This is a genomic window from Corynebacterium sp. HMSC055D05 (assembly GCF_001810365.1).
Lineage (GTDB): Bacteria > Actinomycetota > Actinomycetes > Mycobacteriales > Mycobacteriaceae > Corynebacterium > Corynebacterium coyleae.
The window spans coordinates 57672-111919 of record NZ_KV801073.1 but is presented as its reverse complement, the minus strand read 5'-3'; the positions used below and the strand labels follow the sequence as shown (position 1 = coordinate 111919).

Here is a 54248-nt window from a genome sequence, read left to right as displayed (position 1 = left end):
CGGCTCTTCAGGCACAGCCGTTGCCATTGGGGAGATGCCGAAGTCCCTGGCGCGGCTGGACTACCTGGCACGCTCGATTGCGGGAGCTGGGTTTGCTTCGGCGCGGGTGGTGTTCGGCGCGAACAATAAACACTTGTCTCGTGGCATGAATGTGGTGCTGGGCGAATCGTTCGACCAGGTGGCGGCCTCCCGTGGGCGCGGGAAGTTTCGCTGTCTTGTGGCGTCTGGGCCGCGCGAGGTGTCCTATGAGCCCGTACGCGGCGATGGACTTGTCGCCATCGGAGGCGTGTTCTCAGGGGCGAAGCCCGACCGTGGTGGGGAACTGCTGCGCTCCTGCCTGCCGGCAGAGCCTGGACGACTGTTGGACCTGGGGTGCGGCAACGGCTCTGTCACGCGTGGCTTGGAGGCAGTGGCCACAGACGCTGACGCAGACGCGGTGCTCTCCGCCCGCGCCATCGGGCTGGAAGCGACCTGGGATGACGCCGGCTCACAGTTCCCGGACGGCTCCTTCGACACCATTGCGCTCAACCCACCGTTCCACGACGGGACCACGGTCGACGCAACCCTCGTCCAGCACCTCCTCGACGCCTCCAAGCGACTACTCGCGCCGGGCGGCACGCTCTACCTGGTCCACAATTCGCACCTGCGTTACCGCGGCGAGGTGGAGCAAAGGTTCGGCGCCGTGGAGCAGGTCACCCGCGATAAGACCTTCACGGTCCTGCGTGCTTCACTCTAGAGTGTGGTACCGTATTGCGGTACCACTCGGAGGAGGTTGTGATGTCTATCAGTGCATCTGAAGCGCGGCGCACGCTATATCCGCTCATCGAGCGTGTGAACAATGATCGCGATCCCGTTGAAATCGTGTCGCGTCACGGTAATGCAGTATTGATGGCTGCAGATGACTACGCGGCATGGGTTGAGACTGCCTACCTGTTTAAGTCGCCAGAGAATGCTCGACGCCTGACTCAGGCCTACGAGGAAGCACTCAACGGGGCGGTGGCCGAACACGACATCGACCTGGACGCGTAATGCGGCTTGTGTGGACCACCAACGCGTGGGAGGACTACCTGTACTGGCAGGGCAACGACAAGAAAACGCTGAGGCGAGTCAACCAGCTTCTGCGCGACACCTTAAGGGATCCGTTTGAAGGCATAGGGAAACCCGAACCGCTGAAGTACGGAGCTGAAGGGGCGTGGTCGAGGAGGATCACGCAAGAACACCGCTTGGTCTATACGGTCGCTGGGACAGATTTGGTGATTCTCCAAGCCCGGTACCACTACTAACCCAGCAGCTTCGGCAGGGCGTTGGCGGCGGTGTCCTCGATGACCACGTCGGCGATATGCGACAGGTCCGTGCGCATCGGGGTGACCTCAATGATGGGGATTTCGCGCGCGTGCGCCATTAGAGGCAGGCCAGCGGCGGGGTAGACCACGCCAGAAGTGCCGACGATGATCAACGCGTCAGCGGTGCGCATGCGACGCTCCGCCTCCTTCCACTCGGCTTGGGGCAACATCTCGCCGAACCACACCACGCCGGGACGCACCGGCCCGCCACATAACGGGCACTGGGGCGGAGTGATCGTCGGGACAGGCTCCTCGGGCAGTGGGATTGGGTCGGTGTAGGGCTCGTCGCAAAGCGAACAGCGAAACGCGAAGAGCGAGCCGTGCAGGTGGACGACATTGTCGCTGCCAGCACGCTCGTGAAGGTTGTCGATGTTTTGCGTGGTTACCGTCGTCTTCGGCGATTGCGCGATGGCGAGATGTCCTGCATTTGGCTCGGCGCGCTGGGCGAGTTGGGCGCGCCAGAGGTACCAGGCGAGCATTGTGTCCGGGTCGGTGTGCCAGGCGCCGATAGACGCCATGGCCTGTGGGTCCACGTTCTCCCACAACCCGGTTTGTGCGTCGCGATAGGTCACAAGGCCACTGTCGGCGCTCATGCCGGCGCCGGTGAAGACCTCGATACGGCTGGCGTCGGCGAGTAGTGCGCGGGCGTTGTCGATTGTGGTCATGGTTTAAACGCTACCGGGAGAAGCAAAGGAGCGTGTTCTTTGTCACAAACCGTGTGCGCGCTTTAGACTCGTCGAGATCGACAGACATCTAACAGAGAGGTGGCCGCCGATGGCGATTGAATTCAACATGATCCAAACCATCGGCTTCGCCGTGCTCCTGCTCGTCGTTGGACGCTGGCTGCGCAACAACGTCGCGTTCTTTGAGCGCTTCGCCATCCCAGCGCCGGTGATCGGCGGGTTCCTTTTCGCCCTGTTCAACCTGGTGTTCAAACTCACCGGTTGGGTGGACATCACCTTCGACACCACCCTGCAGGGGTTCTTCATGACGATGTTCTTCACCACCGTCGGCTTCGGCGCCAGTGTCGCGCTTCTTGGCAAAGCCGGCAAGATGGTCACCCGCTTCCTTCTCGTCGCCTCTGTGCTGGTGGTGCTACAGAACCTTCTTGCGGTGCTGCTCGCGCCGATTGTGGACATCCCGTCCGCGCTCGCGCTGATGACCGGATCCGTTTCCATGACCGGCGGCCACGGGGTGTCCGGCGGTATGGCCCCGCTCGTGGAGGCGCAGGGTGTGGAGCGCGCAGAAACCGTCGCCTACACCGCAGCAACGTTCGGCCTGCTGATGGGCTCGCTCATAGGCGGGCCTGTCGGCGACCGTCTGATCAAACGCAACCGCCTCCAATCCAGCGGCACCCGCAATGTCGACGTGGACGATAGCTTGCTCACTGCGTATCGACGAGACCTGCGCAGCGACCAGGTCATGCAAGCCTTCATCGTCATCCTCATCGCGATGTTTATCGGCACCTACATCACCGACGGCATCAACTGGATCATCAGCCAGTTCACCGACAAAGCCGCCTTCCCGAACTACCTGGGTGCCATGCTCGTCGGCATTCTGTTCCGCTACATCTCAGACACGCGCAACCAGCGCCAGTACCACGAGTTTGTGCCCACACAAGAGGTGGAGATCATCGGCAGTGTTGCGCTCGCACTTTTCCTCGCGCAAGCACTGATGACGATCAAACTGTGGGAACTGGCAGACCTTGCCATCCCGCTTGTCATTCTGCTCATCGCCCAGACCGTGCTGATGCTCCTCTTCGCCCGCTTTGTCACATTCCGAGCGATGGGCAGCGACTACGACGCCGCCGTCCTGTCCGCCGGCCACTGCGGTTTTGGCATGGGCGCAACCCCCAACGGTGTGGCCAACATGGAGTCGGTGGTGCAGAAGTACTCGCCGTCGCGCCTAGCGTTTTTCGTTTTACCAATCGTCGGCGGGATGTTCATCGACTTCGTCAACATCCTCGTGGTGACGGTGTTCCTCAACGTGCTGTAGCCGTTAGATAAACACAAACAGGAGACAGACAACCAGGACTGCGACGACGCTTGTCATCACACGCCACAGGTAACGCTTGCCCGGCGCGTGTGCCGTGTTGACCGAGATCTTGCTCGGGTTCTGCGGCAGCACCGCGGCGAGCATTGGGTCGTTCGGCTCCTTGTAGGTGCCCATGCCGCCCTGCATCCGTAGCAGGTGGTTGCGTTGTTGCTCGGCTTCGTCGGGCTCGATGCCGTCCTTGGCCGTGGTCATGCGGATTGCGATGACGACGATGTAGACGGTGAAGGCGATCCACAGTGCGATCTCCAGCCAGAACGGCAGCGACATGTCCGGCAGCATCATCGAGACGTTGGTCAGCGCGAACAAGACCGCCATAGCGAGGAGGGTCTTCGACATGAAATCGGCTGTGGCATCGCAAAGCTTCTCGACGCGCGCCGCCGCCGTCTCCGAATACGGCAACGCCTTGTCCTCCGGTACGTCCACGGTCTGTCGTGCGAGGGTTTTCGGCGGCAGGCACGCGAGCATCGATATGGAGATGACGATGCCGATTGTGATCAAGAACGTCGCGTGAAGCAGGGTTTTCGGTTCGAATCCGTCCGCGTCGCCGTTGACGTTGAAATGGACCGGCACCGGGTCGGGGATCGCATCCCAGCGCAGGAGGATATACGCGAACGCGGCTGCGTAGGCCAGGGCAGCGAGGGCATAGCGACGGTAATGGGCAGGCATGTAGGCGATCTTAGACACAACCCAAAAGACGATATCGTCTTTTGTGCCGGCGATGGAGCCGCGACCTGGGGTTTTAGATCCGCGCAAATGCTAAAAGACGATATCGGCTTTTAGGCTGTGGATAACCGGCGCGAAAGTATCCGGAGTTACCCGAAGTTATCCACAAAAACGGGCGGGGTCTTCCGCCGACACGGGATCTCTGCAATCGTTGTGGCATGGATATGGGGAGGCAACGGGAGATCCTGAGCAAGGTGATCGACCGTAGAGATACACAAGCAGGTAGGACAGTCGCGTTGTCGGCAAGGCATGCGATGCTACAGGCCGACTTTCACGCGTTGGCGTTTTACGAAAAGCGCTGGGTGCAGGCGGTTGCAGCAGGTCAGGCAGCGAGGAAGGCGGCGCTGGCTGGCAGGTCTGCGGCGCGTGTACTGGGGATGTGGCTGGTGACCACGGACTCAAACGAACCGGTAGAACTGTTGCTCCCGAACGGCAGGACACCATCGAGAAGACAGTGGCCGGACAATACCGTCTATCACCGTGCGCGTAACCGCGTGGCCGTGATCAAGCACTTTGACACATTGCGCGTTACCGACGAGCTGACCACCGCGTTCGAGATCGCTCTGCGCCACGGGTTCAGGGAGGGGCTGGTGGCGATGGACTGGGTGCTCAAACACCACACCGATCGTGCGACCGTGGAGGCGGAAGCCGACAAGCTTGGCCGTGTCAAGGGGATAGGTGTGTTGCGGAAAGTGCTGCGATACGCAGTGGGTAACTCGCGGTCGCCGTTCGAATCGTACGCACGCGCGGTGTTGATTGAGCGGGTGGCCGACGGCTGGATCGTCAACGGCATGTTCGCGGGCTACGAGGTGGACCTACGCCTCGGGGCACTGATCTTGGAGATCGACGGGGATTACAAATACGACGGGGTCACGTTTAAGAAAACCGACGAGACGCTGCGACAAGAGCGCAAGCGGGAGAAACATCTGCTCAAACGTGGTGTGTATCTGCTCAGGGCGTCGCCGCATGATCTGTTGTTTAAGGAAGGCGAGTTTGTCGACGACGCCCGCGCCCTGCTCGCCCTCGCCCAGGCGCGAGAAGCAGACAACAGGGCAGCACACACCCAGGCGGCGTGACACCTACACGCGCATGGTCAGCAGCGTGCCGTCGACAGACACGTCGAAGCCCGCAGCCACGGACAGGTCCACGACCTCCGAAGCAGACGACGCGTCGTGTGGCGCCAGTACCCGGGCCAGCTCGCCCTTGTACTTCTTGTTGAAGTGGCTGACCACCTTGCCGGTGTCGGCCTGTTCCACGCGGATGGTCAGCGCGCCGGGCACAGGGCCGAGGTTCTGGTAGGCGCCGGAGCGCATGTCGATGACAAAGCCGCAGTCTGCAAGAGTATCGGTCACGGCGGAGCCCCACCAGGCGCGCAACGTCTTGCCGCCCAGTTTCATCCCGGCAGACAGGCGGTAGCGGGGGATGAGGTCGCCTGCCCGAACCACGCCGAACAGCGCGGAGCCAACGGCAAGGCGCGACAGCGCGTCGGCGGACAACGTGGAGGCATCGAGCGAGTCGTACAGCACACCCGTGTAGCGCTCGATGGCCGGCATCACCGGTGCCGAGCGCAACGTGAGGTTCTCCTCCGCTTCGGCCTGCTTGGAGGCGGGGGTGTCGACGAGGGTGTGGGTGAGTTCGTCGAGAAGCGAATTGCGAATGGGATCCAACGACGGAAACGACAACGCCATCGCAGCGTCGGTGCCGCCGGGCGCTTTGGTTTCGGAAGGAGGGAGGACGATCAGCATGACGAACAAGCTACCGGGTAAACTGCCCCGCATGATTACTCGCCTGTCCACGCTGTTCCTGCGCACTCTGCGCGAAGACCCGGCCGACGCTGAAGTGCCGAGCCACAAACTCCTTGTCCGTGCTGGTTACGTCCGCCGTGCCGCGCCGGGCGTGTACTCCTGGCTGCCGCTTGGTCTGCGTGCGCTGCGCAAGATCGAGGGTGTGGTGCGCGAGGAGATGGACGCAATGAGTGGCCAGGAACTGCTGTTCCCGGCACTGCTGCCGCGCGAGCCCTACGAGGCGACGAACCGCTGGACCGAATACGGCGATGACCTGTTCCGCCTGAAGGACCGTAAGGGTGCGGACATGCTGCTCGGCCCGACGCACGAGGAGATGTTCACTACGGCGGTGAAGGATCTGTACTCGTCGTATAAGGATTTCCCGGTCACGCTGTACCAGATTCAGACGAAGTACCGCGACGAGGCACGTCCGCGCGCGGGCATCCTTCGCGGGCGTGAGTTTGTGATGAAGGATTCCTACTCCTTCGACATGTCGGACGAGGGTCTGGATGAGTCGTATGCAAACCACCGTGCGACCTACCAGCGCATCTTCGACCGTGTGGGACTGAAGTACGAGATCTGCCAGGCCACCTCCGGTGCCATGGGTGGCTCCGCATCCGAGGAGTTCCTCGCGTACTCCGACAACGGCGAGGACACTTTTGTCGTTTCCACCGCGGGCGATTATGCAGCCAACGTTGAGGCTGTGACCACGGTTGCTCCGGAAGCCCGTGCGGTCGAAGGGCTGCCTGAGGCTGTCGAGCACGACACCCCGAAGTCCGAGACCATCGCGGCACTCGTGGAGTGGGCGCAGAGCGCAGGAGTGCTTATCGACGACCGCCCTGCCGAAGCCTCCGACACCCTCAAGTGCATGATGATCAAGGTCAACGATCCGCGCGCCGTGGATGAGGACGGCAAGCCGGTCGGCCCACAGTTGGTCGGCGTGCTCATCCCGGGTGACCGCGAACTGGACGAGAAGCGCCTGGAATCATCGCTCGAGCCGGCGACCTTCGAGTTGGCTAGCGACGAGGACTTTGCCAAGAGTGATTTCCTGGTCAAGGGCTACGTTGGCCCGCGTGCGCTCCAGGCCAACGGTGTGCGTGTGCTCGCAGACCCGCGTGTGGTTGACGGCTCCGCGTGGATCACCGGTGCGGACGCTCCGCAGAAGCACGTCGTCGGACTGGTCGCTGGTCGCGACTTCACCGTCGACGGCTACATCGAGGCCGCCGAGATCAAGGAAGGCGACCCGTCGCCGTCCGGCAACGGCACCGTGAAACTCGCCCGCGGCATCGAGCTTGGCCACATCTTCCAGCTGGGCCGCAAGTACACCGAAGCCATGGACGTGCAGATCCTGGACGAAAACGGCAAGCGTGCCGTGCCGACCATGGGTTCCTACGGCATCGGTATCTCTCGCATGCTCGCTGTGGTGGCGGAGCAGCGCCACGACGACAAGGGCCTGGTCTGGCCGGTGGAGATCGCCCCGTACCAGGTGCATGTGGCTGTGGCGAACAAGGACGCTGCTGCGCTCGAGGCAGGCGACCGCATCGCGGCTGAACTCTCCGACGCCGGGCTCGAGGTGCTTTTCGACGACCGCCCGAAGGTCTCCCCAGGCGTCAAGTTCAAGGATGCGGAACTGCTCGGTATGCCGTTCATCGTGATCCTCGGTCGCGCGTTCGCTGACGGCAACGTCGAACTGCGCATCCGCGGGGGCGAGACCCTTGAGGTCCCGGCCGACGACATCGTGGCGAAGGTCCAGGACCTGGTCGCAGAGCGCCGCGGCTAGGCGATAAATCTGGGTGTGAAGGCTAGGCCCGCTGGGCGTGGGCGGCGAGTTGGATTGCCGCCTTGCGCCACTGCTTGGTCTCTGCGTGAGCGGCGGCGTAGCGCCACTGTTTGACAAGGTCACCGTGCATCGTTTCGACGAGCGCGGTGGCCTCTTGCGTTGTCTGGGGGTCGTTGTAGCCGTCCGCGAAGGTGTATCCGGCGGCGGGAACTAACGATTGGCCGTCTGTGTCGCCGAGCAGTTCCGTAAGCGCCTCGGTGCGTTCGTGGGATGCCTCGCGCAGCTCGCTAATGCGGGTGCGCAAAGCCTCGTCGGCATGGGCGAGCGCGAGGCCGAGGCCGTAATACATCGCGTTTTCGCGAGCGAGGAGGTCGGCGGCGGATTGGGTCGCGGCGTCGTCGTCAAGCGGGCCCTCGAGAGTGATCTCGACTGGAGTGAGCGCAAGCGCATCGATGGCTTGGGCTACTACGAGGTCAACCGAATCGTCAGGCACCTTGTCGGCGGCGGTGACGGTGTGCTCCAAAAGGGCTGCGCCGTCCGCGGCTGCCGGAAGGTCGGTGTCGCCATACCCGACGTTGCAGGACTGCGGGGTCTGTCCAGTTTCGTCCGTGCCGCACAGGCGCAGTGCTTCGTCTTGAAGCTGCTCGCTCTGGAACTTGCGCAGTTCCGCCCACTCGGGGTGCTCCCCGAACACCCAATCAGCGGAGGCTTGCTTGGCCAGCGACATGATCTCGCCGTTGGCGCGAGGGCCGACAACATCCATCACTGTGCAACTGGTCAGGAGCAGTACAGCTGGCAAAACAAGCAGTTTCTTCACCCGCTGCACGTTACACGCTAGGTTTGACGCATGGCATTTCCCACAAATAACGAACTTGAACAATTGGTCGCCCCTGTCGTGAAGGCGTACGCGATGGACATTGAGAACATTCGCACCGTCAAGGCGGGGAAGAAATCGCAGGTCGTTATTGCGCTCGACTCGGATACGCACCCGACGCTGGATGAGTTGGAGGAAGTGTCCAATGAGCTATCAACGCTTTTCGACGACCTCGAGCAGCGCGGGGAAGTCAACTTCGGCGCCGGATACACGCTTGAACTGACCACCCCTGGTGTGGATATGCCGCTGACGCAGCCGCGACACTTCCGTCGCAACCAGGGCCGTCTGATTAAGGCGGGTGAGCAGAAGTGGCGCATCGCCGTACTGGATGAGGCGCAGGAGCATGTTGCGCTGGTGCGTTCGTCGAAAAAGGGCGATGAGGTGCGAATTGCACCGGTTTCAGAAATTGCTGGTGCAGTGGTAGAAATTGAGTTCAACGCGCCGCCAGCAGCAGAAGTTGAGCTGGCGGATCAGACGTTTGCAGAGCTCGAAGCCGCAGCGGCGGCACAGGAAGGAAACAAGTGAATATCGACTTGAACGCGCTGAAAACCATCGAAGAGCAGCAAGGCATTTCGATGGAGGATCTGCTGACCACCATCGCAAACGCGTTGCTGTTTTCATACCGCGAGTTCAAGGAGGAAAGCGGTACGGAGCGTTCCAAGGCGCGTGTGGACATTGACACCGAAACGGGCGACGTTGCCGTTATCGTCAGCGAGCTCGACGCCGAAGGCGAAGTCATCTCTGAATACGACGACACGCCGGTGAACTTCTCCCGAATTGGTTCCGTCGCCGTGCGTGACGCGATCAAGGGCCGTCTGCGCCAAGCGGAGGCTGGCCGCGTTTACGGCGAGTACGCCGAACTCGAGGGCCAGATTGTCTCTGGGCTGGTCCAGCGCGATGCCCACGCAGAGGCGCGCGGCATCAGCATCGTCCAGCTCGGTACGGAGGCAGACCCGCAGGACGGCATCCTGCTGCCGGCAGAGAAGATCCCGGGCGAAGTGTTGCGCCACGGCGATCGCATCAAGGCTTACGTGGTGGGTGTGAACAAGGGCGACAAGCGCGTGCAGGTCAACCTGTCGCGCACGCACCCCGAGTTGGTTCGAGGCCTGTTCGCACTCGAGGTGCCGGAGGTAGCCGACGGTTCGGTAGAGATTGTCAGCATCGCGCGCGAGGCAGGCCACCGCTCCAAGGTTGCGGTGCGTGCAACCGTCAAGGGTGTCAACGCCAAGGGCGCGTGCATCGGGCCTCGAGGAGCGCGCGTGACCAACATCATGCAGCAGCTCGGCGGCGAGAAGATCGACATCATCGATTGGGATGCGGACCCGGCGAAGTACGTCGGTAACTCCCTGGCCCCCTCGAAAGTGGTGGATGTCACGGTGCTCGATGCGGATATGCAAGCGGCTCGCGTGACGGTGCCGGACTATCAGCTCTCCTTGGCCATCGGCAAGGAAGGCCAAAACGCCCGCCTGGCCGCCCGCCTGACCGGCTGGAAGATCGACATCCGCTCCGACGCTGATATCGCCGACGACGAATAAGGTCTTTGCCAACGTTTATGAAACCCGCAGGAAGTACAGATTCTGCGGGTTTTCGCGTACAGTGTTTAACGGCTTTGCGTCCGCACGTTGGGTGCGGCGGCCCACCACGCACACGAGTGCGCCGGTGTGAGACATAACGGCACAGTGTTAGACGGCAGATAGGTTGCGGGAAGGATGCGAATGAGCGGAATGCGTAAGCACCCCATCCGCACACGTACCTGTATTGCCACCCGAAAAACTCACCCCGACGTCGAACTGTTGCGCGTGGTCGCCGATCCGGACGTGCCGGGGAAGATCCTCGCCGACCCGGACCGGAAACTGCCTGGTCGGGGAGCATGGATTACCCCGTCGTTGGACGCAGTCGAGCTGGCGGAACAACGCCGCGCCTTTGGGCGGGCACTCCGTCTGTCTGCGAAAGTAGACCTAGGTCATGTACGTACGTACCTCGCCTCGTCGCAAAGCAGAAGCGCCGAGGCGGTCGACCCAGAGAATGAAGGAAAGACCGAACACTGATGAGTACGCAACCATGAAGCAGCATCAGCGATGAAAGTCACTGACCACGTCTAGGGGCCGGTAGCCGAAGGGCACTGGGCTCCTAGCATGAACAACAAGGAGACATGTGTCCGGAAAGCTACGCGTACACGAGTTGGCTAAGCAGCTCGGCGTAACAAGTAAGGAATTACTCGCAACCCTGAAAGAACAGGGTGAGTTTGTGAAGACGGCGTCGTCGACCATTGAGCCGCCTGTCATCAAGAAGATGAAGGCGCACTACGCCAAGCTCAATGGCGGTGGCGCAGACGACAACGAAAAGAAGGAAGCACCGACTCCGGCGAAACCGCCGCTGAAGAAGCCTGGCCAGAACCGTGCCAAGCCTGCAGCGCCGAAGCCCGCCGGTTCCGCACCAAAGCCGGGCGAGGCTGCGAAGCCGAAGCCGGCTCCGGCTGCTCCGAAGGCACCGGCTGCGAAGGCTGCGGGTGAGCCGGCCCAGAAGCCAGGCGCCCCGAAGCCGGGCGCACCGAAGCCTGCAGCGCCGAAGCCTGCGGGTTCCGCCCCGAAGCCAGGCGCACCTAAACCCGCAGCTCCAAAGCCCGCAGCTCCAAAGCCCGCAGCGCCGAAGCCGGCTGCTGCGAAGAAGGACGGCCCGACTCCGGGCGGTATGCCTCGCCCGATGCCGAAGCCTGGTGGACGCCCGCGCGTTGCTAACAACCCGTTCTCGTCCAACACTGGCGGTGGGCAGCGCCCGCCGCGTCCGGGTGGACGTCCGGGGCAGGGTCGCGGTGGCCAGGGCCAGGGCGGCCCACGCCCGGGTGGTGCCCGTCAGGGTGGCGGCAACCGTCCGTCCCCGGCGGATATGCCGGCAGGTCCGTCGCCGACACAAATGCCTGCGAAGGCTGCACCGGCCGGTGGCCGCGGCGGTGGCCGTGGTCGTGGCCGTGGTGGCCAGAACGGGCCACAGCGTGGCGGTTTCGGCGGACCGGGTGGCGGTTTCCGCGGTCGCGGCGGACGTCGCGGCGGTACCGCAGGTGCATTCGGCCGTCCGGGTGGTGCACCCGGCAAGCGCCGCAAGTCCAAGGGCCAGAAGAGGGCTGAGTACGAGGAGATGCACAAGCCGAACGTCATCGGTGGCGTTCGTCTCCCCGACGGCGGCGGCAAGACCGTCCGCCTGCGCCAAGGCGCGACCCTGTCTGACCTCGCTGAGAAGATCAACACCGATGCATCGTCGCTGGTGCAGGCGCTGTTCAACCTCGGTGAGATGGTGACGGCAACGCAGTCCGTGTCTGAGGACACCCTGCAGCTGCTCGGCGCTGAGATCAACTACGAGGTCCAGATCGTCTCGCCTGAGGACGAGGACCGCGAACTGCTTGAGTCCTTCGACCTGCAATTCGGTGAGGACGAAGGCGGCGAAGAGGAGCTCGAGCAGCGTCCTCCAGTGGTCTCCGTCATGGGTCACGTCGACCACGGTAAGACCCGCCTGTTGGACTCCATCCGCAAGGCAAACGTGGGTCGTGGCGAGGCCGGCGGTATTACCCAGGGCATTGGTGCATACCAGACCGAGGTCACCCTCGACGGCCACCCGCGTAAGATCACGTTCCTGGATACCCCGGGCCACGAGGCGTTTACCGCCATGCGTGCCCGTGGTGCGAAGTCGACCGACTTGGCCATCCTCGTGGTGGCAGCGGACGACGGCGTCATGCCGCAGACCGTTGAGGCGATTAACCACGCCAAGGCTGCGGAACTGCCGATCGTGGTTGCAGTGAACAAGGTGGATAAGCCGGAGGCTTCCCCGGAGAAGATCCGTGGTCAGCTCACCGAGTACGGCCTCGTGCCGGAAGAGTACGGCGGCGACACCATGTTCATTGACATCTCCGCGAAGCAGGGCACCGGTATCGACAACCTGCTGGAGGCTGTGCTCCTGACCGCAGATGCGGCGCTTGAGCTCACGGCGAACCCAGACATGGACGCACAAGGTATTGCCATCGAGTCCCACCTGGACCGTGGCCGTGGCCCGGTGTCCACCGTCATCGTGCAGCGCGGCACCCTGCGTGTCGGTGACTCGATTGTCGTCGGCGGCAACTTCGGTCGCGTGCGTCGCATGGTCGACGAGTGGGGCGAGGACGTGGAAGAGGCAGGCCCGTCCCGTCCGGTTCAGGTCCAGGGCCTCAACGGTGTTCCTGGCCCGGGCGACAACTTGCTCGTGGTTGAGGATGACCGTGTGGCTCGCCAGATTGCTGCGCAGCGTGACGCTCGTCAGCGTGCGGCGATGCAGGCACGTCGTAAGAAGCGTGTCTCTTTGGAGAACCTGGATCAGGCTCTCAAGGAGCGCAGCCAGCTCAACCTCATCCTCAAGGGCGACAACGCCGGTTCGGTGGAAGCCCTCGAGGAGGCGCTGCTCAAGATCGAGGTCGACGACGAGGTGCAGGTCAACATCATCGACCGTGGCGTCGGTGCTGTGACCCAGACCAACGTCACCCTCGCGGCGGCATCCGACGCCATCATCATTGGCTTCAACGTCCGCGCGGACGGCAAGGCCACGGAAGAGGCGAATGCCGAAGGCGTGGAGATCCGCTACTACTCGGTCATCTACCAGGCGATCGAGGATGTGGAGCAGGCGCTCAAGGGCATGCTCAAGCCGATCTACGAAGAGCGCGACCTGGGCGAAGCCGAGATCCGTCAGATCTTCAAGGCTTCCGCAGTCGGCCTCATCGCAGGTTGCATGGTTACCGAGGGCAAGGTCAAGCGCGGTGCGAAGCTGCGCCTGGTCCGCGACGGCAACGTCATTACTCCGGATGCGTCGATCGATTCGCTGCGCCGCGAGAAGGACGACGTCAACGAGGTAGCCAAGGGCTACGAGTGCGGCATGGTGCTGTCCTACCCGGATATCCAGGTGGGCGACATCATTCAGACCTACGAGATGGTCGAGGTCCCGCGCGACTAGTCGTCGCAAAGCAATTGCTTATCGACGAAACCCCCGCCCCGCACGCACGTGCTCGGCGGGGGTTACACTATGCAGAAGTTTTGAGGAGGAGTGACATGGCTGATAACACCCGCGCCCAGCGGTTGGCGAAGCAGATTCAGACGATTGTTGCTTCCGCGATTGAGCGGGAGATTAAGGACCGCCGGCTGGAGTTGGTCACTGTGACCGACACCCGAGTCACCGGGGACCTTCATGACGCCACCATTTACTACACAGTGCGTGGCCAAGAGATCGACGACGAACCTGACTACGAGCAGGCCGCTGAGGCGCTCAACCGTGCTCGCGGGCAGATCCGCAAGATCGTGGGTGATCAGCTTTCGGTTCGGTTCACGCCGACCATCTCGTTTGAGCGCGATACCGTGCCGGAAGCTTCCGCGCACATGGAGGAGCTGCTCAACCGTGCACGCGCGCGTGATGAGGAGCTAGCAAAGCTGCGCGCAAATGCGAAGCCGGCTGGCGATGCTGACCCGTACAAGCGCTCCGGTGAAGGGGAGTAGTGCCCTGAACAGCCAGCTGTTTGCGGAGCATGCTCCGCTATTTGCCGAGGTTGCCGAGCGTATCCGCGCCGCGGACCGCGTCAACGTGGTCGCACACATCAACCCCGATGCGGATGCGATCGGGTCGGCGTGTGCGCTCGCAAAGGGGCTCACGGCGCTTGGTATCGACAACGACGTTTACATTGGCCAGCCGTTGCCGCACCCGGCGAATATGCGCACTATCCCGGGAGTCGATGAGATCATCTACGGCGAAACTTTGCCGGAGGATGGCCTTGTTGTCACCGTGGATTGTGCCTCCGCAGATCGCACAGGAGCATTCCTGGTCGATGTTACGGATAACCCGTCGCGCGTTGTTGTCATCGATCACCACAACACCAACCCCGGTTTCGGCGACATGAATTTGATCGTCGAGTCCGAATCGACCACAACGATGATCCGCGAGTTGCTTGATCATCTTGGGGTGGAGCTTGACGAGGACATCGCGTACTGCCTGTACGCGGGCTTGGTCACCGACACCGGCAGCTTCCGGTGGGGCACACCGAGGATGCACCGTTTGGCCGCGGAGCTGATGGGCTACGGCCTGAATACTCGCCAGATTGCGCTGGACCTGATGGACACGATGAGTGCGACCGACCTCCAGCTCATGGGCGCGGTGTTGGCGGAAACCCAAATCATTCCGGTCAAGGGGCTCTCCGTTGCAGTGCTTACCATCCCCACGGGGTTGTTAGCGCGAATGAGCCAGCCAACGGTCGAGGCGATCATCGACTACGCACGTGCCCTTGAAGGCACCGACGTTGGTGTGGTGTTGAAGCAGTACAGCAGCAAGCACTGGGCGATGTCGCTGCGTTCTACGGTGCTGAATGTTTCAACCGTCGCGCGCTCTCTTGGCGGTGGCGGACACAAGGCAGCAGCGGGGTACTCGGCCACCGGTTCGCGCTCTGAGGTCGTCCGCGACCTGCTCGACGCGCTGCCGGAACCCGCCCACCGATGAGGGGCGCGGTCGCCGCCCGCACACCAACCGCGCGGGATATCTTGATGCTCGCGCTGCCCGCGCTCGGCGTGCTGGCAGCCAACCCGCTGTATCTCCTGCTGGATACCGCTGTCGTTGGCAGGCTCGGCACCGCGCAGCTGGCTGCACTCGCTGCAGGCGCTGCCATCCAGTCGACCGTGACAACCCAATTAACGTTCCTGTCCTACGGCACGACGGCGCGCAGCTCACGGTTTTACGGCGCGGGAAAGCGCGACAAGGCAGTCGAGGAAGGTGTACAAGCTACCTGGGTAGCGCTCGGGGTCGGCGCGATCTTGGCGCTGATTGTGTGGGTGTTCGCCCAACCGTTGGCGATGGCGCTTGCAGGTGACGTTGACACGAGTGTGCGCGCTGCGTCCTGGATGCGTGTGTCCGCATTCGCCATCCCGATGACGCTGATCATCATGGCCGGAAATGGCTGGATGCGCGGCGTGCAAAATACGCGATTGCCGTTCTACTTAACGCTGTGTGGCCTCATTCCCGGCGCGGTCTCGTTGCCGTTATTGGTGAACCAGTACGGGCTTGTGGGCTCCGCGATATCCAACGTGATTGGCATGGGGATCACATCAACGTTGTTCGTGGTGTTCCTGATCAGGGAGCACCGGACGTCGGGCCGGGGCTGGGCGCCGCAGTGGTCGGTGATTTCCAAGCAGCTCGTGTTAGGCCGCGACCTGATTTTGCGGTCGTTATCGTTTCAAGTCTCGTTGCTGACCGCTGCTGCAGTTGCTGGTCGCTTCGGCGTGGTTGCGCTTGCTGCTCACCAGTTGATGCTGCAGCTGTGGAACTTCCTCACACTCGTGCTTGATTCGCTGGCTATTGCGGCGCAGACCCTGACCGGCTCGGCTTTGGGGCGGGCAGGGGCGCAGGACGCACGCGCTGTTGGTGAGCACGCACTGAAGTACTCGATGGTCTTCGCGGTCGTGCTGGCCGTGGTGTTCGCGTTGTTCCGTGAGCCGATTCTGGGTTTGTTTACGCAGGATCAGGCGGTCGTCGATACGCTGCAGCTGCCGTGGCTGTTGTTTATCGCCATGATCATCGCCGGGGGAGCGGTGTTTGCGCTCGACGGGGTGCTGCTTGGTGCGGCGGATGCGGCGTACCTGCGCAACCTGACACTGTTTTCTCTGCTCGGGGTTGCGCTGCCGATCATCATCGCTTCCGGTTTCTTCGGCTGGGGCCTGACCGGTATTTGGGTCGGACAACTCGGCCAAATCCTTGTGCGCCTCGTAGGTGTAGTGCACAGGTTCCGTTCCATGCGATGGGCAGTGACAAGCGGTGATGGTAGGAATGACGCATGACCACGACACTCTGGGCAGTCAGCGACCTGCACGCCGCAGTGAAGCTCAACGGCCCAAAAATCGACGACATCCAGCCTACTGACCCGTCTGACTGGCTCATCGTCGCTGGCGACGTGGCCGAACGGTTCGAACTCATCGTTGAAGTGATGACAGAACTGGCCAGTCGGTTCGACACCGTCATCTGGGTGCCCGGCAACCACGAGCTATTTTGCCGTTCTGCGGACAGGTACCGCGGCCGAGAAAAGTACGCCATGCTAGTTCAAGCGATGCGCGCTATCGGTGTGATTACCCCGGAAGATCGCTATCCGGTGTTCGGCGGAGTGACCATCGCGCCGCTATTTACGCTGTACGACTATTCGTTCCGCAGCAGGGAAATGACTGTCGACGAAGCCCTGCAGGCCGCCCACGACAACAACGTGGTGATGACAGACGAGTTTGCCATCGCACCATTTGTGGATATCCGTGGCTGGTGCTGGGACCGTTTGGCCTACACCACCAAACGCTTATCCCGCATTAGCGGGCCGACGATTCTGGTCAACCACTGGCCGCTGGTGCAGGAGCCGGTGCAGCGCATGATGTGGTCCGAAATCGCCCTGTGGTGCGGGACCCGGCACACCAGGACATGGCCCAAGCGCTACAACGCGCAGGCAGTGGTGTACGGTCACCTGCACATGCCGGGGGTGACCAAGGTCGATGGCGTCGACCACATTGAGGTCTCCCTGGGCTATCCGCGCGAGTGGCGCCACCACCCGTCCACGCGGCAATTCCCGTACCCGGTCATGGAGGTTGAATAGTGATGCAAGATATTTCGCTGTTTCCTCCAGAAGCACGCTGCGTCTTTTTACTTACCGACGACGCCGGCGACCTCACCCGCTACGACCACCTCCATCCGGCAGAGCGCCAGGAAGTAAAGACTGCGGTGGACCTGCGCAAGGGAGAGTTCGGCGATGCCCGCTGGTGCGCACACCAGGCACTGCGCGAACTGGGCGTGGAATCTGCAGGCGCGATCCTGCGCGGGGAACGCGGTATGCCGTTGTGGCCAGAGGGGTTTACCGGCTCGCTGACCCATACCGATGGCCTGCGCGCCGCTGTCGCAGCACCAACCCGGTACGTACTGTCGATGGGGCTCGATGCGGAGCCGGCAGAATCGCTGCCAGACGGGGTGCTGGAGTCGATCGCCAGTGATACTGAGATCGCGATGGTCAACGGTATGCGTCAGCAGGGGCAGCAATGGGCCGACCGGCTGCTGTTTTGCGCCAAGGAAGCGACCTACAAGTGCTGGTTTCCGATGACACGGCGTTGGCTAGATTTCGACGAAGCCGAAATTGAGTTGCGCGCCGACGGCACGTTTGTCTCGCAGCTCCTCGCCCGTCCCGCGCCGGTGCCGGTGTTTGAGGGCCGCTGGGTGGTCCGTGGTGGCTACGCGGTGGCTTCCACGTACGTGCGCTAAGAGCTAAAGTGTGGATGGCCGCGCCACAAACACCGTGGCGAGGCGCTTGCCCTGCTCTTTGACCAGGGCGACTGCTTTGCCGTCTGGTCCAACGGCGGCGTGCACGCCCTTCAAACCGCGCGGCTCGAGCCACTTGCCCATGGATAGCGCCGCGTATTCATCAGCAGTGACATCAAGCACCGGCCACGAGCGGGTCAGTGCCTCATCCATGGTCAGTGACAACACAGCATTGTCTTCCAACGCGTCGAGGGTGTGAGCGTCGTCGATGGAGAACGGGCCGACGGAGGTTCGTCGCAAAGCAATCAAATGCCCGCCAACCCCCAACGCCGCGCCGAGGTCGCGGCCCAGCGAGCGGATATAGGTGCCGGAGGAACAATGCACGCGGGCGTCGATGTCGACGACGCCATCGTGGTGGCGGATCTCGCTGACATCGAAAGCGTGGACGGTCACGGGGCGGGGAGGAATGGTGACCTCCTCACCGGCGCGCACCAGTTCGTGGGCTCGGCGCCCATCGATCTTGATCGCGGACACCTTCGACGGAACCTGCATGATATCGCCGGTCAGCAGTGCGATCTGCTCGTGGATCGCGTCGTCGGTTACCTCAGACGCGTCGTGCGTTTCGGTGATCTCGCCCTCCGCATCATCTGTGGTCGTGGACGCACCGAGGCGGATCGTCGTTTCGTAGACCTTGTCCTCTGCGACCAGGTGCGCCAGCAGCTTCGTGCCGCGCTCAATGCCTGCGACAAGCACGCCCGTGGCCATCGGGTCGAGCGTTCCAGCGTGGCCAACCTTGCGCGTGCCAAAGAAGCGGCGCAGACGCGCCACCACGTCATGACTCGTCAAGCCCTGAGGCTTATCGACGACAACAATGCCGGACTTTTCGAGGGGATCGTTCATGCTTTTGAAGTATGCCGTACTGTGTCCCCCGTGGATATTTTGCGTGGCCTCGACGCAGTGCCGGAAACATTTGGCGAGCCTGGTGGCACCGTCGTCACTATCGGCGTCTTTGACGGCGTGCACAGAGGCCACCAACTGCTGATCTCGAAGGCCGTGGATACCGCACGTGAACTCGGTGTGCCAAGCGTGGTCATGACCTTTGACCCGCACCCCGTGACGGTATTCGCCCCAGGTCACACACCTGCGGCGCTGATGTCGCTTGAGGAGCGCGCCCGCCACATCGCTGAGTTGGGCGTGGACTACTTGCTTGTCATTGACTTCCGGCACGAGCTCGGCGGGGTTTCGCCCGAGGGGTACGTGGAGGACGTACTCGTGGGCCAACTGCGCGCCCGCCACGTGCTGGTGGGGGAGAATTTCACCTTTGGAAAAGATGCCGCAGGTACCGCTACAACCATGGCGCAGCTAGGGGAGCGCGCAGGCATCGACGTGACGATTGTGCGATTGCTTTCCGACGGCGGCGTCAAGGTCTGCTCCACCGCCATCCGCGACGAACTCTCCGGCGGAAACGTACAAACGGCGACCGACTACATGGGACGGCCGTTCTCTGTGATCGCACCGATTGAACGTGGTGCCGGCCGTGGCGGCAAGGAACTGGGATACCCGACGGCCAACCAGTACGCATCCGATGCGGCCGCGATCCCGGCTGACGGTGTCTACGCGGGCTGGCTCACCATCATCGACGACGCCCCCATCGACGGCGACATGGAACCCGGCGTGCGCTACCCAGCGGCGATCTCCGTGGGGACGAACCCCACGTTTGGCGACAACCGGCGCAGCGTTGAGTCGTTTGTGCTCGACCGCGACGCCGACCTGTACGGGCGGATGGCCCGAGTGGAGTTCGTGGGCAAGGTTCGCGACATGGTCAAGTTTGACTCCGTTGAGGAATTACTTGAGCACATGGCGCGCGATGTGGACACCACCCGCGATATTCTCGGTGCATGACCACGAAGCTGATCCTGGACCTTGACACCGGCATCGACGATGCCCTGGCACTGGCGTACGCACTCGCGTCGCCCGAAGTAGAACTCATCGGCGTGACCTGCACCTACGGCAACGTGGTTGTCGAGGATTCAGTGCGCAACACCCTTGCCATCTTGGAGCTGTTTGGCCGCACAGACATTCCGGTGTTCGCAGGCCCAGACCACGCGCGCGCGAAGGACTCCTTCGAGGTCCAGGAGATCTCCGCGTTCATCCACGGCAAAAATGGCATTGGCGAGGTGGAGATCCCTGATCCGACGCGTCAGGTGGAATCGACGTCTGCGGTGGACTTCCTCGTCGAGTCGGTTACGGCGTACGGCGATGACCTCATCATCGTGCCCACCGGGCCGTCAACCACGATCGCGGCAGCGGTCGAGGCATCCAACGTGTTCCGTGAAAATGCCAACATCGTGATGATGGGCGGCGCGCTCACCGTCCCAGGCAACGTCACCGCCTGGTCCGAAGCGAACATCAACCAGGACCCCGAAGCAACCGACCTGCTGTTCCGCCAGCTGCGCAACGTCACCATGATCGGTCTCGACGTCACGCTACAAACACTGTTGACCACCAAAGAAACCGCGACGTGGGCCGAATTGGGCACCACCGGTGGCACATTCCTGGCCGACATCACGAACTACTACATCAACGCCTACAAGACCACCTCGCCGCACCTCGGCGGCTGCGGCCTGCACGACCCGCTCGCCGTAGCCGTGGCCATCCAGCCTGAGTTGGTGGACACGCTTGGCATCAACATGAAGGTGGACACCGAGGGCGAGACGCGTGGGCGCACGATTGGCGACGAAACCCGCCTGAACGACCCCGACAAGTGCGCAGCAGTGGCTGTACGGGTAGATACTGCAGGTTTCCTCGAAGAGTTCATGCGTCGATTGACGGGTTTGGCCCAGTCCACCCCTGTCGTGTAACCTTTTCGAGGTCTTGCGCCAGCCGACTGTGGTTCGCGGCAGTCATGGAGCAGCACAGACTTTTTCCGTAGAACGCGAACTGAAACAAACAAGGAGTACCTCATGGCACTGTCCACTGAGAAGAAGGCCGAAATCCTCAAGGAGTACGGCATCCACGAGACCGACACCGGTTCCACCGAGGCACAGGTTGCGCTGCTGACCGAGCGCATCAACAACCTGACCGAGCACCTCAAGGACCACCAGCACGACCACCACTCTCGTCGTGGCCTGCTGCTGCTCGTCGGTCGTCGTCGTGGTCTGCTGAAGTACCTGCGCGAGAACAATGTTGATCGCTACCGTGATCTCATTGCCCGTCTGGGTCTTCGTCGCTAAGCAATAGCGCAAAAAATAACGCCTCACCTGCGCGGTGGGGCGTTTTTTGCTATTATTGCTGGCCGTTGCAAGAACACCTATGACATGGCGGCACCGATGATCGCCAACACGCCTTCGAAGGAGAGGGATCTTTTGCGCAACTTTAAGCCAAACAACTCGTTTGATGTCCACGTCGATGAAGATTTCGGCGTCACCGAAGCGGTTGCCACGCTGGATAACGGCGACTTCGGCACCCGCACCATTCGTTTCGAGACCGGCCAGCTCGCGCGCCAGGCCGACGGTTCCGTCACCACGTACCTCGACGAAGAGACCATGATGCTGGCCACCACCACCGCATCCAACCAGCCGCGCGAAGGATTCGACTTCTTCCCGCTGACCGTCGACGTTGAAGAGCGCATGTACGCCGCGGGCAAGATCCCGGGTTCGTTCTTCCGTCGCGAGGGCCGCCCGTCCACCCAGGCGATCCTGGCGTGCCGTCTGATCGACCGCCCGCTGCGCCCGACCTTTGTTAAGGGCCTGCGCAACGAGGTTCAGGTTGTCATCACGGTGCTGTCGCAGCACCCGGAGGAGTACTACGACGTTGTCGCGATCAACGGCGCGTCCGCCGCGACGCAGCTTTCCGGCCTGCCGGTGTCCGGACCGGTTGGTGGCGTGCGCATGGCACTGCTTGCCGACGATAAGCACCCCGAGGGCCAGTGGGTCGCATTCCCGAACTATGAGCAGCACGAGCGTTGCCTGTTCGAAATGGTCGTTGCTGGCCGCATGGTTGAGCGTAAGCGTGGCCGCAAGACCGAGGAAGATGTCGCCATCATGATGGTGGAGGCAGGCGCCGGCGTGAACGTGGTCGAGCAGATCAAGAAGGGCTACCCAGCCCCGACTGAGAAGACCGTTGCAGAAGGCCTCGAGGCAGCCAAGCCTTACATCGAGACCCTGTGCCGTGCGCAGCGTGCGCTTACCAGCGAGGTTTCCACCGAGCAGAAGGAATTCCCGCTCTTCCCGGCGTACTCCGAGAAGGTGTTCAAGGCCGTTGAGAAGAAGGCCGCGAAGAAGCTGGCCAAGCTGATGACCATTGCATCGAAGGCTGAGCGTGAGAACGCCACCAACGAGTACATGGAAGACATCGAGGAAGATCTGTTCGACTCCTTCGATATCGACGATGACGAGCGCGAGGAGCGCGACGCAGCATCGAAGGAAATCCGCGCCGCGTACAACGCACTGCAGAAGCAGATCGTGCGCGAGAAAATCCTCACCGAGGGCTTCCGTATCGACGGCCGCGGCGTGACCGATATCCGCGACCTCGGCGTCGAGGTGGAGCTCATCCCGCGTGCCCACGGCTCTGCGTTGTTCGAGCGTGGCGAGACCCAGATTCTCGGCGTGACCACCCTGGACATGCTGAAGATGGAGCAGCACCTCGACTCGCTGCACCCGGAAGAGTCCAAGCGCTACATCCACCACTACAACTTCCCGCCGTACTCCACTGGTGAAACCGGACGCGTCGGCTCTCCGAAGCGCCGCGAAATCGGCCACGGTGCGCTCGCCGAGCGTGCCCTTGAGCCGGTGATCCCGTCGCGTGAGGCGTTCCCGTACACGATCCGTCAGGTTTCCGAGGCGCTCGGTTCTAACGGCTCGACCTCGATGGGCTCCGTGTGTGCTTCCACGCTGTCGCTGTACAACGCTGGTGTGCCGCTGGCAGCACCGGTTGCGGGTATCGCGATGGGTCTGGTCTCCGGCGAGGTCAACGGTGAAACCGAATACGTTGCGTTGACCGACATCCTCGGTGCCGAAGACGCGTTCGGCGACATGGACTTTAAGGTCGCCGGTACCCGCGAGTTCATCACCGCCCTGCAGCTAGACACCAAGCTCGACGGCATTCCGTCCAGCGTTCTTGCAGATGCGCTGAACCAGGCCCGCGACGCCCGCGAGGCCATCCTGGACACCATGGCTGAGGTCATCGACGGCCCGGACGAGATGAACCCGCTCGCACCGAAGATCACCACTGTGAAGATCCCGGTATCCAAGATCGGCGAGCTGATCGGCCCGAAGGGCAAGACCATCAACCAGATCACCGAGGACACCGGCGCAGACATCTCCATCGAGGACGATGGCACCGTGTTCGTCTCCGCCACCTCCGGTGAGGCTGCCGACGCCGCGATTGAGAAGGTCAATGCGATCGCGAACCCGCAGATGCCGAAGGTGGGCGAGCGCTACCTTGGCACCGTGGTCAAGACCGTGGCGTTCGGCGCGTTCGTGTCCATCACCCCGGGCACCGATGGCCTGATCCACATCTCCAACCTGGGTGGTAACACCCGTGTGGAGAAGGTCGAGGACGTCATCAACGTCGGCGACAAGGTCGAGGTTGAGATCCGCGACATCGACAACCGTGGCAAGATCTCGCTTGTCCCGGTGGAGGATAACGCGTAGTTTTTCGCAAACATCATGGGCGCTTCCCAGTTGGGGAAGCGCCCGTTTTGTCTTGCTAGGGCAGAAGACGCAACCTTTTGCCAAGCGCCAGCGCCGAGGTCATGAGCGGGCCGTAGAGCCGCTTCGGCATCGCGTGTGGGCCGCGCATAGACACGATGCGTTGCTGTGCGATGTTTTTCACCTCGGTGTACTTGGTCATCCCGTCGCGTCCGTGGCGCCGGCCCATCCCGGATTCCTTTACCCCGCCCAGCGGGGTTGCCATCGAGCCCCATGTAGCGGCGTAGCCGTCGTTGATCGTCACGCTGCCGGCTTCAACGCGGCGCGCGATCTCCCAGGCGGTGTGCGGGGATGCAAACACGGAGGCGTTAAGTCCGTAGGGGAGGGCGTTTGCCAGATCGATCGCCTCATCGACGCTGCCCACACGCTGGACATACACGACGGGGCCGAACACCTCTTCCTCACGCAGGTTCGCGTCAGCGGGTAGGTCTGCGAGAACGGTAGGCGCGAAGTGGAGAGGACCAACATCTGGGCGAGGTGTGCCACCGGTGACCACCCGTGCACCCTTCGCTACGGCGTCGTCGACGTAGGTCTGCACCCGTTTGAGCTGGGTGTCGTCGATAAGCGAGCCCATGTCATAGTCCCAGTTCAGTCCCTTGCCCAAGGTGAGTGATTCGGTGGAGTGGGTGAACGCGTGCAGGAAGTCGTCGTAAATGTCTGTGTGGACGTAGATGCGTTCGATGGACACACACAACTGACCCGCGTTGGAGAAGCACGCGATAGCCATCGTGCGCGCGTGCTTTTGCACGTCGACGTCCGGCGCGACGATCATCGCGTTTTTGCCGCCGAGTTCCGCGGAATAGCCGATGAGCCGTTCGCCGGCAGTGCGGCCCAGTTTCTTGCCGGTGGCGGTGGAGCCGGTGAACATCAGGTAGTCGCACCGCTCGGCTATCGCACCGCCGACTTTTTGGCCGGAGCCTGTCACGACTTGGAACACGTCCGCTGGAAGGCCAGCTTCCACGAGCAGTTGCTTGACGACGAGACACGAAAACGGCGTCTTCGAATCCGGCTTCGCCACTACAGCGTTGCCAGCGATAAGAGCCGGGATGGCATCAGAAATAGCCAGGGAAAGCGGGTAGTTCCACGGACTGATCTGGCCGACAACACCGACGGGGATGCGTTGCTCCCGCGCACGGGTCAGCAGAGGTAGAGCACCCGGGCGTCGTTTCTCTGCCAGAAACGTTGCTGCGTTGCGGGCGTAGTACCGGGCATTATTGAGCACGTCGAGCACTTCGTCGAACGCTGCCGTTCGGTCCTTGCCGGTCTCGAGCTGCACGATGTCCGCCAGCACGTCGCGGTGCCGGTAGACCAGCGAATGGAACGCGTCGAACACCGCGGTGCGATCCGCCAGGCTGCGCTCCGCCCACGCACGCTGCGCCACACGGGCGCGGCGAAACGCCTCATCCACGTCGTCTGTGGTGCCTGCGGGGACGGTGCCGAGGGGCTCGTCGATAAGCGGAGATGCGACGGAGATCACCTCGCCGCCGTGGTTCGTCGTCAGGGCGACGAGCTCGCTCTGAAGGTGTGCGGGCAGTGGTTGTTCGCGGAGACGTTTTGGCAGCATAACGCCGATGCTAGACGGGGCAACCGCCGGACGTTGCGTCTTGGCCCTTCGGAGAGTACGGGGTGATCAGTTTCGGTTCCTTGTACTTGCCGGAGATCATGCCGTTTTTGATCATCAGCGAGCGCCCTGGCTCCATGTAGCGCTTGTCCTCGGGCAGGATTTTGAACACACCGCGGATAAACCTTGCGATTCGGTTGAAGCGGCGCTGGTCGCGGTGCGTCCACTCAAGGTCGAGGATCTGGCGCTCCTTGTCGTTGAGCGTGCCAACAGTCAGCCAAATCACGCTGCGCATGATCGGCTTCCAGATGACCTTCCACACAGCCTCGGGGACACCATCCGGTGCCTTCACCGGTTCGACTCGGGCGGTACGCAGCGCGAAATCGACGGTATCGTTGCGCTCAAGCACGGTGTCTTCCATCTCTTCGATGTAGGCGATCAGGTCGTCGTAGTTGTCAATGACAGGGCGCTCGGACAGGCCGTACAAGTCCCACCAGGTCACGCCTTCGCGCACGATCTGGTCTTTCTCCGCGTGGGTAAACGGGGTCCCGAACAGTTCCTGAGCGAGGATGACACGGTAGACGAATGTTGCGTGTGCCCACCAGTAGGTTTCTGGGTTGAGCGAGTGGTAGCGCTTGCCGTCGCGGAGCTTGCCCTTGATATCTACGTGGTAATCGCGGATTTGTTTACCGATCACGTCCTGGTCGTCGTAAATCGACGCGATGATTTGCGGGGTGGAGCGCTCGAGGCGTGCGAAGGGCTCCTCGAAAAACTTCGAGTGGTCCAGCAGTGACTGGCCGATGGCTGGGTGCATATTCTGCAGCACGCCGGTGTAGCCGCGCAGGAGTTGAATGCGGTTGTCGGCGCCCCATTTCCACAGCAGCGAGTCAGGGCCGAGCGGTGCGCGTTTTACGTCGCGCTTACCGGTTTTGACACTGCCGTCGAGCAGGTCGTCGAAGTTATCTGATGGCTGTGGCTTTGGCATGGTGTGAAGCGTAACGCAATCACGCTGTATCTTGACCTGTCTCACTGGAAGTTTCTTCCGAATCGTCACGATGGCCGAGCAATTCTTCGCGACGATTCCACGTAAACAATCCGGCAAGCGGCGAGATACCGAAAAGCAGGCCCCAGCGGCGCTTGGCGTCGTCGTCAAGATCGCTGCGCTGAATCTCGCGCAACTTGCGCCACAAGACGAACAACCCAAGGACACTCACCCCGATGACGAAGGCGAGCCCAAGCCACGATGTGGCGTTCATTACTTCTGAAAGTCCACGACGATGCGGGTCGGGTTTTCAAGCACGCTGAGCTTGTACGGGCGCTGCTTGTCCAAACCGACAACGTACTGGGCGTCCGCTTCGAACACGCCGCCGTCCGCGATCTCCGTGATGCTGCCGGCCGCCACGCCGGCAGGGCTGGACTTAGCCAAGACTGCCTCATCTGCAGACATACTTAGCGGCACACCCTGGATGATCAGCGTGAAGTACGCATTACCGGCGGGTTTCAGTGGGAAGCCGGAAGCCTGCTGGCGCGGGTCGGTGTCGTACCCGGCGATCACGCTCGGCGAACCGGTGCCAGACAGTTCCACTACGAGGCGGTCGTATCCCTCGTGCGAACCAGCACGCACGTCTTCGACCATCATCTCGGCGAGTTGCTCGGACTGGATGTGTGTGTCTTCGAGCGAGAACCCATCTTTGGTGGGGGGCTCTACGGGGGCAGCTGCTGCGGCAGGGGAGACATCAGTGGTCGTCGCCGCTTCGCTCGAGGTAGCGGTCGTGCTCTGCGACGTTGGTGCTGTAACGGTGGCGTCGGTATTGGAATCAGTGCCGGTGTCGTTGTCCGCAGAGCACGCGCCGAGCAGCAGCGCCGCAATGGCACCCGGGATAAGTAGTGTCGTGTGGCGTTTCATAGTCGCCCAGCTTAGGTGGCGCTACCATTGCGGGCGAGCGAAAGAAAGGATGCACATGATCAAGGTTGGAGTGCTTGGCGCACAGGGCAAGGTCGGCTCGGCAGTCGTCGCCGGGGTGAAGAAGGCGGACGATCTCGAGCTGGCGGTGGAGATCAACAAGGGGGACTCGCTACAAACGCTTGTCGACGAAGGCGTCGACGTCATCGTCGATTTCACCACCCCGAACGCGGTGATGGACAACCTGGAGTTCTGCATTAACAACGGCATCCACTGCGTTGTTGGCACGACTGGCTTCGACGATGCCCGCTACCAGCAGGTCCGCGACTGGTGCGCCGCCAACGAGGGAGTCGGCGTGCTCATCGCTCCGAACTTCGCCATCTCTGCGGTACTCACCATGGCGTTTGCCCGCCAGGCGGCGCCATTCTTCGAGTCGGCGGAGGTCGTCGAGTTCCACCACCCGAACAAACTCGACGCGCCGAGCGGCACCGCAGTCAAGACAGCGCAGGGGATTGCACAGGCCCGCAAGGAAGCCGGTATGGACGCGATGCCGGACGCGACCGAGCAAGCACTCGACGGCTCCCGCGGCGCCGATGTCGACGGTGTGCCTGTCCACGCGGTACGCATGCAGGGCATGGTCGCGCACGAAGAGGTCATTTTCGGCACCACCGATCAGTCACTGACCATCCGTCAGGACTCTTACGGCCGTGAATCCTTCGTCCCAGGTGTTTTGACTGGTGTGCGCGAAGTGGCCAACCGCCCGGGCCTGACGATCGGCCTCGACGAGTACCTCGGGCTCTAAATGCGTGCCGAACTCGTCGCCGCAACCGCCCTGCGCAACACCCGCCCCGCAGGCGGCACCGATGTCACCGACGCAGAGGCGGTTATCGCGCACGCCGCAATGTCGTCCCACGACGCCGAAACAGTGCTGCGCAGGCTTATCGACGACGACCGCACCGACCTTCTCGCCCACGCCAGCGCCACCCTCCACGTGTACGGGGTATCGCGCGCCGCGGCAGAAATCATCCATGCACACCCCGGTTTCGCGGTGAGCCTGCGTGACGACGACGGCGCGGTCGTCCCACACCTCATCGCGGAAGACGAGGACCTCGTCAACCTGTTTGACACCGCCATCGAACACATTGCATTCATCCGCCAAGAACTCCTCGACGGCCTCGAGCACGTGCTTGTCGACGACCCCAACCTGCTCTCTCGGCGCAAACGAGCCGCCGAAGCAGCACGCTTGCTTCAGCCCTTAGCCACCGCAACGCAACTGGTAATCACAGGGTCGTACGGGGCGTGGCGTGGTTTCGTCGAGAAGCACAGCGGAAAATATGAAGACAAAGAAATCAGAATGATCGCACGCGCGTGCCTCGATGTGCTCCAGCCGGAAGCGCCCTTGGTGTTTGAAGATTTGGCGGCAGGGGAACGTCGATAAGCACATACGTGTCAATAGGAGGTATTCTTCTTGCTCATGGGCTCATCATGCAAAGTTGATACAGGTGCCAACACATTCGGCACCGTCTGCGTCGCCATGGTTACGCCGTTTGATTCCGACGGCAACCTCGACCTCGCCGCAGGACGTCGGCTTGCTGCCCACCTTGTAGAAAACGGAATCGACACACTCGTCCTCGCCGGAACCACCGGCGAATCCCCAACAACCAGCGCAGAAGAAAAAGTTGAGCTGCTCAAAGCAGTGCGCGAAGAAGTTGGCACCAACGCAAAAATCGTCGCAGGCGCCGGCTCCAACAACACCCGCCACGCAGTCACGCTGGCACAACAAGCTGCAGACGCGGGCGCAGACGCCCTGCTCGCAGTCACCCCGTACTACTCCAAGCCCTCACAGGCCGGAGTAGTCGCGCACTTCAAAGCAATCGCAGCCGCAACCGACCTACCCGTCTGCCTCTACGACATCCCGGGACGCTCCGGGATCCCCATCACTGCCGAATCGATCCGCGAACTCGCTGAGGTCGACAACATTCAGGCAATGAAAGACGCCCGCGGCGACCTCTTCGAAGCCGCAGGGCTCATCCAAGAGACAGGCCTGGCGTGGTACTCAGGCGACGACCCGCTCAACCTGCCCTGGCTCACACTCGGCGCAACCGGAGTTATCTCCGTCGTCGGACACGCAGCACCACAAGCGCTGCGGGGACTCGTGGACGCATTCGAGGCTGGCGACCTCACCCGCGCACGGGAAATCAACGCCAACGTACTCAACGTCCTCGCACGGCAGCAGGCCGAGCTGGGTGGCGTGACATTTGCAAAAGCAGCTCTGCGACTGCAGGGCATCGAAGTGGGAGACCCGCGCCTGCCTGTCGCACCAGCGACAGCCGATCAGGTCAAGCGGCTCCAAGAAGATATGAAACAGGCTGGAGTCCTATAAATATGAACGAACCCCGCAACCGCGCCCGTAAGGTGACGCGCAAGGCAGGACCCCCGGAACCGGCTGATCAACAGCCGGTCTTCCAAGCTCCGGAGACCCCGGACACAAACGCACAGAAGAACACCGCCGATAATGGCGGTGACGCGGGCCGTGATGGCGGTCGCGACGGTGGTCGCAATGGCGGCGAAAGGCCGCGCGGCAACCGTGGTGGCAACGGCAATGGCGGCAACGGTGGTGGCGGCAACGGTGGTGGCAGCAGCCGAAACCGTCGCCGTGGCCGTGGTCGCGGTGGCAACCAGGGCGGCGGTCGTCGCAACCCGGTGAAGGGAATGCAAGGCGCCGACCTGACCAAGCGCTTGCCAGCCCCGCCGAAACTGGCCAAGGACACCCTGCGTATCTACGCACTTGGTGGCATTTCCGAAATCGGCCGCAACATGACGGTCTTCGAATACAACGGCCGTCTGCTTATCGTGGACTGTGGCGTGCTGTTCCCGAACTCCGACGAGCCGGGCGTGGACCTGGTCCTGCCGGACTTCGGCCCGATTGAGAACAAGCTGGACAAGATCGACGCGCTCATCGTCACCCACGGCCACGAAGACCACATCGGTGCGATCCCGTGGCTGCTGAAGCTGCGCCACGACATCCCGATCTACTCGTCCAAGTTCACCAATGCCCTGATCAAGGCAAAGACGCAGGAGCACCGCCAGCGTCCGAAGCTCAACGACGTGAACAAGGACTCCGAGGTCACCGTCGGCCCGTTCCGCCTGCGCTTCTGGCACGTCAACCACTCCATTCCGGAGTGCCTCGGCGTGTCCATCAAGACCGGTGCCGGCCACGTCGTGATGACCGGCGACGTCAAGGTTGACCAGACCCCGTACGACGGCAAGCCGACCGACCTGCCAGCCCTGTCGCGTCTTGGCGACGAGGGCATCGACCTGTTCATGTGTGACTCCACCAACGCCACCATCCCGGGCATCTCCGCCTCGGAGGCGGGTATTGAGGAGACGCTGATCCGCCTCGTCGGTAATGCTCGCCAGCGCGTTGTCATTGCCTCGTTCGCCTCCAACGTTGCACGTGTGCAGATGGCGGTCAACGCCGCTGTGGCCAACAACCGCAAGGTTGCCTTCAACGGCCGATCCATGCTCCGCAACATGGAGATTGCGGAGAAGATGAACCTGCTCAAGGCTCCGAAGGGCACGATCATTCCGATCGAAGAAGCCGCGAAGATGGCCCCGCATAAGACGGTACTGATCACTACGGGTACGCAGGGTGAGCCGATGGCGGCACTGTCGCGCATGTCTCGCCGCGAGCACCGTCAGATCACCATCCACGACGGCGACACGATCATCCTGTCGTCCTCGCTCATTCCGGGCAACGAGGAGGCCGTGTTTGCGGTGATTAACAACCTCGCCCAGATCGGTGCGAACGTGATCACCAACGCTGAAGCGCACGTTCACGCGTCCGGCCACGGCTACGCTGGCGAGCTGCTTGCGCTGTACAACGCTGCACGCCCGCGCAACGCCATGCCGGTGCACGGCGAATGGCGTCACATGCGCGCGAACAAGGAGCTCGCGATCTCTACTGGTGTGAAGCCGAACAACACGGCGCTTGCCCAGAATGGTGTTGTCGTCGATATGCACAAGGGCAACATCAAGGTTGCCGGCCAGTACCAGGTGGGCCAGCTCTACGTCGACGGCGTGACCATGGGTGACGTCGACCCGGACGTGCTCGCCGATCGTACGTCGCTGGCATCCGGCGGTGTCGTGTCGATTACCTGCGTTATCGACGACGCCACCGGTCGTCTCCTCGAAGCACCTCGCGTATCGACGACCGGCTACTCCGACGATGACCGCGACTTCAACAAGAAGGTCGTCGAGGGGGTCGAAGCCGTCATGGGTGACCTCGCCGCGGAAGGCGAGAACGATCCGTTCCGCATGGTGCAGCAGATCCGCCGCAAGGTCTCGCGCGCGATCGAGCAGAACTACAAGCGTCAGCCTGTGATCCTGCCGACCGTTGTGCCGATGTCGTCCGACAACCACATCGCGACTGAGGAGGAAATCGCCGCTACCCGCGAGTCCCGCTAGTTCGCTGCGTTAACCCCCAAATCGGGGTCTGGCCGTAACGCCGGGCCCCGATTTTGCTATTTCAGAGGTATGAAAAAGTCACTCGTAGCACTCACCGCCACCGCGACCCTTCTCACAGCCACGCCTGCACTTGCCGACGAGCGAGCACATCCGCTGCCGGAGGGGACACCGGTTCCGTACGATCCGGGCTACACCGGATACTGGATGAGCCACGACGTTGTGCGCCCTGGTGATCAGGACTACTACTCGGCTAATAACGATGCGATTCGCGTGCTGGGTCGTTTCGACGGCGACCAGATCCTGTGCGCACACTACAAAGGTGGCATGCAGGGGTGCTACGTCGAAGGTCAGACGGTCACCGATTTGGGTTACGGCGCGTCGGGTCGGGTCGTGACCACTGACAAGACGTGGGCGATGTTCGCACCTGTACTCCGAGTGTTCATCAATATCGAGCAGAATCTCTTTAGCGTGTTCCGGAGCGCGCAGCTGCTCTAAAAGCTCGTGGCTATGCTCGTTGGCATGTCTTTTGCACAACGAGAACGCTCACGTCTGGCCGAGTTGTTCCTTGAGGTAGGCCCTGATGCGCCCACCTTGAACGAAGGGTGGAACACCTTCGACTTGGCCGCACACCTGCTGATCCGCGAGTCGAAGCCCTTGGCGTTGCCGGGCATGTTCGTGGACGCACTGTCGGGTATGACGGAGAAGGAAACCTCAAAGGTGAAGGCCCGCCCATACACCGAGGTGGTGAACGAGTGGGCGGCCGGCCCGCCGGTGTGGATCAAGCCGTTCGATGCTGCAATGAACACTGCCGAGCACTTTATTCACCACGAGGATGTGCGCCGGGGTGGGGGAGAGGTGCGCCCGCGCGAGTTCTCCCGTGTGGTGAATGCGCAACTGTTGGCGCTGGCGAAGCGCTTTGGCGCAATGACGCTTCGGAAGGCTCAAGCGCCCGTGATTCTGACACCGCCGGACCTGCCGCCGGTGACTCTCGGGGATAAGGCAGGGGTGGCACAGCGTGGCGACGACGTCGTGCGCGTCAGCGGAGCACCCGGCGAATTGCTGTTGTGGGTATCGGGTCGCAACGCTGCGGAGATTGAACTGACCGGCGCATTGGAAGCGCTCGATGGTCTGGATGTCAAGATGTAACGCTTGACACCGTGCCTCTGGTGTGGCGTATGGGGAAAATGTGACTTAAGGCGTTAGAGTTACACCCATGTCTGTCAAAAACACCGCACCGCGTAACTCGCGGTCTTCTTCACGCCGCTCGGCGGACGGCACCCGCTACGGCGGGCCGGTGTCGATGACACACCCGCCGACCTCTTCCACCGTGGCCGCCGACACTGCCGATGAGCGCGTCGGCTCTGCGTACAAAGTGGTCGGTAGTTCCCTCGGCGCCGCAGCCCGCGGCGTCGGTTCGTTTCTCCGGCGCGAGCCGCGCCACCATGAGCAGGAAGAAGAGAATCTGAGTACCTCACGCCGTCGCCCGCGACGCGACCAGTACGACGACCACGACGAGCTCGAACAGCGTGACGACGACCCCACGCCGCGTTCCAGCACCTTCGAGCACCACGCCGACGCATGGGGTCTTGTACTTATCGGCCTCGCGGCCGTCATCGGCGGCTCAGTGTGGTTCGATGTTGCGGGCCCGGTCGGGGATTTGATCTCCACCGGCACCCATTGGTTGATCGGTGCGGGTGCGCTGATCCTGCCGGTCGTGCTCGTCGGCGTCGCTATTGCGCTCATGCTTAACGTGCGCGCGAGCGACGAGGTTCGCGCACGCGCCGCTCTGGGCTTCAGCATCATCGCAGTGGCGATGCTTGGCCTCATCCACGTGTTTGCCGGCAACCCTTCGGCATGGGAAGACCGCAGGATCGCTGGCGGCGCGATCGGTGCCTTCACCGGTGGTTTGCTCGCTGCTGGTTTTTCCTCGTTCGTTGCCGTGCCGCTGCTGGGCTTGATCGTGCTGTACGGTGCGCTCAAAGCGACAGGTATTACGGTGCGCGAGGCCTACGACTACGTCAAGGGCCTCGTTACCGGCATGCTCAACGCAGAAGACGATGAGGACGACGACCCGTACTCGCACGTCGACGCAGACCTCGATGACATTGCAGAAGGCCGCGACCGCCCACGCCCACGCGCGTCGCGTCCAGCGCCACGTCTGATGCCCCGTCCGCGCCGCCCGCGCACGCCGATGGAGAGTTACCCCACCAACGAGGACGAAGACGACGACCTGTTCGACTTTGCGGACGACCTCAACGACACCGACGACACCTCCGAACCAGAACCAGAACCGGAGGCGACCACGGTCGTTCCTCGTCCGAAGCGTCGCCCTGCACCGACGCCAGCGCCGGCACCAGCGCAGACGACCCGCGCCGACAACAACCCCAACGAGACGAAGGTGTTGGAGCGCCCGGAAGAGACGTCGGATCGTCGACAAGCAGTGGCCCCCGATGCCGTCGAGACCTCGCGCGAGCAGATGGCGAAAGCCATCGCCGCACGCTCCGGCATCGACGCCTCCAAAATCCCTGCAACCACCCCAAAGTCCGAAACCCAACCACCGGCACCGAAGCAGGTACGCAAGATCCCGCAGGGCGACTACACCCTGCCCTCAACCGACCTGCTCATCCCCGGCAACCCGCCGAAGACGCGCACCGAAGCCAACGACCGCATGATCGAAGCCATCACCGATGTCTTCGAAGAATTCAACGTCAACGCACAAGTCACCGGCTTCTCCCGCGGCCCGACAGTGACCCGTTACGAGGTCGAACTTGGCCCAGGTGTGAAGGTCTCCAAGATCACCAACCTGCAGTCCAACCTCGCCTATGCGGTGGCCACCGACAACGTCCGCCTGCTCACCCCGATCCCCGGCAAATCCGCCGTCGGCATCGAGGTACCCAACGCTGACCGCGAAATGGTGCGCCTGCGCGACGTGCTCGACGCACCGAACGTGGCGTCGCAGGACGATCCGATGCTCATCGGTCTGGGCAAGGACATCGAAGGCGACTTCATCGCGTCGTCGGTACAGAAGATGCCGCACCTGCTGGTTGCGGGTTCGACGGGTTCCGGTAAGTCAGCGTTCGTGAACTCCATGCTCATCTCGTTGCTCACGCGCGCCACCCCTGAGGAGGTCCGCCTCATCCTGGTGGACCCGAAGATGGTGGAACTGACCCCGTACGAGGGCATCCCGCACCTGATCACGCCGATTATCACTCAGCCGAAGAAGGCGGCCGCAGCCTTGCAGTGGTTGGTGGAGGAGATGGAGCAGCGCTATATGGACATGAAGTCCGCGCGCGTGCGCCATATCAAGGACTTCAACCGCAAGGTGCGCTCTGGTGAGCTGACGGCCCCTCCGGGGTCGGAGCGTGAGATGCGTCCGTACCCGTTCATCGTGTGTGTTGTCGACGAGTTGGCAGACCTGATGATGACGGCGCCGAAGGAAATCGAGGACTCGATCGTTCGTATCACGCAGAAGGCGCGTGCGGCCGGTATCCACTTGGTGCTTGCGACCCAGCGTCCGTCCGTGGATGTGGTGACTGGTCTGATTAAGACGAACGTGCCGTCGCGTCTTGCGTTTGCGACCTCGTCGTTGACGGACTCTCGCGTGATCCTCGACCAGGGCGGTGCCGAGAGGCTCATCGGTATGGGTGATGGTTTGTTCATCCCGCAGGGTGCCGGCAAGCCGCAGCGTATGCAGGGCGCGTTCGTTTCGGACGAGGAGATCCAGGCGGTTGTCGACGCTGCGAAGTCCCAACAGGACGAACCCGACTACGTTGAGGGCGTCACGGAGGATAAGCAGGCGGAAGCCAAGGTCATTGACGACGACATCGGTAAGGACATGGACGACCTCCTCGAGGCCGTCGAGCTGGTGGTGACCTCCCAGCTGGGTTCGACGTCGATGCTGCAGCGCAAGTTGCGTATCGGTTTCGCCAAGGCTGGCCGCCTGATGGACCTGATGGAATCTCGCGGCGTGGTCGGCCCGTCTGAGGGGTCGAAGGCTCGCGAGGTGTTGGTCAAGCCGGAGGAGTTGGAGACGATCATCTGGATGATCAAGGGCGCCGATCCGGCTGAGGCACCCAAGGACGTCATGCTTGACGACGACACCACCACCGACGGCCCTGACTCTGGCAGTGACACTGGCGGCACCGACGGCGACACCCGCACCGTCACCGCCACGTACAACCCCACTGGGGGAGCCTTCTAGCCTGTCTGAGGGCATGTCGAATAACCCGCCGTGTGCGGGTTTTCGTCGCTAAGTAGCCGCTAGCCGAAGAGTTGCTGCATTGCCCCCGCTTCGGTCACGGGAACCGGCACACCACTTGGCGAGACCCATGTCGGGGTGCCGTTGATGATTTCGATGCGCCCTCGACTGGTGTGCCAAGGGTCGTCGTCGTTGACCCGGTTGTGGTAGCTGCACAGGGGTGCGAGGTTATCCATGTTGGTTTCGCCGCCGTGCTTCCAGGCCGTGATGTGGTGAATCTCGCACGAGTCAGCTCCATGACGGCAAGAGGGGAAGGGACAACGAGGCATGAGCAGGCGTGCGAGGTCGCGCTGCTTTTGGTTGGCGAAGCGCTGTGTCCGGTAGAGGTTCACCGCCCCGGCTTGCGGGTGGAACAGGGCGATTTCGCCGAAGGTGAGATTGAGGTACTCGGCTCCGGTCATGGTGGTGCCGTCGGTAAGTACGAGGGTCACATCCTCGCCGTCGCCGGAGAGGATCTGGATGTGCTCAGGTAGCGGTGCGAGCACTATAGGGCGGGGAGCGGCGTGTGGGATGGAGGTGCCGTCGCGAAGCAGTGAGAGAAAGGCGTCAAGCATCTGCGGTGCCGCGGGCCGTGAGCTGTCCACGTGCTGGCGCAGGGCGTGCTCGAGATCCGCGATGTCTCGCTCGGAGGCGGTGACCCTCATCGTCCGCATCCCAAGGGTGGAGCAGGAGAACGTGACCTGTGCCTTCGGCATCCTCGGCGCCGTTGGTGGGATGAGGTCTTTTGCAGCCTGGCGCAGTGTGGCGAAGCTGCCGTGGACGGCGAGGAGCTTGTGGCGCACGCGCCAACGTTCGCCCTCATCGTCGATTGCAGTCAGCCGGTTCTCGATGTACGACAGCCGGTCCAAGTCGAACGCGCCAGCGCGGGCCGCCTCAAGGGCTCGGCGCTGCTGCTTGGTCCACTTTGTGGCGCCGAAGTAGACGTCGTGGATGCGGCCCCAGGCGGTCACGGTTGCTGGCCGGCAGCGGCTGGCAAGTGCGGCTGCACGGTTGAAGCCTTGCAGGCTATCCACCGTGGGCAGGTCTGCGAGGAAGGTTTCAAATGGGCTCATGCCTCGCACGTTAAACCAGTTGCGCAATGCCCGGCAGGGCCCTTGTGGATAACCGCGTTGACACATCAACAAACTGGGGTGGTTATCCACATTCGCGACACCAAAAAAGTGTGTGTATTGTGTTACCCACTTGGAGGGGAGTACCCCGGAAGTGTTCTGGATCGTCAACACGGTGTCGTCGAAAAGTGATGGCCCCGGTCCGAACAGCCCACTTGGGTGGGGGAGACCTCCGGTCGTTTCTGCTACCGGAGGATTAAACGCATGCATGTGCCGTTAAGTATTTGGCTGATCACCTCTGCGGTGATCCTGGGATTTTTCATCTTTGACTTCGTCTCGCACGTGCGTACCCCGCACGAGCCGACGATGAAGGAATCGGGCGGCTGGGCCCTGTTCTACATGACCATGGCCTGCATTTTCGGCGGGATCGTGTGGTGGCTGTGGGACGGCGAACACGGCATGCAGTTCTTCACTGGCTATATCACTGAGCTGTCGCTGTCGGTAGATAACTTGTTCGTGTTCGCGCTGATCATGGGTGCGTTCAAGATCCCGCGTGCATATCAGCAAAAGGTGTTGCTGATCGGCATCGTGATCGCGCTGATCTGCCGTCTCGTATTCATTCTGCTGGGTGCCGTGATCATCGAGGCCTGGTCGGACGTGTTCTACATCTTCGCCGCCTTCCTGATCTACACCGCGATCAAGATGGTGTACGACGAGGTGACGGACCAAGAGGATCCGGATCCGAACGACATGATGGTGGTCAAGACGCTACGCAAGGTTATTCCGGTGACCAGCTCGTACCACGGAGACCGTCTCGTTTCCGCTACCCAGGCCGGCAAGCGCGCGGTTACCCCGCTGTTTGTGGCGCTGCTGTCCATCGGGTTCATCGACGTGATGTTCGCCTTCGACTCCATCCCGGCGATCTACGGCATCACCCAGGAATCCTTCCTCGTGTTCACCGCCAACGCGTTCGCGCTGCTTGGCCTGCGCCAGCTCTACTTCCTGCTCAACGGCCTGCTGGACCGGCTGGTGTACTTGCCGTACGGCCTTGCGGTGGTGCTGGGCTTCATTGGTGTGAAGCTGCTGCTGCACGCGTTGCACGAAAATAACCTGTCGTTCATTAACGGCGGCGAGAATGTGGCTGTTCCGGAGATCGGTACCGTGACGTCGCTGCTGGTCATTGTCGGCGTGCTCATCATTACCGCGGTTGCATCTGTGATCAAGGACTGCGCCGACGTGAAGGCAGGTGTCCGTGATCCGAACGAAAACCAGTACCACATTGATTTCGACGACCACGGCAACCGCCGCAAGGTCGACCGTCACGGACACCATGTTGAGTGGATCGACGACCCGGCGACATCTGGCAAGGGCGATCACACCGCGACGGGATCGCGCGAGACCGCCCACCTCGATGTCGCGCGTGGGGGTAGGAAGGCTTAGCCGAAGATATTCATCACCGGGTTCCACTCCCGGATCTCGCGCGCTGCGAGTGCGCCGGCGGTCGTGTATGGGTCTTGATCCAGCACGGCCGCCGCATCAGCTTCAGTGGCAGTGTCGGGCAGTTGCAGGATGATCAGGGCTTGATTGACGCCGATAAAAGGGCCGGATCCCACGATGCGTCCGAGTGCGAGTTGCGAGGAGATGAATTCGCGGTGGGCGGGGCGGGTGTCGTCGACAAGCGTTTGCTCGCCGTAGGTGTAGGTTGCTGCGAAATACTTCATGGAGGGCAGTCTAGGTGGAACGCGTGAGATGGGTATGGTGGATCGCGTGATGCAAACGGATAAGCCGTCGAATTGGAATCTGCCGAATGTGTTGACGTCTCTGCGGATTCTGTTCATTCCTGTGTTCGCGTGGCTGGTGCTTTCGGAGCGCTGGTGGTGGGCGTTTGGCCTGTTTGTGGCGTTGATGATCACAGACAAGCTTGACGGGGATATTGCTCGTGCGCGGGGGCTGATTACGGATTTCGGCAAGATTGCTGATCCGATCGCGGACAAGGCGTTGATGATTACTGCGCTGGTTACGTTGAATATTGCGGGGCCGTTGCCGGTGTGGGTCACTGTGGTGATCGTGGCTCGTGAGCTGGGGATCACGGTGTGGCGTATGTGGATGTTGCGTCGCGGTCTGGTGGTGCCGGCGTCGAAGGGTGGCAAGGTGAAGACTGTCCTGCAGTCGCTGGCGGTTGGCCTGTACTTGTGTCCGTTGCCCGCATGGGCGGATACGCCGGTGTTTGTGGTGATGTTGCTCGCGGTGGCGGTCACCGTGGTTACGGGTGTGCAGTATTTGGTTGATGCAGGAAAGGCGAACAAATGACGACGGCGCAATTGCTTATCGACGAACTACGTTCCCGGAACCAAACCATCGCTTTTTGCGAGTCGCTGACTGCCGGGCTTGCTGCTGCGACCCTTGCGGACGTGCCGGGTGCTTCCGACGTACTCGTCGGCGGTTTGGTGACGTACTCGGCGGAGCTCAAAACCGAGTTGGCCCACGTTCCGGCCGACCTGATTGAGGAAGAAGGCGTGGTCTCCGCGGCGGTGGCCCGCGAGATGGCGCGCGGTGCTCGTAAGGTGTGCGGGACGGATTGGGCGGTTGCGCTTACTGGCGTCGCAGGGCCCGGTGCGCAAGACGGTATGCCGGCTGGCACGGTGTGGATTGGGCTGGCGGGGCCGAAGTGGACGGCGTCGTCGCAAGCTGCGGAACTGCTCGATTCGGAAGCGGGCCGGTATGCGCTTGTCGATGGACATGCGACCCCTGTCCGAGTCCTCGCAGGGTCGCGGAACGAGATTCGCCGACGCGCGGTCGAAGCGGCCCTGGTTGGTGCGCTGACTGGCGTTCGGGAACAAAACTAGACCACCGATCGTTGGAGCAGCTGATGACAACTACGACTCTGCTTTACGAAGCCCCGGTAGAACTGCCGATTGCATCCGCCCCAGCGCGTGAGCCGCTGTTCCGCGAAGCCCTCGGTATGTCGCTGCGCGCTTTTCGCGCTGATAAGGGCGTAACCCTTCGCACGTTGGCGAAGGAGGCTCGCGTGTCTTCCGGCTACATCTCGGAGCTGGAGCGCGGTCGCAAGGAAGTGTCCTCTGAACTGCTTGCAGCGCTGTGCGAGGCACTGGACACCACGGTGTCTGAGGTGTTGCTGGAAGCGGTGGCGAATATGTCGCTGCATTCCTTCAACGAGGAACTCGCGGTTACCTCTCCGGCGGCTGCGGAAGCGTAACGGAGCTCACCCGACTATTGTGGGTGGAGTTTGACGCACTAACTAATGAAGATGAAAGGTCGCGGTGATTAGCCATGGCGAACCCCTTTTCCAAGTTCTGGAACTACCTGATGGCTCTCTTCGACAACAAGATCGAAGAGAACGCTGACCCGAAGATCCAGATTGAGCAGGCCATCAACGAGGCGCAGCGCCAGCACCAGGCACTGTCGCAGCAGGCTGCCGCGGTGATTGGTAACCAGCGTCAGTTGGAGATGCAGCTCAACCGTCGCCTCGAGGATGTTGAGAAGCTGCAGGCGAATGCCCGCCAGGCGCTCAAGCTTGCTGATAAGGCTCGCGGCGAGGGCAACGCGCAGAAGGCGCAGGAGTACGAAAACGCCGCGGAGGCGTTTGCGGCACAGCTGGTCACCGCTGAGCAGGGTGTGGAGGATACTAAGCAGCTCCACGACCAGGCGCTGCAGCAGGCAGCTCAGGCGAAGCAGGCTGTGGAGCGCAACGCGGCGCACCTGCAGCAGCAGGTTGCTGAGCGCTCGAAGCTCCTGTCGCAGCTGGAGCAGGCGAAGATGCAGGAGAAGGTTTCGGAGACGATGCAGTCGATGAACTCGATTACTGCGTCCGGTCCGAACTTGGATCAGGTTCGTGAGAAGATTGAGCGTCGTTACGCTAACGCGCTTGGTGCCGCCGAGTTGGCGCAGAACTCCATTCAGGGTCGTATGGCTGAGGTTGAGCAGGCCGGTATCCAGATGGCTGGTCACGGCCGCTTGGAGCAGCTGCGTGCGGAGATGGCAGGCGAGCTCACCGCTGGCAAGAAACAGGCGATTGAGCCGGGGCAGTCCGCTACCGACGCTAACGTCAGCGATGATGCGGTTGCGCAGCGCATGCGCGAACTGCGCGGCGAGTAAATCACAACGTCGAAGGCCCGAGGCACATCGCTTCGGGCCTTTTCGCTGCGTGGGGTTAGTCCACGGCGCCGCGCGCCATGAGCGCTTCACCGATCATCTTCGCCCGTCGTACGGAGCGGATGACCAGGGGAGTGCCGAACGCTAGGAGGGAGAAGCCAGCCCCGCGGGCTTTGCGGGCGTCGAGGACTTCGTTCGCGGTCGCGAGTGTCAGCGGAATCAGGCGAATCGTTAATGCGATGGTGAGCGAGATGAGTTCGCCTGTGCGTCCCAACGGTGCGAGTGCTCGGTCGAGGGCGTCAAGGAGTTCCTGGACCGGGGTGGTCAGTGTGAGCAGGTTCGCCGCCGCGATGGTGGCAAGCAGCCCGATGAGTAGCGTCGGCGCCGATTCGACGCCGTTTTGCCACACCATGAACGCGCCTAAAAAGATCAGGAAGGGCAGGAGTGGCACGAGTTGGCGCCACGCAATCTTCATTGGGATGCGTGCCCACAAGTAGAGCACCAGCACAAACCCGAGTGCGGCGGCTGCGTGCCAGGGCCGGGTGGGCAGGACAGTGACCCCGATGATGAAGACCACCAGCAGCACGAACTTCAGCGCTGGCTGCATGCGGTGGAGCAGTGTGTCGCCGGGGATGTAGACACCGAGGGGGAGTTCGCGGATCATGGTTTTTTATCCATGAGGTCGGTGTAGAACGCGATGGCGTCGGCGGGGTTGCTGTCGTAGACGAGTGCGCCGTCGTCGATGACGAGAACGCGTTCGAAGTCGCGCAGCATGTCCAGGTCGTGTGTGACCACGATGAGTTGCTGCTCGAGTGCGTTAAGTTCGCGCACGATTCGTTTGCGGTTGCGCAGGTCAAGCAGTGTCGTGGGTTCGTCTGCGATGATGGTGTCTGGTTCGATCACCATCACGGATGCAAGTGCGAGCATCTGTTTTTCGCCGCCCGACAGGGTGTGCGGTGAGTTTTCGGCGAGGTCGGTGAGTTCGAAGCGGGCGAGAGCGTCGTCGACACGCGATCGCACTTCGTCGCGGGGGAGTTTGAAGCGGCGAAGAGAGAAGGCGACGTCGTCGGAGACGCGTGGCATGACGATTTGGGATTCGGCGTCGGAGAAGACGAATCCGACGCGTTTGCGGACGTCGCGGCCTTGGGTGGTGGGCGAGAGGTCGTCGTAAAGCACTTGCCCTGAAGTGGGTTCGATGAGTCCGTTGATGAGGCGCACGGTGGTGGATTTGCCGGATCCGTTGGAGCCGATGATGCCGATGCGTTGTTCACTCAGGCGCGTGGTGAGTGGCTGAAGGACGGTGTTGCCGTCGTAGGTGACGGCTGCGCCTTTGAATTCGATGACGGGCATCGTGCTTATCGACGACTACCGCGCAGGTCAGGGAACGCCTGGTGTACTGCGATTGCGATGGCGATCATGAGGGCGACCTTGCCGGCGTCAGGCAGCAGGAATGGCACCTGTGCGGCCCATGCTGCGCCGAAGGACATCTCAGCGCGGGCCATGAGGCCGAATACGCCGCAGAGGTACTGGAAGAACAGGGCAACGTAGCCGGCGACGATGAGGACGCCGATCGTAGCCGCGGTGTTGCGGCGGAACGGCGCACGGTAGGCGATCAGGCCCGCGACGGTAGCGGAGACGAGGTAGCCCACAAGGTAGCCCACGGTCGTGCCGCCGAGTGCGGAGATGACGGTGCGGCCGCCTGCAAGCACAGGTAGTGCGAGGCCAACCAGGAGGAAGATACCTGCGGTGAACAGGCCGCGGCGCCAGCCGAGGACGAGGCCGGCGAGGATGATGGCTGCGTTTTGCAACACGATAGGCACGCCTGCGGCGCCGACGGGGATGGAGACGAAGCCGAGAGCGATGATGATGGCCGCGAAGACGGCGATGAGCGCAATGTCCTGCGCGGTGGAAGATTTACTCATGCGCGGCAGTGTACCTGAACGCCGTTCAATAACGCGTGTTCGGGTAGCGTGTTGGGTCATGCGTTTGACGGAGTTTCATCAACTGGTCGAGGACGAGTTCGGCTCAGGTCGAGCCAAGTGGATTATTGATACGCAGGTCATTCCTGGTCACGAGCGCACCGCTGCAGACTTGATCGAAAGTGGTGTCGATCCCCGCGAGGCATGGCGAGGTTTGTGTGAGGCGTTTGACATTCCAGAAGAGCGTCGACTGGGTGTCGACAGGCCCGGGTTTTGAATTCCCGTTCGAACACGCTTGCGTGTACAGTGTTCGATGTCGTAGCCGCATTCTAAAGTGGCTCCTGTATTCGCCCCCGAGGAACTTTCCTTGTTTTGGAGGGAACCGAAGGGTAGGCGCGTGCGTCTAATAGGCACGGACTAACACACAGTGTGGATGCGGCAACCGTCGCACCACCGACAATTTGGAGGAAAACACCACATGGCAACGAAGAAGAAGACTGCCGCTTCCGCCGCGAACTCGCGCCAGAACGCGCTCGACGCTGCGCTTGCGATGATTGAGAAGGACTTTGGCAAGGGCGCCGTCATGCGCTTGGGCGACGAGAATCGCCCGCCGATTCAGTCAATCTCTTCCGGCAACACTGCTATCGACGTTGCCCTTGGTATCGGCGGCTGGCCACGCGGCAGGGTCGTGGAGATCTACGGCCCGGAGTCGTCCGGTAAGACGACCGTTGCCCTGCATGCGATTGCGGAGGCGCAGCGCGCAGGCGGCATCGCGGCGTTCATCGATGCCGAGCACGCCCTCGACCCTGACTACGCCCGCAAGCTCGGCGTGGACACCGACAATTTGCTGGTCTCCCAGCCGGATACGGGCGAGCAGGCGCTTGAGATCGCGGACATGCTGGTGCGTTCTGGTGCTATCGACATGATCGTGATCGACTCTGTTGCAGCGCTGACCCCGAAGGCTGAAATCGAGGGCGAGATGGGTGACTCCCACGTCGGCCTCCAGGCACGTTTGATGTCGCAGGCACTGCGCAAGATGACCGGTGCGCTGTACAACTCCGGGACTACCGCGATCTTCATTAACCAGCTGCGTGAAAAGATTGGCGTGATGTTCGGCTCCCCGGAGACGACCACTGGCGGTAAGGCCTTGAAGTTCTACGCGTCGGTGCGTTGCGATGTCCGCCGTATTCAAACCCTGAAGGACGGCCAGGATTCCATCGGTAACCGCACCAGGATGAAGGTTGTGAAGAACAAGGTTTCCCCGCCGTTCAAGATCGCCGAGTTCGACATCATGTACGGCGAGGGCATCTCGCGGGAGTCCTCCATCATCGACATGGGCGTGGAAAACGGCATTGTGAAGAAGTCCGGCTCGTGGTTCACCTACGAGGGCGACCAGTTGGGGCAGGGTAAGGAAAAGGCGCGCCTGTTCCTCAAAGACAACCCGGACCTGGCCGACGAGATTGAGGACAAGATTTTCCGCGCGCTGGGTGTGGGCAAGTATGCCAAAGTCGACGATGATGCCTTGTCGGATGATCCGGTGGACATGGTGCCGAATATCGACTTTGACGACGAAGACGACGCCAAGGCGGACGAGAAGTAGCACATGGCGGACCCCGAAAAGATTGCGCGCCTCAAAGCAGCTCTCGAGGCGTACGAACCGGGGTCGGGATTCATCGACCACGCCCATGAGGAGGCGAAGGCCCCGGTACGCAAACGCGCATTAGGGCTGCTGGATCAGCGGGCGCGCTCGCGTGAGGAGCTGCGTGGTCGGCTGATCAAGGCCGAGTTTGAGCCTGCGCTTGTCGACGAAGTCCTCGACGACCTCGCCGCTTCCGGCCTGATCAATGACGCTTCATTTGCTTCTGAGTGGGTGCGTCAGCGCGCTGCGCGTCGCGGAAAGTCTGCTCGTGCGCTCGATATGGAGCTGCGTGACAAAGGAGTGGGGAGTGCGGACCGTGCGGCTGCGCTCGAGCAGATTACTGACGACGATGAAGAGCGCATCGCCCGCGGGGTCGCCGAAAAGGCAGCACGCAAGGTGAAACACGCACCCGAGGATCGGGCAGAGTACGACAAGTTTTTGCGCCGGATCGTTGGGGCACTTGCCCGCCGTGGGTTTCACCAGGGGATGGCAATGCACTTGGGGAGGGAAGCACTCGACGAACGCATCGCCGAGTGCGAAGCCCACGCGTGACGCGGGGTGGTGACCCCGCACACGGGGGGTTAGTGTTTCTCCACAGGATTGTCGATCTGCTGGTAACCAGGGGCTTGCCAGTCGAGGTTCACGGTGTCCTTTGTGTCCAAACCGACTTCCTTGCCGGCGGTGGGCACCTTGGCAAACGGGTTGCGGCGTGCGCGGCCAGCGCGCAGTTGGCGCTCGACGCGGGTAGCGAGCATTGTCAGCGCGTAGTTGATCAGGATCATGATGATGGCCACCACGATGAGCGACGCCAAGTAGTTCCGGTTTGCAGAGGCGACCTGCGTGCCGGAGCGAACAACCTCGACGTAGCCAATTTGGTAGCCCAGGGCGGAATCCTTCAGCGCAATGACCATCTGGGAAATCAGTGCCGGGAGCATGGCTGCGACGGACTGGGGCAGCAAGATCTTGCCCATGGTTTGCCAGTGGCTTAAGCCAAGTGCCTGGGCGGCTTCGGTTTGGCCGCGGGGTAGCGATTTGATGCCGGCGCGGAGGATTTCGGCGATAACGGAGCCGTTGTAAAGCGTCAGTGCTACAACGACGGCCCAGAATGCGAGCGATGCCGGCGGGACGATCTTGTACACCGCGAAGACTTGGTAGAGGAAGATCATGAGTAGCAGCACTGGGATTGCGCGGAAGAACTCGACAACCACAGCGCAGAAGCCACGCACGATCTTGTTTGGGGCAAGGCGGCCAAGCCCGAAAATCACGCCGAAGACAATTGCGAGCAGCACCGATACGACGGCGGCCTTAATGGTGCCGACGAGGCCAGGGATGATGTATGTGGTCCAGGTGTTTCCCTGGATGAAGGGGGTCCAGCGTTCGGCGTCGAGTTGGCCGTGTGTGGCTAGTTTGCTCAGTACCCACCAGCCGACGAGCAAAAGCACAGCGATGGTGATTGCGGTGTAAATGTAGTTGCGGCGTACGGCTTTGGGGCCGGGGGCGTCGTAGAGAACAGTTGCGCGGACAGAGGATGCCATTATCGTTTCACCGCCAGACGGTTAGACAGCCAGCCGATGACGAGCCCTGTTGGCAGTGTGAGCACGATGAAGCCGAGGGCGAAGATGCCGAAGATGGCGAAGAGCTGGTTTGCGTGGAATTCGATGGTGGATTTCATCAGCAGCGATGCTTCCGCGACGCCGATGACCGATGCGATCGTGGTGTTCTTCGTCAAAGCGATCAGCGTGTTGCCCAGCGGAACGATTGCTGCACGCAGAGCTTGGGGGAAGATAATCAACGAGAAGATCTGCCCGAAGCTCAGTCCGAGGGAGCGTGCGGCTTCGGCTTGTCCGAAGTGAACGGTGTTGATGCCGCTTCGGAGCGATTCGGCGACGAAGCACGAGGTGTACAAAACGAAGCCGAGGATCGCGAGGCGGAAGTTTTGGTCTGCAAGGTAGGTGCTGGATTCGCGGCTCGCGAGCTCAAGGCCAAGGTTTTGGTAGAGGCCGAACGAGCAGAACAGGATCACAAGTGTCAGCGGGGTGTTGCGCACGGTGTTGATGTAAAACGCCGACAGGTTCCGCAGGATGGCAACGGGGGAGACCCGCATAGCAGTGAGTAGGGTGCCCAGGATCATTGATCCGATGGCGGAGTAGAAGGTCAGCTTGATTGTGGTCCAGAATGCTGGCCACAGTTTGGGCGCGAGATCAGCCCACATTGCATCCATGGTGGGAACTTCCAATACGTGAAGGAGATGAAGAAGGGTTGGGGCTCGGTGGCCGGGTGGGGTTCACCCAGCCACACGGCAGGTGCTACTCGACGAAGGACAGGTCGCCGACCTTGTCCTTTTCAACACCTTGGCCGCCGTCGAGGTTGTCGTTGACGAACTTGTCAAAGGATCCGTCCTCGTAAAGGGCGTTGAGTGCCTTGTTGACGGCCTCGAGTGCGCCCGGGTCTTCCTTCTTCAGGCCGACGCCGTAGTGCTCGTTGGTGAACTGCTCGCCGTCCTTCTTCAGCTCGACGACCTTGAAGTCGCCCGGGGACTGTGCGGAGTAGCCGCCGAGGATGGTTGCGTCGGTGGTGAGGGCGTCGACGTTGCCGTTGCGCAGGGCTTCGACGCAGGAGGAGTAGGTGTCGTATTCCTGGAGCTGGACGCCCGGCAGGGTGTCCTTGACCTTCTGTGCCGGGGTGGAGCCGGTGACGGAGCAGAGGATGCGGCCGTCGAGGGCTTCGAGGCCGGTGATCTCGGCGTCGTCGGAACGGACGAGCAGGGCCTGGTGGGTCAGCAGGTAGGGGCCTCCGAAGTCGACTGCTTCGGAGCGTGACTTATTGATGGAGTAGGTCGCGGCGATTGCTGCGACTTCACCGTTTTGCAGCACGGTTTCGCGCTGTGCCGAGGGGGTTTCGCGCCAGGTGATTTCTGGATGCTCCCAGCCGTTTTCGTCGGCAATGTGGTTGACCACGTAGGTGGCGACGTCGACGTCGAGGCCGGTCATGGAGCCGTCGGCTTCGCGCAGGCCTAGGCCCGGCTGGTCGTACTTAGTGCCGAGGGTGACGTTGCCGGCCTCGATCTGTGCGAGAAGGCCTTCGGCGTCGCCGGCGGAGTCGCCGCCGCAGGCGACGAGTGTGGTGGCCGCGAGCAGAGCTGCGGCAGTGGTCGATGCGAAACGTGCGGTGCGCTTCATGGTGATTCTCCTTGTAAGAAACGTGGGTGGGTTAATGGGGCAGGATCTTGCCGAGGAAGTCTCGTGCACGGCTGGACTGCGGGTTGGTGAAGAACGACTCGGGGTCGGTGTCTTCGACGATTTCGCCATCGGCCATGAACAAGATGCGGTCGGCAACTTTGCGGGCGAAGCCCATTTCGTGGGTGACCACGACCATGGTCATGCCGCTTTCGGCCAGTTCTGTCATGACGTCGAGGACCTCGCCGACCATTTCGGGGTCGAGGGCGGAGGTGGGTTCGTCGAAAAGCATGACTTTCGGCTCCATCGCAAGGGCGCGTGCGATTGCGACGCGCTGCTGCTGGCCGCCGGAGAGCTGTGCCGGATATTTTTCTGCCTGGTTGCCGATCCCCACGCGGTCGAGCAGTTCGCGAGCGCGTGCGGTGGCGTCGGTCTTTTTCACCTTGCGGACCTTGATGGGGCCCAGGGTGACGTTGTCCAGAATGGTCAGGTGCGGAAACAGGTTGAACTGTTGGAACACCATGCCTACGTCTGAACGGAGGTGGGCCAGTTCCTTCCCTTCGGCGGGGAGGGTACGGCCGTCAATTTCGATCGTGCCTTCCTCGATGGTTTCGAGGCGGTTGATCGTCCGACACAGGGTGGACTTTCCCGATCCGGACGGTCCCAGCACTACGACTACTTGTCCGCGGGGGACTTCAAGGTTGATGTTTTGTAGTGCGTGGAAGTCGTCGAAGTACTTCTCCACACCCACCATGCGAATCATGGGTTCGGCAATCTCCTGTGTCATACAAGGCACAGTAGGCCAAAACTGTGATGCGGGTGACCAAAACTGGGAAAGTGTTTGTCATTTGCGGTTAGGTTTGGGCGCTTTGCCTGGTTAGACTGTCTCGCCGTGACTACGGCAAATACCTCTGAAAACACCACTTCGCGCACCTATGAGGTGCGGACGTTCGGCTGCCAGATGAACGTGCACGATTCTGAGCGTCTTTCGGGTCTGCTCGAGGATGCTGGGTACGTGGCGGCAGACGAGGGGACTGAGCCCGACCTGGTGGTCTTCAATACCTGTGCGGTGCGTGAAAACGCGGATCAGCGCCTGTATGGCTCGCTCGGACAGTTGAAGAACACGAAGGCGAATCATCCGGGCATGCAGATTGCGGTCGGCGGGTGTTTGGCGCAGAAGGATCGCGACACGGTGATCGAGAAGGCACCGTGGGTTGATGCGGTGTTCGGTACGCACAACATCTCCGCATTGCCGGCGTTGCTCGATCGCGCACGGGTGGAGGACGAAGCCCAGGTAGAGATTGTTGAGTCGCTCGAGGTGTTTCCGTCTGTCCTGCCGGCGAAGCGCGAGTCTGCCTACGCCGGTTGGGTGTCCGTGTCGGTGGGCTGCAATAACACGTGTACGTTCTGCATCGTGCCGTCGTTGCGTGGTAAGGAGCAGGATCGTCGCCCAGGCGATATTTTGGCGGAGGTGCAGGCGCTCGTCGATCAGGGTGTGTCCGAGGTGACGCTGCTTGGTCAGAATGTGAATGCGTATGGCGTGAACTTTGTCGACGAGGACATGGAGCGCGACCGTTCTGCGTTCTCCAAGCTCTTGCGTGCCTGTGGCGACATCGAGGGCTTGGAGCGTGTGCGTTTTACGTCGCCGCACCCGGCGGAGTTCACCTCGGATGTCATTGACGCGATGGTGGAGACTCCGAATGTGTGCCCGCAGCTGCATATGCCGTTGCAGTCGGGTTCCGACAAGGTGCTTAAGGACATGCGCCGGTCGTACCGGTCGAAGAAGTTCCTTGGGATTTTGGATGAGGTGCGTAAGAAGCTTCCGCACGCTTCCATTACCACCGACATTATTGTCGGCTTCCCGGGTGAGACTGAGGAGGATTTTCAGGCCACGCTTGATGTGGTGGAGAAGGCTCGTTTCACTTCTGCGTTTACGTTCCAGTATTCGCCGCGTCCGGGCACGCCGGCTGCGGAGATGGAGCAGCAGATTCCGAAGGCTGTGGTGCAGGAGCGTTTCGAGCGTTTGCTTGCGCTGCAGGATCGCATTAGTGCCGAGGAGAACGAGAAGATGATCGGCACGGAGCAGGAGTTGCTTGTGCAAGCGGGTGGCGGACGCAAGAATGATCGCACGCACCGCATGTCGGGTCGCGCTCGCGATGGCCGCCTGGTGCACTTCGCGGTTGAGGGTGACATTGATGGCGAGATCCGCCCGGGCGATTACGTCACTGTCACCATCACTGAGTCCAAGCCGCACTTCCTCATTGCAGATTCTGGGGTGCGTAACCACCGTCGTACGAAGGCTGGCGACAATTCTGCCGCAGGCCAAGTGCCGACGACTGCACCTGTCGGCGTGGGGCTTGGCTTACCGACGATCGGTCAACCGCCCAAGCAGCCCACCGGCGATTCGTCCTGCGGCTGCTAGGGGCTACAGTGGCTGCTATGACGCAGCAGGATTCGCAGACGTTGGCTCGCGCGGAGAAGTCCGCCGCTTCGCAGATCACGATGAGGGCGAAACGGTGGGTGCTCGCCGCGTGTGCGGTGGTGTACCTCGTGGCGTTGGTGTTGCCGTTTGCGGGTGGGGTGGCCGGTTGGCAGGTGTTGGGGCTGACCCAGGCGTCGCGCGATGCGCGCACTTCGGTGGCGGAGTACTTGTTTGTGTGGTTTTCCTTCATCGGTGTTGGGGTTTTGACATCGCTCGCAGTTGCTTTACGACGATTCGCCGTCACCCTGCCTGCCTGGATGGTCACAACGGTCTCTGCCGTGTTTTCCATCCTCGGCATTTGGTTGCGCAACCAAAGTGCTCCGGAAACCTCACGCGACATCGGCTACTACCTGGCCATGTTGGCTGTGTTCGTTGCGGTGTTCACGCTGTTCCCGCTGATCCTGTCTCGCTCTGAGGCACAGGTGAAGGTGGCCGACGAGCGCGCGAAGGTGCAGCAGCGCGACGACGTGGCGTTGCTGCAGCAGTCGGCGACGCATCAGGCGAACGCGCACGAGGAGAACCCGTTGCTTGTGGACGACCGCCGCGCCCGTGCCGCCGAACGCCACCGCAAGATTTAGACCTTTTGCCACCCTGTCGTCGCGGAAACCACTTCCGCGCCGACCCCTTTCATTATGGCGGCTGCTGGCGCGGAGTCGGCGGGGTAGGAGCAGTACACCGTCTCCAAGTCTTCCCAGGTTGCGTGTGCTCGCTCGAGGGAGGCACGCAGCATGGCTTTGCCGATGCCACGGCTGCGGTGCTCTGGCAGGACGTAGACAAGGCCGAGTTCGCAGACCTTCGGGTCGTCGGCGTGGAAGCGCACGACTTCGCAGAGTCCGACGATGACGCCGTCGACGTAGGCCAGTCCGGTCAGTTGCGAGCCGCCTCGGTCTTGCAGCCTCGCGCCGGCGTCGCGGATGCGCTCAAGGTCCCAGTTGATGGTGTCCATCACCAGGTCGCCGCGAGGGTAGTCGCGCGATGCCGCGGTGAGCAGACGGGAGAACTGCTCTACCTCGTCGGCGCCTGCTTTGCGTTTGGAGAAGAACCCTGGGCCTTCGATGACTGCGAACTCGGCGGCCACAGTACGAGGCAGGGCATCCAGTGCACTGATCTCGAACGTGGCCTGGTCTTCCCGGAAAGCGGCTGTGTAGCCTGCGTCGGTCAGCGCGGGGGATGCCGGGGCGTCGGGCAGGTGGGTGACCCAGAGTTGGCGGATGGGGCGTTCGAGGCGGGTGGAGAGGTCGTCGAGAAGCAACAGCGCTGCGGCCCACGGTTCGGGCGGTTCATCTTCGCCGGGCAGGGGTGCGATCTCGGCGTTGAAGGTGAAGTTCGCTTCGATCACGCGACGGTCTTCGAGCAAGGGCAGGGAGATGAAGAGCCAGGCGTCGGTGTGGTCGAGGTCGTCGTCGAAAAGTTCGCGGTAGCCCAAATCCGTCACAGGGCGGGGTGCCTGCTGGGAGGTGAGCGCGAAGAGGATTGCTTCGGATTCGGCGGACGGCTCGAGGCGCTTCGCAATGTGCGATGCGGACACGCCAGAGGTGGCAAGACCGGTGATGTCTTGGATGGCGAGCGTTGCGGAAAATGCGTAACCCCCGACCACTGCCTCCGATGAGTTGGGCCGGGGGACGTACTGCTGTGGTGTGAGCACTAGCCCTCGTTCACAGCCTTCGCGGCAACGTCGGCAAATTCCTGCCACTGCTTCGCCTGCTCACGCAGCGTTGCTGCCTTTGCGGCGTTGCCCTTGGCCTCAGCCTCTTGGGCTTGGCGCTCAAAGTCGTCGGCCTTGACCTGGAACTGGTTGACCTTGTCCTGCTGGGCAGGGTTGGTTTTGCGCCAGCGGGAGTCTTCGGCCTCGGAGACGCGCTGCTCGATGCGGGCGATCTTGTCCTCGTATTCGCGGACGCGACCACGGGGGACGAAGCCGATCTCGTCCCACTTGTCTTGCAGTTCGCGTAGTTTCGCCTTTGCGGCGCCGAGGCCCTTGGCGGGGTCGATCTGTGCGTCGTACTCAGCGATGAGCGCATCCTTGGCTTCCGCGTTGGCCTCGAATTCGCGGTCGCGCTCGGCGTTGACGGCGTTGCGGGCTTCGAAGAAGTGGTCCTGGGCTGCGCGGAAGCGCTCCCAGAGCTTGTCGTCTACCTCGCGTGGGGCGCGACCGGCGGCCTTCCATTCCGTCATCAGGTCGCGGTAGGCGCGGGCGGTGTTGCCCCAATCCGTGGAGTCCTTGAGCGCTTCGGCGCGGTCGACGAGTTCTTCCTTGATCTTCTTGGCTTGGGCGCGGTTGCGGTCCAACTCGGCGAAGTGGGCGCCACGGCGACGGTTGAAGCTGTCGCGGGCGCGGGAGTAGCGCTTCCACAGTTCGTCGTCGGTTGCGCGGTCGATGCCACGGATGCCACGCCACTCCTCGAGGATGTCGCGGATGCGGTCGCCGGCACGCTTCCATTCGGTGGAGTTTTCCGCCAGGTCTTCGGCCTCGGCGGCGAGGGCTTCCTTGCGGGCGATCGCTGCCTTACGTCGCTCCGCCTTCTGCTCCTTGGCCTGCTCGCGGGCATCGGCGGATGCGGCAATCGCAGCATCGAGGCGGGTTTCGACGGCGTCAAGGTCGCCGATTACTGCGGCGTCGTCAAGCGAGGCTTTCAGCGCTTCGGCGGATTTGCGGATCGCGTCTGCGTCTTCCGGGTGAGCGCGCAGGCGGGTCTCGATGAGTTCGACTTCGGTAACCAGGTCGTCGTAACGCTGCCCGTAGTGTGCGAGGCCTTCCTCGGGCGTACCTGCCTGCCAGGACGCGATCTGGCGTTCAGTGCCGCCGCGGGTGAGGAAGACGTTGCCCTCGGCATCAACACGGCCAAACTTCGACGGATCCGACGGCGTACGCGCCGGAACAGGCGCCGGTGTCACTGACGGGGCGGCAGGCGCCGCGGCCGGGCGTGGCCGAGGCTTCGGACCCTTCTTCGCCATGGCGGCAGGCGAGGGGATCTTGCCAGAGGTGTTGGTGGGGTTCGACTCGGTCATGGTGGTCGTCCTTTCCGCGGCCTTGGGGCCGCACTGTGCCGCGCGCCGCGGCTGCCTTTGCGCAATGCATGCGATCGTACAGCCACACACATCGCTGCGGGGTGATTTGGGTCTCTGGGTAGGGTTGGGCGGGTGAGAGCAAACCTTTGGATCATCCCCGGATCGCCTGCGTTGGCGCTCTCGCCCCACGACGACGCCTCGCAGCGCCTCCTCGCCGCCACCCGTGCGTTGGCAGAAACTGCAGGTGGCCGCGCCATCGACATCGTCTGCTCGCTCGACAAGCAGTGGCATACGGCGCACACGGGGTCGTTTCGTGCTTGGGGCGGCCCGGACATCACGGTGCGGGGTGGGAACTATTTAGGTGAGCTGGTCGCCAGGTTTGCGCTGGGGGACCCGGAGGTCCGCGAGGTGCGTTCGCGTATCGACGAGCCCGACCCCGCCGCCGCCATCACCGTCGTCGTGGTCGACGGGCCTGCGGGGCTCACACCGCGCGCACCACTCGCGTTGGTGCCCGGCGCGCCGGAGACGCACGAGGCCATTGTGCGGTGGTTGGACGGTGGTGAAGCTGTGCTCGTCGATACGCAGGTGCTCGAACCGGAACTGTGGCGCGAACTCGCAGGACTTGAGCGCAAGGATGCGCGGTTGATCGATGCCGATGACACGCTGGGTGTCGGACGGTATGTAGCGGAGTGGAGCGTATGAACCCCATAGCAGTTGTAGGGCCCACCGCCAGCGGCAAGTCCGCGCTTGGCATTGCGCTTGCGCACGAGTTCGGCGGGGAAGTGGTCAACGTGGATTCGATGCAGCTCTACCGGGGTATGGACATCGGCACCGCGAAGTTGCCGGTGGAGGAGCGCGAAGGCATCACGCACCACCTGCTGGATATCTGGGATGTGACCAAGACCGCCTCCGTCGCGGAGTACCAGACGCTTGCCGTTGCCACGGTTGAGGAGATCATGGCGCGTGGCAAGGTGCCGGTGCTGGTGGGCGGTTCGATGCTGTATGTGCAGTCGCTTATCGACGCCTGGTCCTTCCCACCCACCGACCCCGCCGTGCGCGCCCGCTATGAAGCGCGCCTGCAGGAGATCGGCATTGATGCCCTGCACGCAGAACTCGCCGAGGTTGA

At 62.2% G+C, this 54248-nt stretch carries 58 protein-coding genes (2 of these 58 cut by a window edge); 38 read left to right on the top strand and 20 right to left on the bottom strand.

The window, feature by feature from the left end; genetic code table 11:
* The 3 genes in view from HMPREF2734_RS06440 to HMPREF2734_RS06430 are tightly spaced (at most 41 nt apart) and all read left to right on the top strand, a layout consistent with a single transcriptional unit that may run on beyond the window.
* Positions 1-736, top strand: partial view of a class I SAM-dependent methyltransferase gene (locus HMPREF2734_RS06440; protein ID WP_070451002.1) — the 3' portion only. Its footprint begins 215 nt before the window's first position; only the last 736 of its 951 coding nucleotides appear in the window; its start codon lies beyond the left edge, outside the window; it ends in the stop codon at positions 734-736.
* Positions 737-777: 41 nt separating this feature from the next.
* Positions 778-1029 carry a type II toxin-antitoxin system Phd/YefM family antitoxin gene (locus HMPREF2734_RS06435; RefSeq protein WP_070422281.1) on the top strand — a complete coding sequence of 84 codons (252 nt, stop codon included), beginning with the start codon at positions 778-780 and terminating at the stop codon, positions 1027-1029.
* On the top strand, positions 1029-1283 hold the full coding sequence (locus HMPREF2734_RS06430) for a Txe/YoeB family addiction module toxin (RefSeq protein ID WP_070422282.1): 255 nt from the start codon (positions 1029-1031) through the stop codon (positions 1281-1283). Before HMPREF2734_RS06435 ends, HMPREF2734_RS06430 begins: the two co-directional genes overlap by 1 nt.
* Here HMPREF2734_RS06430 and HMPREF2734_RS06425 read toward each other — a convergent pair.
* On the bottom strand, positions 1280-2008 hold the full coding sequence (locus HMPREF2734_RS06425) for an NAD-dependent deacylase (RefSeq protein ID WP_070483878.1): 729 nt from the start codon (positions 2006-2008) through the stop codon (positions 1280-1282). The two genes, HMPREF2734_RS06430 and HMPREF2734_RS06425, sit on opposite strands and share 4 nt — an antisense overlap.
* 109 nt (positions 2009-2117) lie before the next feature.
* Here HMPREF2734_RS06425 and gltS point away from each other — a divergent pair, with 109 nt between their 5' ends.
* The gene (gltS, locus tag HMPREF2734_RS06420; RefSeq protein ID WP_070422284.1) at positions 2118-3338 is read left to right on the top strand and encodes a sodium/glutamate symporter; all 1221 of its coding nucleotides are present in this window, start codon (positions 2118-2120) and stop codon (positions 3336-3338) included.
* A gap of 3 nt (positions 3339-3341) precedes the next feature.
* Here gltS and HMPREF2734_RS06415 read toward each other — a convergent pair whose 3' ends face one another.
* Positions 3342-4064 (bottom strand): DUF1648 domain-containing protein, encoded by a 723-nt coding sequence (locus HMPREF2734_RS06415; RefSeq protein WP_070570210.1) that lies wholly within the window; start codon positions 4062-4064, stop codon positions 3342-3344.
* A gap of 311 nt (positions 4065-4375) precedes the next feature.
* Here HMPREF2734_RS06415 and HMPREF2734_RS06410 point away from each other — a divergent pair, with 311 nt between their 5' ends.
* A complete protein-coding gene (locus tag HMPREF2734_RS06410; RefSeq protein ID WP_070569989.1) occupies positions 4376-5197 on the top strand; it encodes a hypothetical protein in 822 nt (273 codons plus the stop codon).
* A 3-nt stretch (positions 5198-5200) separates the two neighbouring features.
* On the opposite strand, the gene HMPREF2734_RS06405 is transcribed toward HMPREF2734_RS06410, so the two are convergent.
* Complete coding sequence (locus HMPREF2734_RS06405) at positions 5201-5866, bottom strand: YaaA family protein (protein WP_070569987.1); 666 nt, start codon at positions 5864-5866, stop codon at positions 5201-5203.
* A 31-nt stretch (positions 5867-5897) separates the two neighbouring features.
* On the opposite strand from HMPREF2734_RS06405, the gene HMPREF2734_RS06400 reads away from it, so the two are divergent.
* Positions 5898-7685 (top strand): proline--tRNA ligase, encoded by a 1788-nt coding sequence (locus HMPREF2734_RS06400; protein WP_070570209.1) that lies wholly within the window; start codon positions 5898-5900, stop codon positions 7683-7685.
* Positions 7686-7707: 22 nt separating this feature from the next.
* Here HMPREF2734_RS06400 and HMPREF2734_RS06395 read toward each other — a convergent pair whose 3' ends face one another.
* Positions 7708-8502, bottom strand: coding sequence for a DUF4439 domain-containing protein (locus HMPREF2734_RS06395; protein WP_246816789.1), 795 nt, complete (start codon positions 8500-8502; stop codon positions 7708-7710).
* Positions 8503-8532: 30 nt separating this feature from the next.
* On the opposite strand from HMPREF2734_RS06395, the gene rimP reads away from it, so the two are divergent.
* From rimP to HMPREF2734_RS06350, 9 genes are all read left to right on the top strand, one after another.
* Positions 8533-9084 (top strand): ribosome maturation factor RimP, encoded by a 552-nt coding sequence (gene rimP / locus HMPREF2734_RS06390; RefSeq protein WP_070422288.1) that lies wholly within the window; start codon positions 8533-8535, stop codon positions 9082-9084.
* The gene (nusA, locus tag HMPREF2734_RS06385) at positions 9081-10094 is read left to right on the top strand and encodes a transcription termination factor NusA (RefSeq protein WP_070422289.1); all 1014 of its coding nucleotides are present in this window, start codon (positions 9081-9083) and stop codon (positions 10092-10094) included. Before rimP ends, nusA begins: the two co-directional genes overlap by 4 nt.
* Positions 10095-10283: 189 nt before the next feature.
* Complete coding sequence (locus HMPREF2734_RS06380) at positions 10284-10607, top strand: YlxR family protein (protein ID WP_070451066.1); 324 nt, start codon at positions 10284-10286, stop codon at positions 10605-10607.
* Positions 10608-10713: 106 nt separating this feature from the next.
* Entirely contained in the window at positions 10714-13530 is a 2817-nt protein-coding gene (infB, locus tag HMPREF2734_RS06375; RefSeq protein WP_070483872.1) for a translation initiation factor IF-2, read from the top strand.
* Positions 13531-13625: 95 nt separating this feature from the next.
* Complete coding sequence (gene rbfA / locus HMPREF2734_RS06370; RefSeq protein WP_070422292.1) at positions 13626-14066, top strand: 30S ribosome-binding factor RbfA; 441 nt, start codon at positions 13626-13628, stop codon at positions 14064-14066.
* Positions 14053-15057, top strand: coding sequence for a DHH family phosphoesterase (locus HMPREF2734_RS06365; RefSeq protein WP_246816788.1), 1005 nt, complete (start codon positions 14053-14055; stop codon positions 15055-15057). The genes rbfA and HMPREF2734_RS06365 overlap by 14 nt, the downstream gene beginning before the upstream one ends.
* Positions 15054-16388, top strand: a complete 1335-nt coding sequence (locus HMPREF2734_RS06360; RefSeq protein ID WP_070569985.1) for an MATE family efflux transporter — start codon at positions 15054-15056, stop codon at positions 16386-16388. Before HMPREF2734_RS06365 ends, HMPREF2734_RS06360 begins: the two co-directional genes overlap by 4 nt.
* Positions 16385-17182 carry a metallophosphoesterase family protein gene (locus HMPREF2734_RS06355; RefSeq protein WP_070422294.1) on the top strand — a complete coding sequence of 266 codons (798 nt, stop codon included), beginning with the start codon at positions 16385-16387 and terminating at the stop codon, positions 17180-17182. Before HMPREF2734_RS06360 ends, HMPREF2734_RS06355 begins: the two co-directional genes overlap by 4 nt.
* A 2-nt stretch (positions 17183-17184) precedes the next feature.
* Entirely contained in the window at positions 17185-17838 is a 654-nt protein-coding gene (locus HMPREF2734_RS06350; protein ID WP_070569983.1) for a 4'-phosphopantetheinyl transferase family protein, read from the top strand.
* Positions 17839-17841: 3 nt separating this feature from the next.
* Here the strand turns inward: HMPREF2734_RS06350 and truB are convergent, their stop codons facing one another.
* Positions 17842-18735 carry a tRNA pseudouridine(55) synthase TruB gene (truB, locus tag HMPREF2734_RS06345; protein ID WP_070451009.1) on the bottom strand — a complete coding sequence of 298 codons (894 nt, stop codon included), beginning with the start codon at positions 18733-18735 and terminating at the stop codon, positions 17842-17844.
* Between the two features lie 30 nt (positions 18736-18765).
* Here truB and HMPREF2734_RS06340 point away from each other — a divergent pair, with 30 nt between their 5' ends.
* The 4 genes from HMPREF2734_RS06340 to HMPREF2734_RS06325 all read left to right on the top strand — a co-directional run bounded on the left by HMPREF2734_RS06340 (position 18766) and on the right by HMPREF2734_RS06325 (position 23489).
* Complete coding sequence (locus HMPREF2734_RS06340) at positions 18766-19737, top strand: bifunctional riboflavin kinase/FAD synthetase (protein ID WP_070451068.1); 972 nt, start codon at positions 18766-18768, stop codon at positions 19735-19737.
* Positions 19734-20696: a nucleoside hydrolase gene (locus tag HMPREF2734_RS06335; protein ID WP_070569982.1), complete on the top strand. Its 963-nt coding sequence runs from the start codon at positions 19734-19736 to the stop codon at positions 20694-20696. The genes HMPREF2734_RS06340 and HMPREF2734_RS06335 overlap by 4 nt, the downstream gene beginning before the upstream one ends.
* A 102-nt stretch (positions 20697-20798) precedes the next feature.
* The gene (gene rpsO / locus HMPREF2734_RS06330; RefSeq protein WP_070569980.1) at positions 20799-21068 is read left to right on the top strand and encodes a 30S ribosomal protein S15; all 270 of its coding nucleotides are present in this window, start codon (positions 20799-20801) and stop codon (positions 21066-21068) included.
* A gap of 96 nt (positions 21069-21164) precedes the next feature.
* The gene (locus HMPREF2734_RS06325; protein WP_070422398.1) at positions 21165-23489 is read left to right on the top strand and encodes a polyribonucleotide nucleotidyltransferase; all 2325 of its coding nucleotides are present in this window, start codon (positions 21165-21167) and stop codon (positions 23487-23489) included.
* 55 nt (positions 23490-23544) lie between these two features.
* Here the strand turns inward: HMPREF2734_RS06325 and HMPREF2734_RS06320 are convergent, their stop codons facing one another.
* From HMPREF2734_RS06320 to HMPREF2734_RS06305, 4 genes are read right to left on the bottom strand one after another with little or no spacing between them, the layout of a single operon-like run.
* Positions 23545-25110: a succinic semialdehyde dehydrogenase gene (locus HMPREF2734_RS06320; RefSeq protein ID WP_141750440.1), complete on the bottom strand. Its 1566-nt coding sequence runs from the start codon at positions 25108-25110 to the stop codon at positions 23545-23547.
* 10 nt (positions 25111-25120) lie between these two features.
* Positions 25121-26092 (bottom strand): oxygenase MpaB family protein, encoded by a 972-nt coding sequence (locus HMPREF2734_RS06315; protein WP_070569979.1) that lies wholly within the window; start codon positions 26090-26092, stop codon positions 25121-25123.
* A gap of 19 nt (positions 26093-26111) precedes the next feature.
* Positions 26112-26363 (bottom strand): hypothetical protein, encoded by a 252-nt coding sequence (locus tag HMPREF2734_RS06310; protein ID WP_070451012.1) that lies wholly within the window; start codon positions 26361-26363, stop codon positions 26112-26114.
* Positions 26363-27013, bottom strand: a complete 651-nt coding sequence (locus HMPREF2734_RS06305) for an AMIN-like domain-containing (lipo)protein (RefSeq protein WP_070569978.1) — start codon at positions 27011-27013, stop codon at positions 26363-26365. Before HMPREF2734_RS06305 ends, HMPREF2734_RS06310 begins: the two co-directional genes overlap by 1 nt.
* A gap of 55 nt (positions 27014-27068) precedes the next feature.
* On the opposite strand from HMPREF2734_RS06305, the gene dapB reads away from it, so the two are divergent.
* The 7 genes from dapB to HMPREF2734_RS06270 all read left to right on the top strand — a co-directional run bounded on the left by dapB (position 27069) and on the right by HMPREF2734_RS06270 (position 35678).
* Positions 27069-27812: a 4-hydroxy-tetrahydrodipicolinate reductase gene (gene dapB / locus HMPREF2734_RS06300; RefSeq protein WP_070569974.1), complete on the top strand. Its 744-nt coding sequence runs from the start codon at positions 27069-27071 to the stop codon at positions 27810-27812.
* Positions 27813-28448 (top strand): FAD-dependent thymidylate synthase, encoded by a 636-nt coding sequence (locus HMPREF2734_RS06295; protein WP_070483852.1) that lies wholly within the window; start codon positions 27813-27815, stop codon positions 28446-28448. It abuts the gene before it with no gap.
* Between the two features lie 36 nt (positions 28449-28484).
* Positions 28485-29393 carry a 4-hydroxy-tetrahydrodipicolinate synthase gene (dapA, locus tag HMPREF2734_RS06290; RefSeq protein ID WP_070483851.1) on the top strand — a complete coding sequence of 303 codons (909 nt, stop codon included), beginning with the start codon at positions 28485-28487 and terminating at the stop codon, positions 29391-29393.
* Positions 29394-29395: 2 nt separating this feature from the next.
* Positions 29396-31477, top strand: coding sequence for a ribonuclease J (locus HMPREF2734_RS06285; protein WP_070569972.1), 2082 nt, complete (start codon positions 29396-29398; stop codon positions 31475-31477).
* Between the two features lie 69 nt (positions 31478-31546).
* Positions 31547-31972 carry a hypothetical protein gene (locus HMPREF2734_RS06280; RefSeq protein ID WP_070451016.1) on the top strand — a complete coding sequence of 142 codons (426 nt, stop codon included), beginning with the start codon at positions 31547-31549 and terminating at the stop codon, positions 31970-31972.
* A gap of 24 nt (positions 31973-31996) precedes the next feature.
* Entirely contained in the window at positions 31997-32623 is a 627-nt protein-coding gene (locus HMPREF2734_RS06275; protein ID WP_083308115.1) for a TIGR03085 family metal-binding protein, read from the top strand.
* 67 nt (positions 32624-32690) lie between these two features.
* Positions 32691-35678, top strand: coding sequence for an FtsK/SpoIIIE family DNA translocase (locus HMPREF2734_RS06270; protein ID WP_070569968.1), 2988 nt, complete (start codon positions 32691-32693; stop codon positions 35676-35678).
* Positions 35679-35737: 59 nt separating this feature from the next.
* On the opposite strand, the gene HMPREF2734_RS06265 is transcribed toward HMPREF2734_RS06270, so the two are convergent.
* Positions 35738-36787 (bottom strand): HNH endonuclease signature motif containing protein, encoded by a 1050-nt coding sequence (locus tag HMPREF2734_RS06265; protein WP_070569967.1) that lies wholly within the window; start codon positions 36785-36787, stop codon positions 35738-35740.
* A 261-nt stretch (positions 36788-37048) separates the two neighbouring features.
* On the opposite strand from HMPREF2734_RS06265, the gene HMPREF2734_RS06260 reads away from it, so the two are divergent.
* On the top strand, positions 37049-38224 hold the full coding sequence (locus tag HMPREF2734_RS06260) for a TerC family protein (protein WP_070569965.1): 1176 nt from the start codon (positions 37049-37051) through the stop codon (positions 38222-38224).
* Here HMPREF2734_RS06260 and HMPREF2734_RS06255 read toward each other — a convergent pair.
* A complete protein-coding gene (locus tag HMPREF2734_RS06255) occupies positions 38221-38505 on the bottom strand; it encodes a YciI family protein (protein WP_070422311.1) in 285 nt (94 codons plus the stop codon). The genes HMPREF2734_RS06260 and HMPREF2734_RS06255 overlap by 4 nt on opposite strands.
* Positions 38506-38554: 49 nt before the next feature.
* Between HMPREF2734_RS06255 and pgsA the strand changes: the two genes are divergently transcribed.
* The 4 genes from pgsA (at position 38555) to HMPREF2734_RS06235 (ending at position 40900) form a co-directional block, all read left to right on the top strand.
* Positions 38555-39094, top strand: a complete 540-nt coding sequence (gene pgsA / locus HMPREF2734_RS06250) for a CDP-diacylglycerol--glycerol-3-phosphate 3-phosphatidyltransferase (protein WP_083279421.1) — start codon at positions 38555-38557, stop codon at positions 39092-39094.
* Positions 39091-39630, top strand: a complete 540-nt coding sequence (locus HMPREF2734_RS06245) for a CinA family protein (RefSeq protein ID WP_070451022.1) — start codon at positions 39091-39093, stop codon at positions 39628-39630. The genes pgsA and HMPREF2734_RS06245 overlap by 4 nt, the downstream gene beginning before the upstream one ends.
* A 23-nt stretch (positions 39631-39653) precedes the next feature.
* Complete coding sequence (locus HMPREF2734_RS06240; RefSeq protein WP_070422314.1) at positions 39654-40001, top strand: helix-turn-helix domain-containing protein; 348 nt, start codon at positions 39654-39656, stop codon at positions 39999-40001.
* Positions 40002-40075: 74 nt separating this feature from the next.
* Positions 40076-40900 (top strand): PspA/IM30 family protein, encoded by an 825-nt coding sequence (locus HMPREF2734_RS06235; protein WP_070451023.1) that lies wholly within the window; start codon positions 40076-40078, stop codon positions 40898-40900.
* 55 nt (positions 40901-40955) lie between these two features.
* Here HMPREF2734_RS06235 and HMPREF2734_RS06230 read toward each other — a convergent pair whose 3' ends face one another.
* The 3 genes from HMPREF2734_RS06230 to HMPREF2734_RS06220 are packed head-to-tail and all read right to left on the bottom strand — an operon-like array spanning position 40956 to position 42819.
* Positions 40956-41561 carry an energy-coupling factor transporter transmembrane component T family protein gene (locus tag HMPREF2734_RS06230; RefSeq protein WP_070569963.1) on the bottom strand — a complete coding sequence of 202 codons (606 nt, stop codon included), beginning with the start codon at positions 41559-41561 and terminating at the stop codon, positions 40956-40958.
* Complete coding sequence (locus HMPREF2734_RS06225) at positions 41558-42247, bottom strand: energy-coupling factor ABC transporter ATP-binding protein (protein ID WP_070569961.1); 690 nt, start codon at positions 42245-42247, stop codon at positions 41558-41560. Before HMPREF2734_RS06225 ends, HMPREF2734_RS06230 begins: the two co-directional genes overlap by 4 nt.
* A gap of 5 nt (positions 42248-42252) precedes the next feature.
* Positions 42253-42819 (bottom strand): biotin transporter BioY, encoded by a 567-nt coding sequence (locus HMPREF2734_RS06220; protein WP_070422318.1) that lies wholly within the window; start codon positions 42817-42819, stop codon positions 42253-42255.
* A 58-nt stretch (positions 42820-42877) separates the two neighbouring features.
* On the opposite strand from HMPREF2734_RS06220, the gene HMPREF2734_RS06215 reads away from it, so the two are divergent.
* The 3 genes from HMPREF2734_RS06215 to recX all read left to right on the top strand — a co-directional run bounded on the left by HMPREF2734_RS06215 (position 42878) and on the right by recX (position 45007).
* On the top strand, positions 42878-43093 hold the full coding sequence (locus HMPREF2734_RS06215) for a DUF3046 domain-containing protein (protein WP_070569959.1): 216 nt from the start codon (positions 42878-42880) through the stop codon (positions 43091-43093).
* 201 nt (positions 43094-43294) lie between these two features.
* Positions 43295-44416: a recombinase RecA gene (recA, locus tag HMPREF2734_RS06210; protein ID WP_070483834.1), complete on the top strand. Its 1122-nt coding sequence runs from the start codon at positions 43295-43297 to the stop codon at positions 44414-44416.
* A 3-nt stretch (positions 44417-44419) separates the two neighbouring features.
* Positions 44420-45007, top strand: coding sequence for a recombination regulator RecX (gene recX / locus HMPREF2734_RS06205; protein WP_070483833.1), 588 nt, complete (start codon positions 44420-44422; stop codon positions 45005-45007).
* Between the two features lie 29 nt (positions 45008-45036).
* On the opposite strand, the gene HMPREF2734_RS06200 is transcribed toward recX, so the two are convergent.
* From HMPREF2734_RS06200 to gluA, 4 genes are all read right to left on the bottom strand, one after another.
* Positions 45037-45990: an amino acid ABC transporter permease gene (locus tag HMPREF2734_RS06200; protein WP_070569957.1), complete on the bottom strand. Its 954-nt coding sequence runs from the start codon at positions 45988-45990 to the stop codon at positions 45037-45039.
* The gene (locus tag HMPREF2734_RS06195; RefSeq protein ID WP_070422323.1) at positions 45990-46676 is read right to left on the bottom strand and encodes an amino acid ABC transporter permease; all 687 of its coding nucleotides are present in this window, start codon (positions 46674-46676) and stop codon (positions 45990-45992) included. The genes HMPREF2734_RS06200 and HMPREF2734_RS06195 overlap by 1 nt, the downstream gene beginning before the upstream one ends.
* Positions 46677-46761: 85 nt before the next feature.
* Positions 46762-47634, bottom strand: coding sequence for a glutamate ABC transporter substrate-binding protein (locus HMPREF2734_RS06190; RefSeq protein ID WP_070422324.1), 873 nt, complete (start codon positions 47632-47634; stop codon positions 46762-46764).
* Positions 47635-47665: 31 nt separating this feature from the next.
* Positions 47666-48394, bottom strand: coding sequence for a glutamate ABC transporter ATP-binding protein GluA (gluA, locus tag HMPREF2734_RS06185; protein ID WP_070483829.1), 729 nt, complete (start codon positions 48392-48394; stop codon positions 47666-47668).
* 129 nt (positions 48395-48523) lie between these two features.
* On the opposite strand from gluA, the gene miaB reads away from it, so the two are divergent.
* The gene (gene miaB / locus HMPREF2734_RS06180) at positions 48524-50053 is read left to right on the top strand and encodes a tRNA (N6-isopentenyl adenosine(37)-C2)-methylthiotransferase MiaB (RefSeq protein ID WP_070569956.1); all 1530 of its coding nucleotides are present in this window, start codon (positions 48524-48526) and stop codon (positions 50051-50053) included.
* A 17-nt stretch (positions 50054-50070) separates the two neighbouring features.
* Positions 50071-50691 carry an Rv2732c family membrane protein gene (locus tag HMPREF2734_RS06175; protein WP_070569955.1) on the top strand — a complete coding sequence of 207 codons (621 nt, stop codon included), beginning with the start codon at positions 50071-50073 and terminating at the stop codon, positions 50689-50691.
* Here the strand turns inward: HMPREF2734_RS06175 and HMPREF2734_RS06170 are convergent.
* Both HMPREF2734_RS06170 and HMPREF2734_RS06165 read right to left on the bottom strand, forming a co-directional pair.
* Positions 50688-51758 carry a GNAT family N-acetyltransferase gene (locus tag HMPREF2734_RS06170; RefSeq protein ID WP_070569954.1) on the bottom strand — a complete coding sequence of 357 codons (1071 nt, stop codon included), beginning with the start codon at positions 51756-51758 and terminating at the stop codon, positions 50688-50690. The genes HMPREF2734_RS06175 and HMPREF2734_RS06170 overlap by 4 nt on opposite strands.
* Positions 51758-53122: a DUF349 domain-containing protein gene (locus HMPREF2734_RS06165; RefSeq protein WP_070569951.1), complete on the bottom strand. Its 1365-nt coding sequence runs from the start codon at positions 53120-53122 to the stop codon at positions 51758-51760. Before HMPREF2734_RS06165 ends, HMPREF2734_RS06170 begins: the two co-directional genes overlap by 1 nt.
* Before the next feature lie 132 nt (positions 53123-53254).
* Here HMPREF2734_RS06165 and HMPREF2734_RS06160 point away from each other — a divergent pair, with 132 nt between their 5' ends.
* Both HMPREF2734_RS06160 and miaA read left to right on the top strand, forming a co-directional pair.
* The gene (locus HMPREF2734_RS06160) at positions 53255-53824 is read left to right on the top strand and encodes a hypothetical protein (protein ID WP_070569949.1); all 570 of its coding nucleotides are present in this window, start codon (positions 53255-53257) and stop codon (positions 53822-53824) included.
* On the top strand, positions 53821-54248 hold the 5' end (the start) of the coding sequence (gene miaA, locus HMPREF2734_RS06155; RefSeq protein ID WP_070569947.1) for a tRNA (adenosine(37)-N6)-dimethylallyltransferase MiaA. Its footprint extends 472 nt past the window's final position; 428 of the gene's 900 nt are visible here — the first part of the coding sequence; it begins with the start codon at positions 53821-53823; its stop codon lies beyond the right edge, outside the window. Before HMPREF2734_RS06160 ends, miaA begins: the two co-directional genes overlap by 4 nt.

What these genes read in the sequence shown, in the direction of transcription:
- HMPREF2734_RS06435 (WP_070422281.1), top strand. Translation starts at nt 778, where the DNA reads ATGTCTATCAGTGCATCTGAAGCGCGGCGCACGCTATATCCGCTCATC.
- HMPREF2734_RS06430 (WP_070422282.1), top strand. Translation starts at nt 1,029, where the DNA reads ATGCGGCTTGTGTGGACCACCAACGCGTGGGAGGACTACCTGTACTGG.
- HMPREF2734_RS06425 (WP_070483878.1), bottom strand. Translation starts at nt 2,008, where the DNA reads ATGACCACAATCGACAACGCCCGCGCACTACTCGCCGACGCCAGCCGT.
- gltS (WP_070422284.1), top strand. Translation starts at nt 2,118, where the DNA reads ATGGCGATTGAATTCAACATGATCCAAACCATCGGCTTCGCCGTGCTC.
- HMPREF2734_RS06415 (WP_070570210.1), bottom strand. Translation starts at nt 4,064, where the DNA reads ATGCCTGCCCATTACCGTCGCTATGCCCTCGCTGCCCTGGCCTACGCA.
- HMPREF2734_RS06410 (WP_070569989.1), top strand. Translation starts at nt 4,376, where the DNA reads ATGCTACAGGCCGACTTTCACGCGTTGGCGTTTTACGAAAAGCGCTGG.
- HMPREF2734_RS06405 (WP_070569987.1), bottom strand. Translation starts at nt 5,866, where the DNA reads ATGCTGATCGTCCTCCCTCCTTCCGAAACCAAAGCGCCCGGCGGCACC.
- HMPREF2734_RS06400 (WP_070570209.1), top strand. Translation starts at nt 5,898, where the DNA reads ATGATTACTCGCCTGTCCACGCTGTTCCTGCGCACTCTGCGCGAAGAC.
- rimP (WP_070422288.1), top strand. Translation starts at nt 8,533, where the DNA reads ATGGCATTTCCCACAAATAACGAACTTGAACAATTGGTCGCCCCTGTC.
- HMPREF2734_RS06380 (WP_070451066.1), top strand. Translation starts at nt 10,284, where the DNA reads ATGCGTAAGCACCCCATCCGCACACGTACCTGTATTGCCACCCGAAAA.
- rbfA (WP_070422292.1), top strand. Translation starts at nt 13,626, where the DNA reads ATGGCTGATAACACCCGCGCCCAGCGGTTGGCGAAGCAGATTCAGACG.
- HMPREF2734_RS06360 (WP_070569985.1), top strand. Translation starts at nt 15,054, where the DNA reads ATGAGGGGCGCGGTCGCCGCCCGCACACCAACCGCGCGGGATATCTTG.
- HMPREF2734_RS06355 (WP_070422294.1), top strand. Translation starts at nt 16,385, where the DNA reads ATGACCACGACACTCTGGGCAGTCAGCGACCTGCACGCCGCAGTGAAG.
- HMPREF2734_RS06350 (WP_070569983.1), top strand. Translation starts at nt 17,185, where the DNA reads ATGCAAGATATTTCGCTGTTTCCTCCAGAAGCACGCTGCGTCTTTTTA.
- truB (WP_070451009.1), bottom strand. Translation starts at nt 18,735, where the DNA reads ATGAACGATCCCCTCGAAAAGTCCGGCATTGTTGTCGTCGATAAGCCT.
- HMPREF2734_RS06335 (WP_070569982.1), top strand. Translation starts at nt 19,734, where the DNA reads ATGACCACGAAGCTGATCCTGGACCTTGACACCGGCATCGACGATGCC.
- rpsO (WP_070569980.1), top strand. Translation starts at nt 20,799, where the DNA reads ATGGCACTGTCCACTGAGAAGAAGGCCGAAATCCTCAAGGAGTACGGC.
- HMPREF2734_RS06325 (WP_070422398.1), top strand. Translation starts at nt 21,165, where the DNA reads ATGATCGCCAACACGCCTTCGAAGGAGAGGGATCTTTTGCGCAACTTT.
- HMPREF2734_RS06320 (WP_141750440.1), bottom strand. Translation starts at nt 25,110, where the DNA reads ATGCTGCCAAAACGTCTCCGCGAACAACCACTGCCCGCACACCTTCAG.
- HMPREF2734_RS06315 (WP_070569979.1), bottom strand. Translation starts at nt 26,092, where the DNA reads ATGCCAAAGCCACAGCCATCAGATAACTTCGACGACCTGCTCGACGGC.
- HMPREF2734_RS06310 (WP_070451012.1), bottom strand. Translation starts at nt 26,363, where the DNA reads ATGAACGCCACATCGTGGCTTGGGCTCGCCTTCGTCATCGGGGTGAGT.
- HMPREF2734_RS06305 (WP_070569978.1), bottom strand. Translation starts at nt 27,013, where the DNA reads ATGAAACGCCACACGACACTACTTATCCCGGGTGCCATTGCGGCGCTG.
- dapB (WP_070569974.1), top strand. Translation starts at nt 27,069, where the DNA reads ATGATCAAGGTTGGAGTGCTTGGCGCACAGGGCAAGGTCGGCTCGGCA.
- HMPREF2734_RS06295 (WP_070483852.1), top strand. Translation starts at nt 27,813, where the DNA reads ATGCGTGCCGAACTCGTCGCCGCAACCGCCCTGCGCAACACCCGCCCC.
- dapA (WP_070483851.1), top strand. Translation starts at nt 28,485, where the DNA reads ATGGGCTCATCATGCAAAGTTGATACAGGTGCCAACACATTCGGCACC.
- HMPREF2734_RS06285 (WP_070569972.1), top strand. Translation starts at nt 29,396, where the DNA reads ATGAACGAACCCCGCAACCGCGCCCGTAAGGTGACGCGCAAGGCAGGA.
- HMPREF2734_RS06280 (WP_070451016.1), top strand. Translation starts at nt 31,547, where the DNA reads ATGAAAAAGTCACTCGTAGCACTCACCGCCACCGCGACCCTTCTCACA.
- HMPREF2734_RS06275 (WP_083308115.1), top strand. Translation starts at nt 31,997, where the DNA reads ATGTCTTTTGCACAACGAGAACGCTCACGTCTGGCCGAGTTGTTCCTT.
- HMPREF2734_RS06270 (WP_070569968.1), top strand. Translation starts at nt 32,691, where the DNA reads ATGTCTGTCAAAAACACCGCACCGCGTAACTCGCGGTCTTCTTCACGC.
- HMPREF2734_RS06265 (WP_070569967.1), bottom strand. Translation starts at nt 36,787, where the DNA reads ATGAGCCCATTTGAAACCTTCCTCGCAGACCTGCCCACGGTGGATAGC.
- HMPREF2734_RS06260 (WP_070569965.1), top strand. Translation starts at nt 37,049, where the DNA reads ATGCATGTGCCGTTAAGTATTTGGCTGATCACCTCTGCGGTGATCCTG.
- HMPREF2734_RS06255 (WP_070422311.1), bottom strand. Translation starts at nt 38,505, where the DNA reads ATGAAGTATTTCGCAGCAACCTACACCTACGGCGAGCAAACGCTTGTC.
- pgsA (WP_083279421.1), top strand. Translation starts at nt 38,555, where the DNA reads ATGCAAACGGATAAGCCGTCGAATTGGAATCTGCCGAATGTGTTGACG.
- HMPREF2734_RS06245 (WP_070451022.1), top strand. Translation starts at nt 39,091, where the DNA reads ATGACGACGGCGCAATTGCTTATCGACGAACTACGTTCCCGGAACCAA.
- HMPREF2734_RS06240 (WP_070422314.1), top strand. Translation starts at nt 39,654, where the DNA reads ATGACAACTACGACTCTGCTTTACGAAGCCCCGGTAGAACTGCCGATT.
- HMPREF2734_RS06235 (WP_070451023.1), top strand. Translation starts at nt 40,076, where the DNA reads ATGGCGAACCCCTTTTCCAAGTTCTGGAACTACCTGATGGCTCTCTTC.
- HMPREF2734_RS06230 (WP_070569963.1), bottom strand. Translation starts at nt 41,561, where the DNA reads ATGATCCGCGAACTCCCCCTCGGTGTCTACATCCCCGGCGACACACTG.
- HMPREF2734_RS06225 (WP_070569961.1), bottom strand. Translation starts at nt 42,247, where the DNA reads ATGCCCGTCATCGAATTCAAAGGCGCAGCCGTCACCTACGACGGCAAC.
- HMPREF2734_RS06220 (WP_070422318.1), bottom strand. Translation starts at nt 42,819, where the DNA reads ATGAGTAAATCTTCCACCGCGCAGGACATTGCGCTCATCGCCGTCTTC.
- HMPREF2734_RS06215 (WP_070569959.1), top strand. Translation starts at nt 42,878, where the DNA reads ATGCGTTTGACGGAGTTTCATCAACTGGTCGAGGACGAGTTCGGCTCA.
- recA (WP_070483834.1), top strand. Translation starts at nt 43,295, where the DNA reads ATGGCAACGAAGAAGAAGACTGCCGCTTCCGCCGCGAACTCGCGCCAG.
- recX (WP_070483833.1), top strand. Translation starts at nt 44,420, where the DNA reads ATGGCGGACCCCGAAAAGATTGCGCGCCTCAAAGCAGCTCTCGAGGCG.
- HMPREF2734_RS06200 (WP_070569957.1), bottom strand. Translation starts at nt 45,990, where the DNA reads ATGGCATCCTCTGTCCGCGCAACTGTTCTCTACGACGCCCCCGGCCCC.
- HMPREF2734_RS06195 (WP_070422323.1), bottom strand. Translation starts at nt 46,676, where the DNA reads ATGGATGCAATGTGGGCTGATCTCGCGCCCAAACTGTGGCCAGCATTC.
- HMPREF2734_RS06190 (WP_070422324.1), bottom strand. Translation starts at nt 47,634, where the DNA reads ATGAAGCGCACCGCACGTTTCGCATCGACCACTGCCGCAGCTCTGCTC.
- gluA (WP_070483829.1), bottom strand. Translation starts at nt 48,394, where the DNA reads ATGATTCGCATGGTGGGTGTGGAGAAGTACTTCGACGACTTCCACGCA.
- HMPREF2734_RS06175 (WP_070569955.1), top strand. Translation starts at nt 50,071, where the DNA reads ATGACGCAGCAGGATTCGCAGACGTTGGCTCGCGCGGAGAAGTCCGCC.
- HMPREF2734_RS06165 (WP_070569951.1), bottom strand. Translation starts at nt 53,122, where the DNA reads ATGACCGAGTCGAACCCCACCAACACCTCTGGCAAGATCCCCTCGCCT.